Origin of the sequence: Tenacibaculum sp. UWU-22, from assembly GCF_041021355.1 — a bacterium.
Taxonomy (GTDB): Bacteria; Bacteroidota; Bacteroidia; order Flavobacteriales; family Flavobacteriaceae; genus Polaribacter.
The window spans coordinates 173,014-230,684 of the sequence record NZ_JBFNGP010000004.1; the positions used below are offsets into that span (position 1 = coordinate 173,014).

Sequence of the window (57,671 nt, forward strand, 5' to 3'; positions counted from 1 at the left end):
CTATTCCTTTGAAATTTTAATTCATAATTTATATAAAATACTCTTTTTTATTAAAATAAGCTATGCTTAGTAACATTAAAAGTTAAATTTAGCACTAACAAAATAGCTAGTACCCCAAAGTTGCATGTCTCTATTATGAGCCGTACCAATTTCATTAAACGTTTCTATATCTTTGACATTAAATAAATTTTTTGCCCCAACAGAAATGGCTAATCCGTTAGTGAAATTTTTTGATAAAGAAACATCTAAATTATTAAACGCTTCTCTTTCAGATTTTTTCAACACATCTTTTGAGGTTGTATTATCTTTTTCTATATAATTACCCTCTCTTTTACCATTGTATTTATAAAATACATTAAAGTTTGTGTTAATTGGTTTAATGTTATAGAAAATAGATGATGATGCACTTGGGGTGTATAAATAACCTCCAGAGTTAAATTCGTCGGTATATTCTAAATATCTACCTAAATAAGCTAAACCTAAATTTATTTCTAAGCGATCAGATGTTTTATAGGTAGCCTCTACAACATAGTTAATAGCTTTTGTTTTATTTAAATTGATATAATGTCTTTCAAAATTTACCAATTGGCTTAACCCTATTAAGTCGATTATTTTATTATAATAAATAGAGGGTTCTAATTTAAAAAATCCGCCATTTTCTAAATTTTTATTGTAGGTATAATTAAAATTAAAACTTTGTGAAGATTCTACTTTTAAATTTTCATTTCCTGTAAAAGTATACGTAAAAGGCCCATAGGTTGGCGACCAATTTAAATACAATTCTTTTATACTAGGCGCTCTATAACCTTTACCGTAGGCAAAACGTAAAATATTTTGACTATCAATAGCATATTTTACATTAAATGCAGGAGACCATAATGATTTAAAACTACTATTATAGGTATAGCGAATTGCTGGTTGAATTTCTAAATTAGTAATTAATTTGTAATTAATACTGGTATATGCAGAGGTGTTTTTTACACTTTGTTTGTCATTTAAAATTCTATTTCCTTCTGCGTAATCAGATTGTTGTTCAACACCAAAAGCATAATTTAGTTTTTTGTTATAATCACTTTTAGCGTATTGTACTTTAGCAAAAAAGGTGTCAAAATAATTTGCACTTGCATCGGGGTTATTAACAATTAAAGTACTGGTATTATCTGTTGGATTAAATTTGTATGAAGTGTCGTATCTGTCATAATCTAAATAAGATACCGTTGCGTCTAAGTAATGATTATTCGTAAATTTTCCTTGTAAATTAATCGAGTTATCCCATCGTCTAGTGGTATAATCGATATCAGTAGCGGTATTGCTTCTTGAACTAATTTCGCCTAAAGTGTAAACGTTTTCTTTAGAAAAATTACTAGACAAATTAAGTTTAAAATCGCCTATGTTTCTTATATACTTAACGTTTGTATTGTATAAATTTCTTTTAGGCCAATTTTGTTTTCTTGTATTATTATCATCGGTATTTATACCTTTAAAAAAATATGTGCCTGAATCTATTCTAAGTAAGTTTTTACCTGAGCTAAAACCAGCAGAACCATCTATTTTTACAGCATCTACACTTTCATAATATGTTTTTACTAGCCCCTCTATAGGTTTTGCTTGATTTTTTTTGGTAATTAAATTAATAACACCACCAATTGCATCGGTGCCATAGAATACAGAAACAGGTCCTCTAACAATTTCTATTCTTTCTATATTTTCTAAATTAATCTGATTTAGGTTTAACACCCCATTAACCCGACCAATTAGAGGAACACCATCAACTAATATTTTTATGTTCTCTTTTGATATTCCATCCATCTCTATACCAGCTCCAAAAGCAGAATTATAAGAAAGATCTACATTTAATTTATTTCTTAATAATTCTGTTAAGTTAGAAGCTTCACTAGCTTGAATAGCTTTTGAAGAAATTCGGGTTACTTTATAAACTACATTTCTTTCTGATTTTGGAGCATATTGAGCGGTTATAACCACTTCGTCTAATTCAATTGTTTTTGTAGAATCTTTCGCTATATTTTGACCAAAACTATAGGTGTAGCCTATTAATAAAATTAATGAGGTTATAATTAATTTCATGACTTTTAAATTTACAGTAAAAAATCTGGTAATTTTCAACTAGATTAAAACATCTTTAAAGAGGCGCAAACCTCTTTAAAGATGTTATGTTCATTTTAATAGATATCGTGTGTTGTATTGTAAATATTAAATTTACCTGTTGGGTTTTGTACCCAGTCACCTTCGATAATTTTTTTAACTTTTAAAGTTTTATCATTATAAATAACAATTGCACTTTTTTTACCAGAGAAATATGAAACCCAAACCTCATCACCTGCTTTATTATATTCGAAGTGTACAGCTCTACCATCTACCCCTTCTGGTTCTTCTATTGTTTTTACTAATTTTAATGTATTTACATCAAACACATCAACTGTAGAATTTAATTTTGGATCAGGATTTAAGGTTCTATCTACCCATAGGTGTTTCGATTTAGGGTGTGTTTTTACAAACAATGCTCCACCACCAACTCCTGGCGCTTTTATTTCTTTTACCACGGTCCATTGTCCTTTTCCTGGGTCTGTTTTTATAAACGAAAGTTTATTTTCTCCTAAATGAGAAGTAACCCATAAATGACCTAAACTATTTTTAATATTTGCCCCTCTTCCTGGGTGTGGTTTTATACCTGTTGGTATAATTTTTACTAATTTTTCGTTAGGCACATCTATAACAACAATTTTATTACTTGCGTTAGCAGCTACTAAGAAATAACGTCCTGTATAATCCCAACCACCATCATGTAAATATCTTGCTGTAGGAATTTCTGTAATTTTTGGTTTTTCAGGATTAGTATAGTTTACAATATCTACCATTCCTCTTTCTTTAATATTACAAATCCAAACAGGGTGTGTGTGTGAGGCAACAATTGATGCTACACGAGCTTCTTCTATATACTCTTTGTCACCATCACAAGCATTACCTGCAGTAGGGGTAACACTAATAGGTTCTAGTGTTTGTGCATTAAAAATTACTATATGACTAGGACTATAACCACCAAATACTAAATATTTATCTTCGTAACCTTTGTATTTAGAAACTTCTACAGAGCGAGAATCGAAACCTCCTTTAACTTCTGCTACAATAGTTGGTACTTTAGGGTAAGTATCAATCATTGTAATTTTACCATCTCTACCTACAGAGTATATATATCTACCAGAAGCAGAGGTTCTTAAAATATGTACTGCAAACCCCGTTTTTAATACGGCTAATTTTTCTTTAGTATCACCGTCTATAATAGCAACTTTACCAGCATCTCTCATAATTACTCCGAAGTAATTATTAATATTTCTATTATGTTGTGGTTTTGTAGGTCGATCTGCAACGGGTACAATTAGTTTCCAAGTTTCTCTAATTTTGTCTATACCAAATGGTGGAATTGCAGGAGGGTCAACTTGTAAAAAACGTGTTAACAATTCGATTTGACTATCTGTTAAAACGCCTTTCCATTCTGGCATTCCTGCAGGTGTACCATTTTCAATAAAAGCACGTAATCCTTCAGCCCCCAAAGCTTTTGTAGCTGCAAATTTTTTATCTCCATCTGGTAACAAAGATGGCCCTGTAGCTCCTTTTCTACTTGAACCATGGCATCCTGCGCAGTTAGCAAAATAAATTTGGCTAGCTTCTTTTATTTCAGCATCTGAAATTTTTATTCCTCCATTATTATCGGTCGTTTCAACCTTTTTTTTAGAATAATCGACACCTTTCTTCTTGTCGTTTTTACAACTACCCAATAGGGTAATTGCTACTAATATTACTAGTAATTTTATTGTTTTCATAATTTAAAATAATTTATTTTAGTTTTTAGTTGATATTTCTAATGCTTCATCAGTTGGCTTTCCATGTTTAAAAAAATCTATTATAAACAAAGCTACACCTACTGTAAATAATGTTGCGCATAAAAGTAACACTACAAAGTGAATACTAATTTCTTTTTGTACAACCATAAAATCTAACTTCATTTTTCGCTCTAAATACACTTGAGCTACACCTGCAACACCAAAGGCAACAGTCATTCCTAACATTCCAATATTAGACATCCAAAAAGCCATTCTTCCTATGGTGCTATCGTATAGTTTTCTACCTGTTAAATTTGGCAAACTATAGCTTATAATTGCAAATACAATCATAGCGTATGCTCCCCAAAATGCTAAATGTCCATGCATTGCGGTAACTAAGGTACCATGTGTGTAAAGGTTTGTTTGTGGTAGCGTATGAGCAAAACCTAACAACCCCGCACCAATAAAAGATACAATAGCTGAACCTAGGGTCCAATACAAAGCTAATGTGTTTGGATGTTTTTTTTCTCCTTTTCTATACATATTTACGGCAAATAAAGCCATAGCCATAAATGCTAAGGGTTCTAGTGCTGAAAAAATACCTCCTACAACTAACCAAATTTTATTAACTCCAATATAGTAGTAGTGGTGACCAGTACCTAAGACTCCTGATAAAAAGGTAAGCCCTACAATTACATACAACCATTTTTCTATTACTTCTCTATCTACACCTGTTAATTTAATTAATAAGAACGATAAAATACCTCCCATAATTAATTCCCATACACCCTCTACCCAAAGGTGAACAACCCACCAACGGAAAAAAGAATCTGTTACTTGACTATCGAAAGGCAACATACCGGGTAAGTATAATAATGCTGCAAATAATAGCCCCATAGAGAGCACTATTGCTGTAGTGGTTTTTCTTTTTCCTTTAAAAAGAGTAGTTAAAATTAAACCTAAAAACAATAATACATTTACAACTACTAAATAATCTAAGGGTCTAGGAATTTCTAAAAATTTGCGTCCTTCCCAATAGTTTAAGTGAAATCCTACAATAGCCACCACACCAACTAGCGCTAAACTTACTAATTGTACGTAAGCTAGTTTAACATTTACTAATTCGGTTTGAGCTTCTTCTGGAATAATATAGTACGCGGCACCCATAAAACCAGACAATAACCAAACTACTAATAAGTTAGTATGTACAGCTCTTGCTGTATTAAATGGGATAAATTCATGTAAATTATCAAATCCTATATGGGCAAAACCCATGATAAAACCGTATACAATTTGTAATGCTAATAAGAGCATAGATAATGCAAAAAACCAATATGCTACTTTTTGTGATTTATATTTCATAATGCTCTATTTTTATTTATTATTATCTTTTGCTAGTGGAGAAATTTTTCTGTCAACTCCTACAACTTCTCCAAATCCGTTTAAGTCAATTTTTCCAATCCACTTAAAAAATGCAACCACATCACTTGCCTGTTGATCAGTCATGTGATAAGCAACCATTTTTCTTCCGTGTGGTTGCCATGGAACGGGCGATTTAAGTATACTTTTAATAACTTCTTCTCCTTGGCCATCGTATCTTTTATTTAATCGATCGATAACTTTGGTAAGTTCTGGGGCATAATATGCTCCTTCCCCAAGTATTGTATGACATCCCATACAATTGTTTGATTCCCAGATTTTTTTACCTCTTACAACACTCTCGGTAATCTCTTTATAGTTGGTTTGATCATTTGACTTTGATAAAGAAAAAATTGTCAAACCAATAAAGGTGAGAAACGTTACAAAGGTTCCGCCTAAGAAAAATGTTTTAGCTTGTTTTTTTGATAACATGGTTAACTTATTTAATTAAATTTTTATAAAAGACCTTTTTATCTTTTATATAAGCAAATCTATAATATAACTATGTTTAGAAAAATGATATAAGTCATGAAAAGGATTTTTAAAAATCTTTTTTCTTAACTCTTATTTTCATAAACCAAACGGGAACTAACACCCATAAAAAAAGAAGTATGCCTGCTATAAATGCACCTAAATAAGTACCAAAGAATTGTCTAAACACAGCTCCTGTATAGCCTAATAAGGCCGAAATATCTAATTTTAATAAAATTAAAATTCTAGATAAGTCAATTGGGTTAAGCATTGTAGCAATGAGCGAAAATTTATCTAAAGGATAATCATTAAATAAGATTAGTGATATTAAAAAAACACCGTCGTAAATTACAGCTAAAAATAGCCACATTAAAATAGCGTATCCAAATCCTTTTATTTTATTTTCATTTTTTAAGGCAATATTATACGATATAGCAACAAAAATAAAATTTAAAAAAGACCCTGTAATTAATAACAAACTAAAATCAAAAATAGCAGAAGATTTAAAAATTCCATAGGCTAAAAAAGGGATACCTAATCCAAATACCAAACTTAACGTTAACGATAATGAAATGCCAATATATTGTCCAATAAATATTGTACTTCGCTTTATGGGTAAGGCTAATAAAAGCTCTGTAAATTCTTTTGAATTATAATAATACATAACACCAAAAATGGTTCCTATTAAAGGGGTTAATACTATAATAATATTCATTAATGTAATAATGGCTTTATTTACATTGTTGTTTAAAAATAAGAGTACAAAACCTAGCAACAAGTAAAATAAAAAATAAACGTAACTCCATCTGCTACGTAATAAATCATAAATACTATATTTTAATATTTTAAGCATTTTATTCTGATATTAAGTGAGCAATTGCCTTATTTAAGTCTTGTTTTTGGGTTCGTTCTTTTAAACTTTGTACAGAGCCTTTAAAGTATATTTTACCATCTAATAAAAAAATAATTTCATCGGCAATTTCATCAACAAAACTCATAATATGAGTAGTTATTAAAATAGTTTTTCCTTTTTCTTTTTCTTGATTAATACATTTTTTTAAATGAATTAAAGCTATTGGATCTAATCCTGTAGTTGGCTCGTCTAGTATAATTAAATCACTATCAAACATAAAGGTAAGTACCAAATTTACTTTTTGTTTTGTACCACCAGATAAGTTGCCTAATTTTTTATTTAAAAAGTTATTTAAGCCAAATAAATCGATAAGTTCTTGTTCGTTTGATTCTTTTGCCCGTAAATTTTTAACCATTTTTATCAGCTCAATAACGGTAAGATTTGAAGGAAAGTTTGCAATTTGTGGCAAGTAATTAATATCTTTTCTGTATTGGTATTTATTTAAAATACTTTTTTCTTGAAAAAGCAGTTCTCCTTTATTTGGTATTACCATACCCAACATACATTTAATTAAAGTGGTTTTTCCAGATCCGTTAGGTCCTAAAACAGCATAAATACCACTTTTATTAATGTTTAAGTTTAAATTTTCTAAAACGGTTAGTTTTCCAAACTTTTTATATAAATTTTTAATTGCTATCATTTATCCTTTTTATTAAAGGTTTTTTATCGATTAAATTATTTGGGGTAAATACCGGTGATACTTTTTCAGAAAAATTAATAATATCAATAAATAAGCTTCTTAAAAGCACTAAAGATTCTGGCGTTTGATTTACAATATACGAAAATAGTTTAACGGGTCTGTAAGGTACATCACCAACACCATCTTTATTTAAATCGTACCCCGTATATTCACTCCAAAAATTTTGTTCAAAACGGTTGTCGTTTAATTGGCTATTATATGATAAATCAAAAGCATTGTACAAAAAATCGTTTTTTGTAAATTCATTTTCATAGCATCCCCCACTAAACTTTAATGCCCAACCATTTCTAACAAAAATATTGTTTGTATAGGTTACCCTAGTACACGTTTCTACATTTATACCTATAGTGTTTTGTTCGAAAATATTATTTTTAATTTGTGCGTCGTAAATTTCTTTTAAAAGCAAACCGTAAGAAGCCATTCCCCAATTGTAATGAAAAATATTATCGCGCATTACAATAAATTTAGAAAACATTACCGCAACACCAGCACCATTATTTTTAAACTCGTTTTTAAAATAAGAATTGTGATTAGAAAACATAAAATGTAGTCCGTAACGAATATTGTTATGGCTATTATTTTCAGTAATCGTACTATTATTCACAAATTCGAAATAAATACCATCTCTTAACCCAGAAACCGTATTATTCTTTATTTTCATGTTAGAACAGTGCCATAAATGAATTCCGTTACCCGAATTTGCTTCATTATCTGCATGGCTTGTGATGATGTTATTTTCTATGTTTCCATAGTGCGATTTTTCTATAAGAAACCCAAAAAACACATTTTTTAACACTAAATTTTTTAAAACAAAATGATTGCTTTTAGACACTAATATTGCAGCAAAGTCTTTAGTATAACTATGCCCAACATTGATTAAGGTAACCCCTTCTATAGAGAAGTTATTGGCCGTAACTTTAATAATAGACTCTTTAAACTCACCATCAATTATAACCTCTTTTTCTCCAACAATGTGTATAGATTTGTTTAATATTGAAATATTATGCTCTTTGTAAATGCCTTTTTCAATAAAAATAGTATCGCCTTCTTTACAAATTTCAACCGCCTTTTTTATTGTTGTAATTCTAGCGTTTTTACCAACAATAATAGTTGTTGCATAGGTATTAAAAGAAAATATAAAAATAAAAAAGAGAAGTTTTTTAAACATCTTTATTTTTTAATGGCTGTTTTTATTTGTTGCCACGTATAAACGGCACCTCCTAATTTTTGTTGCATTTCTATTGCCGTATCAAGAGAGTTAAAAGCAGATAAATTTGCACCCATTGGGCTTTTAATTTTATCAGTAACCAAATACGAGGCTTCTTTTGCTTTTATAAGTACTGCTGGTTTTTGATAATCGGCAACTAAAATAAAGGCAAGGTCTTGTTCGTTATTTTTTTCGTTTAATTCATGTAACATACATTCAATAGAATCAAAAACGTAGCTTTTCCCTTTTTTTGTAACATATTCTGCTGCATGTGTTTTGTCAACAACAGTCATATCACAAAAATTACAATGGTTTACCCCGTATTTAATTTTTTGAGGAGCTATATTACAAGCCATAAGGGTAACTGAAAGAAAAGCAAAACAACTTATTTTATTTAAATAAGACATAACTGTATTTTTTATTAGTGATAAATTAATACTTACTGTTAAATTTAAGCAAGGTTTTTCCCTTTTGGAGGATAAAATTTAATAGCTAACAATACAAATATAACAGATAACCCTATAAAATAGACTGCAGTAGAAGGATACGAATATACTTGAAAGTTTAGCATTTGTTTAAAACCAAATAATGGAGGTTGGTATGCCATTAATTTTCCAGTAGTTTTATCGGTAATTTTTAAGATGGCATTGGGGTCTAAATTATGCCCGTAAACATATAACCAGTTATAAAAATCGAGTATTCCTATAATACCCGAAATAATTAATAATACAAGCCAATAAATGTAATATTTTCGTTTGCCGATAAATGTTGTTATAAGACCTAAAATTACAAGTACAACTATAACTATAGGGATTATAACAAACTCTTTAAATGGTTTTACTACCCCTTTTTCAACATTGGCTTTATATGGTAAATGTGCCATACCAATATAATGGTTCAATAAATCAATGTTTTTTACATCGTTAAATTGATTTCCATCAGCTAAGTGAGTAATGTATATTTTCATACCTAATGGTTCTGGATATTGAGGAGCCAAGAGTGTAATTTTCCACAAAGGAAAAACAAACGAAAATAGCAGTAAAAGACTACCAACCAACATAAATATTTTATCTTTTCTCATATCTGTAGATTTAAAACCAGCAGTAAAACACTGCTGGTTTTTTTTGGTTTTTTAAGCACTATTCTTCTGCATTAGGGGCTTCATCATCTAAAGTATACTTAATTGGCGTATTAGAGCCTTTAGGAGAAACTCTAACATAGCCTTGCATTTCTTGGTGCAATGCTGAACAGAAATCGGTACAATAAAATGGCCATACCCCTACTTCTTTGGGTTCCCAAACCGTAGTTGCTGTTCTACCAGGCATAATTAACACTTCAGAATTATCTGCTCCAATCATAGCAAAGCCATGGGGCACATCATAATCTTGTTCTAAGTTGGTGAGGTGAAAGAAAACTTTATCGCCGACTTTAACCCCTTCAATATTATCTGGTGAAAAGTGAGAACGAATCATGGTCATATACACATGTACCTCGTTTCCTTTTCTTACCACTTTAGTCTCTGCTTCACTTTTAACGGCATATGGATGTTTGTTTTCTTCTAATTTATAAATTTTTCTAGATTTTGAAGCTATTTTATCTGCAGCTATCCCCGCAGCATAGTGTGGTTCTCCAATTGTTGGGAAGTCTAACAATAACTCCATTTTATCTCCAGAAATATCAAATAACTGTGCAGATTGACATACTTCTGGCCCCGTTGGCAAATAACGGTCTTTGGTAATTTTATTCATAGCAACCAAGTATTTGTCATCTGGTTTTCTAGAATTTCCTCCGGGTATCATTAAGTGTCCTACAGAATAATATACTGGGTGTCTATCTATTACTTTTAAATCTTTAACATTCCATTTTACAACTTCTGATGAAATAAAGAAAGTGGTATAAGCATTTCCTCTTGTATCAAATTCTGTATGTAAAGGGCCTAAACCAGGTTGTTCTAACATTCCGTAGTTTACCGCATCAAATTTAATTATTGGAATACCGTATTTTTCTCCATCAAAAGCTTTATCATCAATTGCTTTTAGCATTTTTGAAAAAGAATGTACTGTCATTGCTGCAGCAAGTTTACCACTACCAATAATATACTCACCTGTTGGATCTACATCACAACCATGTGGCGATTTTGGTGTTGGTAAAAAGTAAATTGCCCCAGGAACATCTTGTGGGTTTACAACCAAAACTTCATCTTCCATTGTAGAAGTTGTCATGTGCTTGTTTTCATCCCAAACATTATGAGCATATTTTGTTTTTTCTTTATGTCCTTTTCCTTGTTTGATGTATTCTTCTATTTTTTTCCAGTTTACTGCTGCAATAAAATCTTTGTCGTTTTGTGAAGCATTTACTTCTAACAAAGAGTGCGCTTCTTCTGTGTTATACATTGAAAAGAAAAACCACCCATGAGATTTCCCTCTTCCTGGATGTGATAAATCATAGTCGAACCCTGGCATTCTTAATTGAAATGCAATGTTCATTTTACCCGTATCGGGATTAATTTTAATAAACGATAAAGAAGCTTTAAAGTTTCCTTTATAATCGCTAATAGGGATGTCTTTTTGAGGAATTGGCACAGAAAAACGAGTTCCTGCAACAACATACTCAGAGTTTTCTGTTACAAAAGCAGAACTGTGATTTCCTGCAGAGTTTGGCACCTCTATAATTTCTTCTGTTTCAAAAGTTTGCAAGCTAATTCTAGCTATTCTAGGGGTGTTATTTTCATTGATAAATATCCAACGCCCATCTAATTCACCGTTTGTTTGAGAAATATCTGGGTGGTGAGCATCTCCCCAAGGCACAAAACCATGAGAGGTATTTAACATAGGTTTTGTTTCTTCATTATAACCATATCCTTTTTCAGGATCTTGAGAAAATACAGGAATAACTCTAAACAACCTTCCTGATGGTAATCCGTAAACCGATAATTGTCCACTAAATCCACCAGAGATAAAAGCATAATATTCATCGTGCTTTCCAGGAGCAACGTACACTCTTTCAGCGGCATTACTAACTAATGCTCCGCCACTATTAGTGCTTTTTGAATTTTTGGGGCCAGTATTACAGCTAACCAAAAAAACAACAGCCGTTAAATAAGCAAATATTGATTTCATAGGTATAATTGTTAGATTTAATTTTTAGTTCTTAAATATTCTAATAAAGCTCTAGCCTCTTCTTTGGTTACTTGTTGGTTTGCCATTGGAGCACTATATTCTTGCAATAATTTTTTTGCAGTTTTATTTTTTTGAATCATTACTTCTGGATTTAAAATCATATTCATAATCCATTCAGGCGATTGTTTTTTAGTAACTCCTTTCAATGCAGGACCAATATATCGTTTGTCCATTTTATGACAAGCACTACATTTTATAGTAAAAAGATCTTTTCCTTTTTCTGCTAAGGCTTTGTCGATGTCTCCTAAAGTAACATTTTTTATAGGACCAACTCCCTTGTCTTGCATAGGATCTGCATTAACCTCTTCTTTTTTTACTTCCTTTTTTGTTTCTGTGGTTTTGTTTTTTTCTTTTTTACCATTATCACTTCCACAACTATACATAAATATAGATAAGGCTAAAACTGTTACTGTTACTACTTTAAATTTCATTTGATTTGATTTGATTATAGATTAATTTTCAGGTACTAAAACATCGTCAATAACGTGTATCCAACCGTTACTAACTTCTACTGTTTTTAAAATTTTTGTACCACCAACGTATATACCATCTTCTTTTTTTTCTACGGTTAAATACTTACCCGATGCCATATACAATTTACGTCCTTTTTTTGCCTCTTTGGTTAATTGTTTAATCGGATAATTTGCTGGAGCTACATGATTAATCAGAATATAAGCTAGTTTCGCTTTATTTTCTGGTTTTAAAAGATTTTCTACAGTACCTTCTGGCAATTTAGCAAAAGCACTGTTTTTAGGTGCAAATATGGTTAGAGGACCTGCATTTACAACGGCATCCTCTACACCAGCAGCTTTAATTGCTGTAACTAGCGTTTTAAAATCGTCAACAGATTCTGCTATTTGCAGTGCGTTTTTTTCTGAAACATTATCAACAACGGCTGATTGCCCTTTTTGATTTTCTTGATTTACTTCTGTTTTTGTAACATTTTGTGTTTGTTTTTTCTCTTGTTGCTGCTTACACGATGTTAAAAATAGTATTGATACAGAAATTAAAATTAGATGTAATTTTCTCATAATATGAATATTATAGTTTGTTTTGTAAAGATACGAAGTTATTTTTTTGTTAAAATATGATAATTGTCATAATAAAAGATAATTTTATCTTTTATATTTGAAAGAAATATTGACTATGTTTACTAGAGCCAGTAAAAACGGTATACGATCGGTACTATTCTTAGCTAATAACTCATCTGCCAAGAAAAAATTAGGAGCCAAATTTGTTGCAGAGAAACTAGAAATACCTGCTCCTTTTTTAGCTAAAATATTACAAAAGCTTTCTAAAAATGATATTATTTCGTCTGTAAAGGGACCACATGGAGGGTTTTATTTAAATAAAGAAAATACTCAAAAAACACTGTTAGATGTTATTCTTTGTATAGATCAATCTAATAAATTAGAAGAGTGTTTTTTAGGTCAGCTAGAATGTAATAATGAAAAACCTTGTGTAGTACATCATATTTATAAACCATTTAAAAAACAAATGCTATTAGAGGTTAAAACAAAAACTATCGCTGAGGTGGCAATACATTTTAAAAAAAACAGGTTAGATTATAACGATTTAACAGCTCCCTTTAAACCTTATTTACCAACAAACCAAACAAAAATAGTAGATGATGATGAATAATCCGTTTAAAATTTTTGTTTGGTTTGTTATCTATTAAAAAAATCGATGTTCTTTTTAAATATCTAGATCGTCTGCTAAAGTTTCATCTATATCTTCATTAAAATCTACATCATCAAAACTGCTTTCATCTTCTGCATAATCTTCCATGGTTTGTTCTAATCTAGAGCTGATTTTTACTAAATACACAGTGTCTTCTGTTCTTACTTCTACTGCTTTGATAGTATCGCCATTGGCATTTTTAAATGAAATAATATCACCATAATCGTATCCGTCTGGATATCGTTCGACTAATAAATCTAAGATGTCAGTGGTTAATTTGGCGTAATCTACAATAACTCGTTTCATTTGGGTAAATAATTTAACTTGAATATTTATTTTTTAATGTTTTTAATCTATATAAGTAACCGTTTGTCTGTTTAAATTTATGCTTTACATATTTAACAAATATGCAAAAATTAAAGGAGCAACAATAGTTGCATCACTTTCAATAATAAACTTAGGCGTATCAATATCTAATTTACCCCATGTTATTTTTTCATTGGGTACCGCACCAGAATATGAGCCATAACTTGTTGTTGAATCTGAAATTTGACAAAAATAATTCCAAAACGGGGTGTCTTCTCGTTCTAAATCTTGATATAACATTGGAACAACACAAATAGGAAAATCGCCAGCTATACCCCCTCCTATTTGAAAAAACCCAATACCATTATCTGAATTATCTGTGTACCAATTTGCTAAAAAAGTCATGTACTCTATTCCTGATTTCATTGTAGCCGCTTTTAGTTCTCCTTTTACTACATACGAAGCAAATATATTACCCATAGTGCTATCTTCCCATCCTGGAACTACAATCGGTAAGTTTTTTTCGGCAGCTGCGTACATCCAAGAATCTTTTAAATCAATTTCGTAATATTCTTCTAAAACGCCTGACAATAATAATTTATACATAAATTCATGCGGAAAATACCGTTCGCCTTCTTCTTCGGCTTCTTTCCAAATTTTGAAAATATGTTTTTGCAACCGTCTAAAAGCTTCTTCTTCTGGTATACACGTATCGGTAACACGATTTAATCCTTTTAATAATAAATCCCACTCATCTTGAGGAGTTAAATCACGATAGTTGGGCACTCTTTTATAATGAGAATGAGCCACTAAATTCATAATATCTTCTTCAAGGTTGGCGCCTGTACACGAAATAATATGTACCTTATCTTGACGAATCATTTCGGCAAAAATTTTACCTAATTCGGCTGTACTCATAGCACCAGCTAATGACACTAACATTTTAGAGCCTTGTTCTAATTGTGTTTCGTATCCTTTTGCGGCATCTACTAATGCCGCGGCATTAAAATGTAAAAAGTATTTTTCTATAAAATTGGTTATGGGTTTGTCCATGTTTTTATTTTTAAATCAATTTTTCAACAATTACTTGTACTAATTCAAAAAGAATTAAAATAATAATAATCCATTCTAACATACTACTGTACTTATGCTGTAATATGTCGTTAAATAAATCTAAATTTTCTTTAATTACATTTAAACTATTTTCAATTCCTTGATGGCGTTTTACAATATCTAGTTCGTCTTTTAATTTATAATCTAAATTAGATAAATCTTTATTGTTCCAAGCTACATCGGGTGAATCAAAAACAAATAAGTTCTCAGCAATGTTGTTTTTTAAATTCATCGTTCTTCCAATGAATTTTCGCATTTGAGTTTTAGAAAGTTTAAAGCTTCCTGTTTTTTCTAATTGCTTTGAATAAACTAATGTTTTATCGTGTAAATCAGATGTTTTGTTTACATAATTCATCAATGCTACTGATTGAGCTAAATTAAGCATAGTAATATGAGCTACATCATCATTTAATTCTTTTATTTGAATATTTCCGAAATCAACCTCTATCGTATCAGAAAAAGTTATCTTATATTTTTCTGAGGGCAAATTACTCATATTCGTTTCTTTTTTTGTTAAAAAAGAAACGGTTTGCTGTATTACTTTATCATCACAATTTATAAAAACAACACTTCCATAATCTTTGAGATAAATGTACGTGTTGTTTTTAATTTTATAAAGCAAAAAAGAGTGTTCTCTTTTTACTAAGTTATACGATTTAAATTGTTCGCGAATATTACTTAGTAAAATTCGTTTTTCAAGATGATATGCAATTGCTTTTAAGTGCATTTTAAAAATCGTCGTCGTCGTTTTTAAACTTAGCTAATTTACTAAAGGGTGAATTTTCGTCATCATCGTAATCTTCTTCATCTTCCATTTTAGAAGAAAATTTATAACTCAACATTTTATAGTATAATTTAGCCGCCAAAAAGTCAGATGATTTTTCATTTTCATTAGGGCACAATTCTACCATATCAAAACCCACCACATTTTTTTCGGTAAACACTTTCTTTAAAAATTCTAATGTTTCATAATAAAATAGCCCTCCTGGTTCTGGTGTTCCAGTACTAGGTAATAAAGAAGGGTCTATAGCATCTAAATCAAAGGTTATATATACATTACCTGTTAATTGGTCAATTACATCATCCATCCAATATTCGTTGACCGCCATGTCGTGCGCAAAAAATACTTTATCGGTATTCATTACTGTTTTTTCAGAGCTATCCATACTACGAATAGCTACTTGTACTAAGTTAGTATTTTGACTAGCTTCATATAAGGCGCAAGCATGGTTGTATGGGCTACCTTGGTATTGTTTACGTAAATCGGCATGGGCATCAATATGTAATACCGATAAGTTGTGAAAACACTCGTTAAAAGCACGAATAGTTCCGATAGAAATAGAGTGTTCACCCCCAAAAAGAGTTACAAATTTATTTCTATTAATATATTTTTTAGTTATTGAATGTACTGCTTCTACCATAGCTTGAGGAGAAGAATTTTCAGTAACCGCATCAGCTAAATAAATACCATTTTTATATACTTCGCTATCAGTTTCTATATCGTATAGCTCCATATTTTCTGAAGCATCTAAAAATGCATCAGGTCCCTTGTCAGCTCCTTTTTGCCAAGTACTCGTTCCGTCATAAGGAACAGGTATAAGTACTACTTTTGCTGTTTCTGGTTTTGCATATTGGTCAGGTATACCAGCATAATTCCTTTTTTTCATTTTTATTGTTTATTTATTTTTTTGTTTGTTCGTGATTTTTGATAATTAAAAGAGGCTTAAAATATAGTTATACCCCCTAACGAATCAAAATTATTATTTTTTTAATTATAGCCTAAAATAGATAAAAATTCTTCACTTTTTTGTTGTTCTTTAAATAGTTTAGTTACAACATCGCCTTTTTCATTTTTATCAATTAATATGTGTTTTGGTGCAGGAATAAGGCAGTGCTGTAATCCGCTAAACCCACCAATAGTTTCTTGGTAAGCTCCTGTATTAAAAAAACCAACATATAAAGGATTTTCTTTTTCATATACAGGCAAATAAATTCCGTTAATGTGTTGTTCAGAATTATAATAATCATCACTATCACAAGTTAACCCTCCCAACAGTACACGTTCGTATTTATGATTCCATTTATTTACAGGAAGCATAACAAAGCGTTTATTTATTGCCCAAGAATCGGGTAATGTGGTTATAAAAGATGAGTTAATCATATTCCATTTTTCACGATCATTTTGTTTTTTTTGGTACAAAACTTTATAAATAGCTCCGCCAGCTTCACCTACGGTAAAACTTCCAAATTCGGTAAAAATATTTGGCGCATCTACATTATTTACCTTGCAAGCAATGTTAATTTGATTAATAATTTCATCAACCATATACTCATAATCATATTGAAAGCCCAACGAATTTTTAATAGGAAACCCTCCACCAATATTTAAACTATTAAGCGTTGGGCACATTTTTTTAAGTTTAATGTAAACCGTTAAACATTTTAATAATTCGTTCCAATAGTATGCATTATCTTTAATACCCGTATTAATAAAAAAATGCAGCATCTTTAACTCCACTTGTGGGTTATTAGCGATTTCACGCTCGTAAAACGATACAATATTTTTGTATCCAATTCCTAAACGGCTAGTGTAAAATTCGAATTTAGGTTCTTCTTCTGAAGCAATACGTATTCCTACTTTAAATTTACTTTTAGTTTGATCTGTTAGTAAATTTAGTTCTTCATAATTATCAATAATCGGAATACAATTGGTGTGCCCTTGATCAATTAAACTAGCAATATTAGCAATGTATTGGTCGCGTTTAAAACCATTGCAAAGCACATAGGTATTATCGGTTATTTTACCTTCTTTTTTTAATGATTTTACGATGTCGATATCAAAGGCTGAAGACGTTTCGATATGTATATCATTCTTTAAAGCTTCATTTAAAACATATTTAAAATGTGAACTTTTGGTACAATAACTATAGTTATATGTTCCTTGGTAATTATGTTTTTTAATGGCTTTAGTAAACCATTGTTTTGCTCTATTAATATTTTCTGATATTTTGGGTAAATACGTAAATTTTAATGGCGTACCATATTGCTTTACTAACTCCATTAAATCAATATCATGAAAAAACAAGTTGTTGTTTTGTGTATGAAATTCAGCTTGTGGAAAATCAAATGTTTGCTCTATTAAATCTTTATATTTTGTATTCATTTTTTACTTTAGTTGATGTGTACGAAATACACAAAAAAATAACTAACTAAAAGACAGTTTGTATATCACTACCTTTTTTTTAATACATAACAAATAAGTTTATTGTTTGTAATTAAATTAAAACGGTTTAAACCTTAATAAAAATGAATATTAAACTCTTAGAGCTAAGCAATCACCACACTGTTTATAAAAATTCAGCGATAAAGAGTATTTTTGATGAGAAGGAGAAACCTTAATTTTTCCGTTGTGTTTCCAAAACACGAAATAGCTTTTAATCTCCTTATAAAAACTATTAACGAAATAAGTAAAACATAACATTTAACTTAATAATAAGATGTGGTAAATGTAAACTATTTTTTTTTATATCCATTTTTTTTTGATTTTTTTTACATCGCAAAAAACCAATTGTAATTTTAAAGTTTAGTTTTTTTTTATGTTTGTAAAAGTATTAGCTAATAACTTACTTTTTAAGCTTAATAATAATTTATGGCTCGGTTTATAATTAATCAAAAAAACACCAAGAATGTTATACCTGGAAGTCCTGTTTTTATAGGACAACAAAAACAAGCGACAATAAAAATTACGCTTATTGGGTACGATGTTGACAATTTTGTAGAAATTGAGCTACAAGATATAGCTCAAGCAACAAACTATTTTAAAAAGTATAAAAACTGCTGGATTAATATTGATGGATTACATGATGTAGAGTGTATCAAAAAAATTGGAATACAATTTAACTTACACACCCTAATTATTGAAGACATTGTACATACTGGGCAAAGACCTAAAGTTGAAATTGATGAAGATTATATTTTTACCATTATCAAAAAGATATTTTTTGACAAAGAAAAAAGAGAATTAGATTCAGAACAAATTTCATTGTACTTAACAAAAAATATACTGCTTACTTTTCAAGAAAAACAAGGAGATACTTTTGAATCGATTAGAGATAGAATTCGAACAAAAAAAGGGCGTATTAGAAGTAGTAGTATTGCCTATTTAAAATATTGTTTGTTAGATTTAATTGTCGATAATTATAATTTTTTAATAGAAGATTTTGGTAATAAAATAGAAGACTTAGAAGATAAAATACTATTACAACCTAATGCCAGTATTTTACAAACAATAAATAGTTATAAATTTGAACTCAATTATTTTAGAAAAACAATACGTCCTGTTTATGAGTCGTTTAGCAATTTTAAGGCATTTAAAACCAATCTTATAACTATCAAAGAACAACCTTTTTTTAACGATTTAAACGATTTAATACAACACACTTACGACGCTGTAGAAAATTACAAGAATATGCTCAACGATCAGCTCACCGTGTATTCAACGAATGTAAACAATCGATTAAATGATATTATGAAACTGCTAACTATATTTTCGGTAGTTTTTATACCCATTACCTTTATTGTAGGAGTTTATGGTACTAATTTTGAGTATATTCCAGAACTCACTTATAAAAAAGGTTATTTTGTAATGTGGGGCGTAATTGTATTTATTGCTGTTTTTATGGCAGGGTATTTTAAATACAAAAAGTGGTTTTAGCTAGCTTAAATTTATCGTATTATTCTTTTTGAGGTGGTGTGCCATAAATTTCTTCGTATACACTGTCAAAATTTGTGCGTAAATACGAGTTTAATTTTTTACGATAATCGTTTCGTAACCAATCTAAAAAGTTATGTGTGCTTTTAGAAATGCATTTAGAATATTTATGAATTCTATTATCAATATCGTTTCCTAATTTCTTTGCTAATAATAAAGCATCATAAACATCTTCGCTATTTTCTATACACATTTTAGCATGATGTACAATTGATTTCTCTAATACTTTTTTAGAAGTTTCACCAGCTGCAATAGTGGCTATATATACTTTTTTTACATCAAACTCAATATCTGTTGTCTTGGCAAAATCTTTCTTTAATTCGGCAGGAAACTCATATTTAAAATTACTTTCAATTTCTTCGTCCGATAAAATAGCATCGACATAATAATCAGGATGTCTAAACATTTTTTGCCAATCTAAATTAGCACTCCACGGCCCAAATCGATAAAAATTATTACCTAAGTCAATCACATCAAAAGACGATTTAGTAGGTAAAAATCGCGAACCACGACCAATCATTTGATAGTATAAGGTTAATGACTTAGTGGCTCTATTTAAAATAATTGACTCTATTGAAGGCTCATCAAACCCTGTTGTTAAAATACTTACTGACGTTATAATAGCATTAGGTGTTTTATTAAACCATTTTAAAATTAAATTCCGTTCTTTTTTAGTATTGGTGTTATCTAAATGGGCAATAGGGTATCCTGCTCTTTTAAAAGCGTGAAATACCTCTATAGAGGTATTAATACCATTATTAAAAATTAATGTTTTTTTACCTTTTGAGCGTTCTTCGTAAGCTGAAATTAACTTAGAAAGCATATCGGTATTTGTATATAAATCTTCAGACGATTTTACGGTATAATCACCATTAGCGCCTACTTCTAATGAAGTTAAGCCAACATTATAACTATAAATATTGGCTTTAGCTAAAAAATTATTTTCTATTAAACTAGCAATCGATTCACCAACAATTAGTTCTTGGTAGTTTTCGTGCATAGGCAACTTGTTATTCGAACTTAAAGGAGTAGCTGTAACCCCTAAAATAAACGAGCTGTCGAAAAATTTAAATAATTTGGTAAATGAGTTATAATGTGCCTCATCAACAATTACCAATCCAATATTTGAAATGTCTACTTTATTGTCATTTAACCTGTTTTTTAAGGTTTCTACCATAGCAACAAAACAACTATAATTGTCTTGGTCGTCTAACTTTGCAGTACTATTAATCACCTTATTTTCGACCTTAAATTCGTTAAGCATTTTAGAGGTTTGTTTACTTAACTCTATTCGGTGGGTGAGTACCAATACCTTTTTTTTGTAATATTTTAAATACTGCCTAACTATTTCAGAAAAAATTACTGTTTTACCACCCCCTGTAGGTAATTGGTAAAGCAAATGATAATTTTCAGGAGCATTTTCGAAGCTTTTAAAAATTTTATTTATGGCTTCTTTTTGATAATCGTAAAGTTGTTTTTCTGTAATAGCTTGTATATCCAAAAAAGTAAATTTTAAAGATGCAAAAATACGACTATTTAAGAGGTTATAAAAAAATTATGCGGTAAATTTAGCAAAGTCAATTTCTAAAATTTCATAATGTGATGCATGTGCTACTACATTCCCATTTTTTATAATTAGTATCTGAGGCGATTCGTGTATTACATTAAACGTATTACTTACTTCATTAGAAACACTTCTATAATTTAATAAATCTAAGTAGTATAGTTGAAAACCTTGTAATTCATTACTAAAATTGTTTTCCAATTGTTTTAAAACCATTCTACTTATAGCACATCTAGTAGAATGTTTAAAAATAATAACGGGTTTAGTTTCTGATTGCTGTTTAATAGTTGCTATTTCTTCTATAGAAGTGAATGAAATCCAGTTTATAATCGGAAGAACTTTCTTTTCTTGATTTTTGTTGTTTCTTAAAAATTTCATGATTAATCTATCTTTTTAGTGAGCCGTTTATAAAACAAAAAATGTTAAATTGTCAAAAAGTCAGTTAAAATAACTAAATTTAGACAAAATGACCGTTTTTATTTTGTATTTTTGAATGGTATTAAATTTGAAAAAGTAAAGGTATGAATTTTAATAATTACACTATAAAATCGCAAGAAACCATACAGCAAGCGCAACAGTTAGCGCAAAGTTATGGTCATAACCAAATAGAAAATGAACATATTTTTAAAGCATTGTTTTCAGTTGATGAAAATGTGTTACCATTTTTATTAAAAAAACTCAACGTAAATATTAACGTTGTACAGCAAATTTTAGATAAACAATTAGAAAGTTTTCCTAAAGTTTCTGGTGCAGACATTGTGCTTTCTCGTGAAGCCAGTAAAACTTTAACAGAAGCGTCTCTTATTGCAAAAAAAATGAATGATGAGTACGTTTCTATTGAGCATATAATTTTAGCTATTTTTAATTCAAAAAGTCAAATAGCGCAAGTTTTAAAAGACCAAGGTGTCACCGAAAAAAATTTAAAAGCCGCCATTGAAGAGTTACGAAAAGGTAATCGAGTAACCTCGCAAAGCGCTGAAGAGAACTATAATTCCTTAGATAAATATGCTAAAAATTTAAACAAATTAGCTCAAGACGGAAAACTAGATCCCGTAATTGGGCGCGATGAAGAAATTCGTCGATTGCTTCAAATTTTATCGCGCAGAACCAAAAACAACCCTATTTTAGTAGGTGAACCTGGTACTGGTAAAACAGCTATTGTTGAAGGATTGGCTCATAGAATTATTCGTGGCGATGTGCCTGAAAACTTAAAAAACAAGCAAATTTTCTCATTAGACATGGGAGCTTTAATAGCAGGTGCTAAATATAAAGGTGAATTTGAAGAACGTTTAAAATCTGTAATAAAAGAAGTAACCAAATCTAATGGAGATATCGTACTTTTTATTGATGAGATTCACACACTTGTAGGTGCTGGTGGCGGACAAGGAGCAATGGATGCCGCAAACATATTAAAACCCGCTTTAGCTCGTGGTGAATTACGTGCTATTGGAGCAACTACCCTAGACGAATATCAAAAATATTTTGAAAAAGACAAGGCTTTAGAGCGTCGTTTTCAAAAAGTTATGGTAAATGAACCCGATACCGAAAGCGCAATATCTATTTTACGTGGCATTAAAGATAAATATGAAGCTCACCATAAGGTACGAATTAAAGACGAAGCTATTATTGGTGCAGTTGAATTATCACAACGCTATATCACCAATCGATTTTTACCTGATAAAGCAATTGATTTAATGGATGAGGCTGCTTCTAAATTACGTATGGAAATTAATTCAAAACCTGAAGAATTAGATGTTTTGGATCGAAAAATTATGCAATTAGAAATTGAAATAGAAGCCATTAAACGTGAAAATGATGAAGCAAAACTAAATTCGTTAAATGCTGATTTAGCAAATTTAAAAGAAGAACGTAACGAAGTCAATGCTAAATGGCAATCAGAAAAAAGTGTGGTAGATAGTATTCAACAGCTAAAAACAGAAATAGAAAATTACAAATTAGAAGCCGACAAAGCTGAGCGAAATGGTGATTATGGAAAAGTTGCTGAATTGCGTTACGGTAAAATAAAAGAAAAACAAGAAGAATTAGATAAAAAACAAACCGAATTAGCTAATCAACAAGGAAATTCATTAATAAAAGAAGAAGTAACTTATGAAGATATTGCTGAAGTTGTAGCTAAATGGACAGGAATACCTGTAACCAAAATGATTCAATCTGAACGTGAAAAACTATTAATGCTAGAGGATGAATTGCACAAACGAGTTGTTGGACAAAACGAGGCTATAGAAGCTGTTTCAGATGCTGTTCGACGTTCTAGATCAGGATTACAAAACCCTAACAAACCCATTGGCAGTTTCTTGTTTTTAGGCACAACTGGGGTTGGTAAAACAGAACTTGCTAAAGCGTTAGCTCAATATTTGTTTGATGATGAAAATGCAATGACTCGTATTGATATGAGCGAATATCAAGAACGTCATGCGGTAAGCCGTTTAGTAGGAGCGCCTCCTGGATACGTAGGTTATGATGAAGGAGGACAATTAACCGAGGCTGTACGAAGAAAACCATACTCGGTAGTATTGTTAGACGAAATTGAAAAAGCTCACCCTGACACCTTTAATATTTTATTACAGGTATTAGACGAAGGTAGGTTAACCGACAACAAAGGTAGAGTTGCCGACTTTAAAAATACAATTATTATTATGACCTCTAATATGGGAAGCCATATTATTCAAGAGAAATTTGATAATTTTAAAGGCGACATACACACAGCGATGGAAACCGCTAAAACCGAAGTATTAGGTTTGTTAAAACAAACTATTCGACCAGAGTTTTTAAATAGAATTGATGACATTATCATGTTTACTCCATTATCAGAAGAAAACATTACAGAAATTGTAAAACTGCAATTAAATAATGTTAAAAAAATGCTCTTAGAACAGCATATAACTTTTGATGCTACTGATGAAGCAATTGCTTATTTAGCCAAAAAAGGTTATCAACCTGAATTTGGAGCTCGCCCAGTAAAACGAGTTATTCAAAAAGAAGTTTTAAATGAGTTGTCAAAAGAAATTTTAAAAGGTAAAATAACCTCTGACAGCATTGTTTTATTAGATGCTTTTGATGATAAATTGGTATTTAGAAATCAATCAGAATTAATTAAAAATTAAACTAAAACAAAAACAGTTTTAGTTACCTAAATATAAAAAACCTTATCAATATTTAAACATTGATAAGGTTTTTTGTTTTTTAAAATTTGACAAGTGTTTTTTTTATATTTGTAGCGTATGAACAAAACCTATTCTCTAGAAAATTTACCCTTAATTGCTAAAGAGGTAATACAAACAGCTAAACACAAAACACTACTCTTTTTTGGAGAAATGGGCGTTGGCAAAACCACATTAATAAAAGAGATTGGCAAACAATTGGGCATGATAGATGTTGCCCACTCTCCTACTTTTTCATTGGTAAACGAATACAAAACTACCGACAATCAAATTATTTACCATTTTGATTTTTATAGAATTGAAAACGAAGAAGAGGCTTATGACATTGGTATTGAAGACTATTTATACACCAATAACTGGTGTTTAGTTGAATGGCCAGAAAATGTAGAAAATTTACTACCTTTAGAAACTACAAAAATTATTATTTCAGTAACAGAAAATAACCAACGTAACATCCAACTTAAAAATCTATGAGTTTGTATTCACCATTTAGCAAGGAAGAATTGTTGCCCCAAACAGAAATGTTGGAAATAAAAAAGCAAAAAGGAAACTTATTTATAGGACTGCCAAAAGAAACATATTTTGAAGAAAAACGCATAAGTTTAACCCCCGACGCAGTAGCTACCCTAACTGCACAAGGTCATCGCGTAGTTGTAGAAACTGGGGCGGGCGATGGTGCAAACTTTACAGATAAAGAATACTCAGAAGCAGGCGCAAAGATATCATACGATGTAAAAGAAGCTTTTAGTTGTAATATTATTTTAAAAGTTGAACCTCCTTCTTTAAAAGAAATGGAAATGATAAACCCTCAAGCGGTTTTAATTTCGGCTTTACAACTAAAAACCCAAACAAAAAAGTATTTTGAAACCTTAGCCAAAAAACGAATTACCGCTATAGCCTTTGATTATATAAAAGATGAACACGGGGTGTATCCTATTGTAAAATCGTTAAGTGAAATTGCAGGAACAGCCTCTGTTTTAATAGCCTCTGAGCTGATGAGCAGTGTTAATCAAGGTAATGGATTATTATTAGGTAATATTGGCGGGGTACCCCCAACAGATATTGTTATTTTAGGTGCAGGAACTGTTGGTGAATTTGCCGCTCGTTGTGCTTTAGGCCTAGGTACACGAGTTAAAATTTTTGACAACTCAATTACTAAACTACGTAAACTTCAACATTGTTTTAACAGCCCTATTTACACCTCAACAATACAACCCAAAACATTAAAAAAAGCTTTAATGCGTTGCGATGTTGTTATTGGTGCGTTACGCGGCAAAGAACGCTCTCCTGTAGTGGTAAGCAAAGAGATGGTTCAAAAAATGAAAGAAGGGTCGGTTATTGTTGATGTTAGTATTGATCGTGGTGGCTGTTTTGAAACTTCAAAAATCACCACCCATAGTAAACCTGTTTATACAGAACACGGAGTTATACACTATTGCGTTCCTAACATTCCTTCTCGTTATGCACGAACCGCCTCGGTTTCTATTAGTAACATATTTACTTATTACTTGTTAAATATAGCTAATGAAGGGGGGTTTGAAAATGCTTGTCGTTATGATAAAAGTTTAAGAAATGGCATGTATTTTTATCACGGAATATTAACTAGCAAAACTGTAGCCGAATGGTTTAACCTTCCGTACAGAGATATTAATTTACTTATTTTATAAAAATGAAATTACTTAGGAGACTATTATTTTTCTTTATAGGTCTAGCCTTTGGTTGTCTAATTGTATACTTTTTTTGGAAACAAAAAAATGTATCTTTCGATTACGGAATGGATGCCCGAACACTTAAAACAATTAGAATAAAACAACGTATTTTTTCTGATGAAGCAAAACAAATAATGCTTTTAAATAAAATTGACACCGCTCAAATTTCTAGTATTTTAAAAAATGGAGATGTAAATTTTTCTAAAAGTAAACCGAGATTAAAACCTTGTGCTGAGTATTATATTACAGGAAAAGATAGTTTACAAAAAATTAATCTATACGTAAAACGCTGTAAAACAACTGCTACAATAGAAAAAATTATACTAAACAACAATTAGGTTAACAAACTTTATAGTGGTATTTATTATTTAAATACTTTAAAACCTCTCTACGCCATTAACAACAAACCTAGCCAAATTACCTAGGAACTTATAAAAAACTGTAAAGAGTGAAAAATCACATATACGAAATAACCGTTGAATGGACAGGTAATCAAGGAGAAGGTACACTGAGTTATCAATCATATAGCAGAAACCATCAAATTATAGCTGACGGAAAGTATGCTGAAATTAAGGGTTCATCTGACCCTTTGTTTTTAGGGGATAAAACGAGGTATAATCCAGAAGATCTATTTTTATCTTCCTTATCAGCCTGCCACATGCTTTGGTATTTACATTTATGCGCTACACATAAAATTGTGGTAACAGAATATCTAGACAATGCAATAGGTATTATGGAGAAAACTCAAAACGGAATTGAAAAATTTACTCAGGTTACCCTTAATCCAACGATAAAAATTACAGATAAAAATAAGATTAATCAAGCAACTCAATTACATATAGAAGCTAATAAAAAGTGCTTTATCGCTAATTCTTGTAATTTTAAAATCCATCATAAACCCACCATAATAGCTCAATAAAAAATGAGTGTTTCATCTTAATAAGCATCTACATCAATAATAAATTGAATCGATTTAAACTCTTTTATAGCTTGAAATGTATTGCGTATTTTTTTTAATTCCGTTTTTGTTTTTTCTAGCGACTGTTTAGGTTCAATTTTAATTACCATGTTTTTAAGATATTGATTTCTAATTCGCGAAATAGATGGTTCAGAAGGACCTAAAGCATTTTCTTTAAACACATTTTGTAACGCTTTTGCTAACCAATCAACACCTGTAGTAACCGTTATGTAATTTCTATGTTTTAATGTAATTTTAATTAGCCTATAATACGGTGGATAATGGTATTGCCAACGATCTTGAAGCTGTTGCTGATACATTTCTATATAATTTGTTGTAGATACTTGTTGTAAAATGGTATGGTATGGGTTATAGGTTTGAATAGCTACTTTACCTTGTTTTTTAACTCGCCCCGCCCTACCCGATACTTGAACCATAAGTTGATATGCACGTTCATGCGCTCTAAAATCAGGAAAATTTAGCAGTGTATCTGCATTTAAAACCCCTACCAATGAAACATTTTTAAAATCCAATCCTTTAGAAAGCATTTGTGTACCAACTAAAATGTCTATTTCTTGCGCTTCAAATGCTTCAATAATTTTTTGATAGCCGTATTTACCTCTAGTCGTATCTAAATCCATTCGCCCAATTGTATAATCTGGAAAAAGTTCATTTAATTCTGATTCAATTTGTTCGGTACCAAATCCTTTTGTATCTATAGTGTTACTACCACAAGCGTTACACGTGTTTACCATAGCACGTTGGTAATTGCAATAATGACACTTTAATTCTTTTTTAAATTTGTGATATGTTAAACTCACATCACAATTAGGGCATTGTGGCGATGTACCACAAGTAGTACATTCTACAACAGGCGAAAAACCTCTTCTATTTTGAAATAAAATCACCTGTTCTTTTTCAAGCAAAGCCTCATTAATAAGCTGTAACATCGTATCAGAAAAATGATTTGTCATTAATTTTTTTCGATGTTTTTCTTTAATGTCAATTAACTCAATTTTAGGCAATTGAACCCCTCCAAAACGCCGAGTAAGTGTAGCAAACCCATATTTTTGTTGAGTTGCATTAAAGTAACTTTCTACAGACGGGGTAGCAGACCCTAATAAGGTTTTTGCTTTTTGCATACCTCCTAAAACAATAGCGGCATCACGTGCATTATAACGTGGCGAAGGTTTAAACTGTTTATATGAAGTTTCGTGTTCTTCATCAATAATAATTAAACCTAAATTAGAAAAAGGTAAAAAAACAGCCGATCGGGTACCTAAAATAATTTGTGCTTTAGGTTTATTTGCCAAAAGGTTGTTCCACACTTCTACACGTTCGTGTATCGAGTATTTAGAATGAAATACTGAAATATAATTTCCAAAATAATTTTGTAAACGACTAATTATTTGAGTGGTTAAAGCTATCTCAGGTAATAAAAATAGTATTTGTTTGCCCATATCAATAACCTCTTGTATTAATTTTACATATACTTCGGTTTTTCCAGAACCCGTAACACCGTGTAATAGAGTTACATCTTTTTGTTGAAATGATTCTTTTATGGTAGCAAAAGCCTCTTCTTGAAATGTTGTTAATGCTTTTAACGACTTGGTATTGCCTTGGTATTGAATTCTATCAGTTTGTAAATAATAAAACTCAAAAATATTTTTATCAACCAACGCTTTTAATACAGCCGAGGAAGCATTTGATTGGGCTTGTAAATCTTTGGCTTTTATGGGTTTTTTACTCGCTTTTAATTGAAAGTAGCTTAATATAACTTCTTTTTGTTTTTGCGCTCTCGAAACAGTTTTTAAAAGTTCTTGTAAAGCTTCATCTTTATGGTATGCACTATTAAGTTTTACATACTTTACTAGCTTGGGCTTATAGGTTTCGTATATTTTTTCTTCAACATATATTGCCGATTTTTTAAGCAATTCATCAATTACACGAAATACTTTTTTTTTCTCTAAAATATCAACTACTTGTTGAATTGTTAAATGCGATTGATGTTGTAATGCTTCAAAAATTAAAAATTCATCATCAGTTAAAGTATCCTCGTCTTTAAAATTTTTATGCTTATAAATTACTGTTTCGCTTTCTAATAAAAAAGCTGCTGGTAAAGCGGCTCTATATACCTCGCCTAACGAACACATATAATAATCAGAAATCCATTGCCAATGCTGTAGTTGCAATTCATTAACTATAGGGTGTTGGTCTAAAATTTGATAAATTTCTTTAGCTTCGTATACTGTTGGCGGAGTATTATGAATGGCAAAAACTAAAGCCGTATAAATTTTGTTTTTACCAAAAGAAACAGCAACACGCATTCCTTTTTTTATAAAATTTGCCTCTGATTTGTTTATCGAATAGGTAAACGTTTTTTGTATAGGAACCGGTAATATAACATCGATAAAATACTGAGACACTAGAATAAATTATTAAAAAGTAATGCAATCAAAATTACATAAAAATAATATATTCTTTCAAAATAAAAAGACTTCTATAAATTAATCTAAATCGGGTAATATAAAATCGTCAAGCACACTCTTTTTCGCCATCATTTTTTCTATTGCTTCTACTGTTTTAGGTGCTTCTTCTGATAAAACCTTAGGCGCACTATTGGTAATTAAAACATCATCTTCTATTCGAACACCGATACCCCACCATTTTTTATCGCAATTACTGCCTTTTGGTATATAAACCCCAGGCTCTACAGTAATTACCATATTGGGTTGTAAAGCGCCATAATTTGATAAATCATGTACATCTAAACCAATATGATGCGAAGTTCCGTGCGGAAAATATTTGTGTTTTTGATCTATTGATTTTATAATTCCTAAATCAAAAAGCCCTTGATTTATAATTTTTTTAGTCACTAGTTTAGTAGCCCAAAATAAATTTCCAGCCCTACAAGCCTCAATACCTGCCTTTTGAGCTTTTAACACTAAGTTATAAATTGCTTTTTGTTGCGCATTAAATTTTCCATTTGCAGGTATCGTACGTGTAACATCTGCCGTATAACCATGATATTCTGCTCCTACATCCATCAAAACCAAATTGTTACCAACCGTAGGTTTGTCGTTTTCAATATAATGCAATATACACCCATTATTTCCTGAACCTACAATTGACGGATATCCCTCAAATTCTGCTCCGTATTTTTTGTAAACAAATTCATGAATTCCTTGAATTTCGGTTTCGCTCATACCAGGCTGCATCGCTTTCATTGTTTCTATTTGACCTATTGCTGAAATTCGAATGGCCTTGGTTAATAGTTTTAATTCTTCTGGAGTTTTTATTTCTCGCATTCCAGCCAACTCATAAGGCAAAAAACCAACATCTATTTTTTTACTTAAACCCAAATCAACCTTAGGATTGTATTCTTTTTCATAAGGATTATTACTAGTTGGCTTAAAAATTGCCAAATTATAACCTGATTGTTTTTTAAAACTTTCTACCAAATCATATGTTTCAGCCTTATCTGAAATCGAATTTCGATAATCATCATTAAATTTTTCAACAAAAATTTTATCGAATTTTTTAAAATCAATATGGTCCGTTTCAAACTCTTCTGTTGTTTTTACAGTAGTAAAACCGAGTTCTTTTTTTGCACCTTCTACCCCTAATCGCTTACCATTCCACATTTCTCTCTCTTTATCTCTTCTTTGCACATATAAAACTTCATTAAATGTATTTCCGTTTGCACTAGTTTGCATATCAGCATATAAAACTAAAACGGCATTAGGCTCTCTATACCCTGTTAAATAATAAAAATTAGGATCTTGGTGAAACACATAATCTACATCATTAGACCGATTTCTAATAGGGTTTGCAAATATAACCGCTACTGAATTTTTTGGCATTTTAGCACGTAAAATATTTCGTCTTTCTCTATGAAAATCTTTCGATAAAAAATCAGTTGCTTGTTGCGAATAAATTTCAGAACAAACCAACAAGACACTAACTAGTATATATCTTAGAAAAACCATTTTTTATTAAAATTAAGCATAAGTTGTAAAAATAAAATTATTTTTTTTGAATAAAAAAAATTAACAAAAGATTAAAGTTCAAAAATCACTTATTTTTCAATATTTTAGCGCAATAAAAACCAACAAACTAAAACATGAAAAATACTGCTTTAACGCATATACACGAAGCTTTAGGAGCAAAACTAGTACCTTTTGCAGGGTATAACATGCCTGTGCAATACGAAGGGGTAAATATAGAACACGAAACCGTTAGAAATGGCGTGGGAGTATTCGATGTTAGCCATATGGGTGAATTTTTAATTGAAGGAGAAAATGCTTTAAGTTTAATACAAAAAGTAACATCTAACGATGCTTCTAAATTAAAAGTAGGAAGTGCTCAATACAGTTGTTTTCCTAATGAAAATAATGGAATTGTGGACGACTTAATTTGCTATCGCGTTAAAGAAAACACCTATTTATTAGTAGTAAATGCCTCTAATATAGAAAAAGATTGGAATTGGATTAATCAATATAACAAAGAGTTTGGAGCCGATTTAAAAGATTTATCTGAAAACTATTCGTTATTAGCTATTCAAGGTCCTAAAGCTGTTGAGGCTATGCAATCTTTAACTTCAATTGATTTAGCAGATATTGCCTTTTATAAATTTAAAATTGCCGACTTTGCAGGTATTGAACACGTTATTATTTCTGCTACGGGATATACGGGTTCGGGTGGATTTGAAATTTATTGTAAAAATAGTGAAGTAGAACAAGTTTGGAACAAAGTAATGGAAGCTGGTGCCGATTATGGTATAAAACCAATAGGATTAGCCGCCCGTGACACCCTTCGTTTAGAAATGGGGTATTGTTTATATGGTAATGATATTGACGACACCACCTCTCCTATTGAAGCAGGTTTAGGTTGGATAACAAAATTTACTAAAGATTTTGTAAATGCTAAAAATTTACTTAAACAAAAAAAGGAAGGGCCTCAGCGCAAATTAGTTGCTTTTGAATTAAACGAACGCGGAATTCCACGTAAAGATTACGATATTGTAGATGGCAACGGTATAACTATAGGTAAAGTTACCTCTGGTACCATGAGCCCAAGTTTAGGTAAAGGAATTGGCATGGGATATGTACCAATTATTTTTGCAGAAACAGGTACACAAATACACATTCAAATTCGCAAAAAAGCAATTCCTGCAACTATTGTAAAACTACCATTTTATAAAGGATAAAATTTTAAAGTAATCATTTATTTAAGGCTATTTAAAATACCATAATAAGGTTTTTAAATAGCCTTAATTTATAGTATAAATTAGCCGTTTTTTATCGGTTCATAAGATTTGCATCTTAGGCTATGTTATTTGGCAATAAAACAATAACTTTAACATCTAATACTTATTAATGAACGAATTAATTATATATATACTCATAGCTATTACTGCTCTTGTTATTGGGTTGCTTTTAGGAAACGTATTTACCAAATTAAAACTTACCCAACAAAAAATGGTTTTACAAGAGCGTAATACGGTATTAGCAGAAATACAAAAAACAGCCGAAAAAACCATTAACGAACTACAAAGCGAAATAAAGGTTGTACAAAACGATAAAGAAAATTTAATAAAAGTAAATACTCGACAAGATGCCGATTTAAAAAACTTACAAGTAAAGCTTGATGAAAATAAAGCCGAAGTAGAAAAATTACAGGAAAAATTTACCAAGGAATTTGAAAATTTAGCTAATAAAATTCTAGATGAAAAATCGACTAAATTCACTGCCCAAAACAAAGAAAATATACAAACCATTTTAAATCCGTTACAAGAAAAAATAAAAACATTTGAGAAAAAAGTTGAAGACAGTCAAAAAGAAAGTATTAGTATGCATTCGGCTTTAAAAGAGCAATTATTAGGGTTAAAAGAGTTAAATGCTCAAATGAGCAAAGAAACCATAAACCTAACTAAAGCCTTAAAAGGTGATAGTAAAACACAAGGTAATTGGGGCGAATTAGTGCTTGAAAGAGTTTTAGAAAAATCGGGGTTAGAAAAAGATCGAGAATATTTTGTTCAACAAAGTTTTACCTCTGCTGAAGGAAAAAGAATATTACCCGATGTGGTAATTTATTTACCCAATAGCAAAAAAATGATTATCGACTCTAAAGTGTCATTAACGGCATATGAGCAATATATAAACACCGATAACGAAACGGATAAAAAACATTTTCTAAAAGAACATCTTAATTCTTTAAAAAGACATGTTGAGCAATTATCAGAAAAAAAATACGAAACAATTTACGAAATAGAATCACCCGATTTTGTATTGCTATTTGTTCCTATAGAATCAGCTTTTGCAGTTGCCCTTAACGAAGACAATAACCTATACAACAAAGCCTTTGAAAAAAATATTGTAATTGTTACACCTACCACTTTATTAGCTACTTTACGTACTATTGACACCATGTGGAATAACGAAAAACAACAACGAAATGCTATTGAAATTGCCCGTCAAGCAGGCGCATTATACGATAAATTTGACGGGTTACTAAAAGATTTAATAGGTATTGGAAAAAAAATTGATGCCTCTAAAGCCGATTACAATGCCGCCATGAATAAGCTCGTTGAAGGAAAAGGAAACTTAATTACTAGTGTAGAAAAACTTAAAAAAATGGGCGCAAAAGCTAAAAAAGCACTACCTCAAAATATTATAGAAAGGGCTGTTGAAGATGATTAGAATAATGTTTTTAAATATAAAATAAATAAAAAAGACACTTAAGGTTATATAGCTTTAAGTGTCTTTTTTATTTATTTTATACCATATTAGGTAAGCATCCCGCCATCAACTGACAACGTTTGTCCTGTAATATACGAACTCATATCCGATGCTAAAAACACACAAGCATTAGCAATATCTTCTGGTGTTCCACCACGTTTTAAAGGAATTTCATTTCGCCATCCTTCAACTACTTTTTCATCAAGTTTTGCTGTCATTTCAGTTTCAATAAAACCAGGTGCTACCACATTACTTCTAATGTTTCTAGACCCTAGCTCTAAGGCAACAGACTTAGAAAAACCTAAGATACCAGCTTTTGATGCAGCATAATTTGCCTGTCCTGCATTTCCTTTTAAACCAACAACCGAACTCATATTTATAATTGAACCCGACCGTTGCTTCATCATTGGTCGTATAACTGCTTTTGTTAAATTAAAAACCGATTTTAAATTTACTTCTATTACTTTATCAAAATCATCTTCAGAAATGCGCATTAATAAATTGTCTTTAGTAATTCCTGCATTATTTATCAATACATCTACAGTTCCAAAAGCTTCAACCACATTTTTCACTAGCTCTTGAGCAGCCTCAAAATTTGCAGCATTTGATTGATATCCTTTTGCTTGAACACCTAAAGCTTTTAATTCATTTTCTAAAGCTGTAGCCGCCTCTACAGAAGAACTATATGTAAAAGCAACATGAGCCCCTTGCTTAGCAAATTCTAAGGCAATGCCTCTACCAATACCTCGAGTACCTCCTGTAATTATAACTGTTTTATTTTCTAATAATTTCATTTTAATAAATTTAATTTTAACGAGTATTTTTTAATGTTTTAATTTAATGATTTTTCAAATCAAGCAAACAACTCTTTATCATATCATCTGTTTTCAAAGAGAATTAACTTAAATGGGGTAAGCTAAAAATTAGCAGAAACAAATATACTATAAATTAAAAACTATCAAAGTAAAAAAGACACTCTCAAATTTATCATTTCTTTAAACAAAATTCGATATCTGTTAAATAATTGTGAAATATTCATCATTCCAGCAAAAAAGACACGAAAATAACATTTGTTGGCACGATGCTTGACAGTATAAAATCGATAACATATGATAACTTGTTTTTCATTATGTAAATTATTTGAGTTAGTTGATTAAAAAGGCTACCTGTTTAGGGTAGCCTTTTTATTTTTAGCTTAAAACGAAAAAAATAACCAAAAAAATTAGGCATTAACGTATCTTTGCCTACTTAAAATTAATGTAATGAGGTTGCATAGAAATTTAGTTTTTGCAGTAATTGATAGTCTTAGAGATATTTTTAATGAAGGAATATATGCCGATAAGGCAGTAGAGCAAGCACTTAAAAGAGATAAACGCTGGGGAGCTCGCGATCGAAAATTTGTCGCTGAAACGATATACGATATTGTACGTTGGAAACGATTATATGCAGAAATTGCCAATGTAAAAGCCCCTTTTTCTAGACCCGATTTATGGCGACTATTCTCTGTTTGGTGTGTATTAAGAGGTATTCCTTTACCAGATTGGAATCAAATAGAGCCCACCCCTACTCGAAGAATAAAAGGTAAATTTGACGAACTTTCTAAAATTAGAAAGTTTCGAGAATCTATACCTGATTGGATTGATGCGCTTGGAGCACAAGAACTTGGTGACGAAACTTGGACAAAAGAAATTGCCGCTCTTAACAAACAAGCCGAAGTTATTTTAAGAACAAACACTCTTAAAACAACCAAGCAAAATTTACAAAAACAATTAGCCTTAGAGGGTATTAAAACTGAATTTATTAAAGGGTATAATGATGCTCTTAAGCTGGTAGAACGAGCCAATGTTTTTAAAACCGAAGCATTTAAAAAAGGTTTTTTCGAAGTACAAGACGCTTCTTCTCAGCTAGTTGCTCCTTTTTTAGAGGTTAAACCTGGTTCAAAAGTAATTGATACCTGTGCAGGTGCGGGTGGCAAAACATTGCATTTGGCTTCTTTAATGGAAAATAAAGGACAAATTATTGCGATGGATATCTACGAGAGTAAACTAAAAAAACTTAAAGTTAGAGCCCGCCGAAATGACATACATAACATTGACACTAAAGTTATTGATTCTACCAAACCGATAAAAAAATTATACGGTAAAGCTGACAGTGTTTTAATTGATGCTCCGTGTTCTGGTTTAGGGGTTTTACGCAGAAACCCTGATAGTAAATGGAAATTGCAACCCGAATTTTTAGATACCATTCGCAATACCCAACAAACTGTACTACAGCAATACAGCAAAATGGTAAAACCTGGCGGAAAATTAGTTTATGCTACGTGTTCTATATTGCCTTCTGAAAATCAGCAACAAATAAATAAATTTTTAACCTCTGAAGCAGGCAAAGATTTTTCGTTAGTAAAAGATAATAAGGTATTTGCTCATATTTCTGGATTCGATGGTTTTTACATGGCTCTTTTACAAAAAAAGTAATACCTAAAAAGAAAACAAACGGTATTACACGCTATTTAAATACAAGAAAATAAACTATCTAAAAACACCTTGATAAATCTTTAAAATTTCGCTCTTTTCGTACTGCTATTTCACTGAAAAAAAGTAAATTTGTGCTTTCGAAAAACACTCAAAATCAACTGCGAAATGATTCATTTTTTTGGAAACGCAAGCAACATCGTTTTTGCCGTTCAAACAACAAAAGAATTACCACAAAAAACAATTTCTAAACTTACTTGGTTATTTGGTAACCAGCCTAAAATAAATACGGCGTCTATCGACGCCTTTTTTGTTGGCCCAAGAGCTGCCATGATTACTCCTTGGAGCACCAATGCTGTAGAAATTACCCAAAACATGGGTATTACTGATATTATTCGAATCGAAAAATTTAAAGCTGTAACAGGTGATTTTTCTGATTTTGACCCCATGATTTCGCAAAAATTCAAAGGCTTACATCAAAATACTTTTACTATTGATATTGAGCCCGAACCAATTTTAGAAATTGACAACATTGCTGCCTATAACGAACAGGAAGGATTAGCGTTAAGCAATGAAGAAATCACCTATTTAGAGCAAGTAGCCGCTAAAATTGGCAGAAAATTAACCGATAGTGAAGTCTTTGGGTTTTCACAAGTAAACTCAGAACACTGTCGCCATAAAATTTTTAACGGTACGTTTATAATTGATGATCAAGAAATGCCATCATCATTATTTAAACTTATCAAAGAAACGTCAAAACAAAATCCTAATGACATTGTTTCTGCCTATAAAGATAACGTGGCTTTTGTTAAAGGTCCAAAAATAGAACAGTTTGCTCCTAAAAGTGCTGACAAACCTGATTTTTACGAAACTAAAGAGTTCGAATCGGTTATCTCTTTAAAAGCCGAAACCCATAACTTTCCTACCACTGTTGAACCCTTTAATGGTGCTGCCACAGGTTCTGGAGGTGAAATTCGTGACAGATTGGCTGGTGGAAAAGGGTCATTACCTTTAGCAGGAACAGCTGTTTACATGACTTCGTATTCACGTTTAGAAAAAGACCGTCCATGGGAAAAGGCAATGGATGAACGAGAGTGGCTATACCAAACGCCTATGGATATTTTAATTAAAGCATCTAACGGAGCCTCTGATTTTGGTAATAAATTTGGACAACCATTAATTTGTGGATCGGTATTAACTTTTGAGCATAACGAGCAAAGCGACAATAAAAACACATCAGCTCGAAAACTTGGTTTTGATAAAGTAATTATGCAAGCAGGTGGAGTTGGATATGGCAAAAAAGACCAAGCCATTAAAGAAACCCCTCAAGAAGGTGACAAAATTGTTATTTTAGGAGGCGACAACTATCGCATTGGTATGGGAGGCGCAGCTGTTTCATCGGCAGATACTGGTGAATTTTCAACAGGAATAGAACTAAACGCTATACAACGTTCTAATCCTGAAATGCAAAAACGTGCTGCCAATGCTATTCGTGGCATGGTAGAAAGTAATGAAAATTATATTGTTTCAATTCACGATCACGGTGCAGGTGGTCATTTAAATTGCTTATCTGAATTGGTTGAAGATACTGGCGGAAAAATTGACTTAGATAAATTGCCTGTAGGAGACCCCACCTTATCAGACAAAGAAATTATAGGCAACGAATCGCAAGAACGTATGGGTTTAGTAATTGCCGAAAAACATATTAATACCCTACATAAAATTGCTGAACGCGAACGTTCTCCAATGTATACCGTTGGCGATGTAACAGGTGATCATCGTTTTACTTTTGAGTCTAAAACCAATGGTGACAAACCAATGGATTTAGATTTAAATGATATGTTTGGCAGTTCACCTAAAACAATTATAGTTGACAAAACGGTTGATAGAAATTACGCAGCAGTTAATTATTCAAAAGAAAATTTTAATACCTATTTAGCTCACGTTTTACAATTAGAAGCGGTTGCATGTAAAGATTGGTTAACCAATAAGGTAGACCGTTGTGTAGGCGGAAAGGTTGCTAAACAACAATGTGTTGGAGCATTACAACTACCATTAAACAACGTGGGGGTGATGGCCTTAGACTATAAAGGAAAAGAAGGAATTGCTACTACCATTGGGCACTCTCCTATTTCAAGCTTAATAGACCCTGAAGCAGGAAGTAAAAATTCGATTGCCGAAGCCTTAACCAACATTATATGGGCTCCATTAAAAAATGGTTTACAATCAGTGTCATTATCTGCTAACTGGATGTGGCCTTGTAAAAATGAAGGTGAAGATGCTCGTTTATACACTGCTGTAAAAGCAGTATCTGATTTTGCTATTGATTTAGGAATCAATATTCCTACAGGAAAAGATTCTTTATCAATGAAACAAAAATATCCAAATGAAGAAGTAATTTCTCCAGGCACTGTGGTTATTTCAGCCGCTGCAAACTGTAACGATATTACAAAAGTAATTGAACCCGTTTTACAGTTAAATAAAGGAGCTATTTATTATATTAATTTTTCACAAGATAACTTTAAATTAGGAGGCAGTTCGTTTGCTCAAATAGTAAACAAAATAGGTAACACTACGCCTAATATAACAAATAATACGTTTTTTAAATCTGCATTTAACATCGTACAAAACTTAATTAACAACGATAAAATTGTTGCTGGACACGATATTGCTTCTGGTGGGTTAATCACTACCTTATTAGAAATGTGTTTTGCTGATATAAATATAGGTGCTAACATAGATTTATCAACTCTGAATGAAGCAGATAGTATAAAACTATTATTTGCTGAAAATGCAGGAATTGTTTTTCAAGCGACAGATAACTCGGTAGAGCAAATTTTAACCAATAACAATATTGAATTCTTTAAAATTGGTTCAGTAATCGAGTCTGACCGATTAAATATTAAAAATGGTTCAGATATTTTTGCTTTATCAATTGCTGAATTAAGAGATACTTGGTATAAAACCTCGTATTTATTAGATAATAAACAAACTGCAAATGGATTAGCTAAAAACAGATTTGACAACTTTAAAAACCAACCTTTACAATACACTTTTCCATCTCATTTCACTGGAAAATTGGCTGATGTAATAAATATTAAAAACAAAACGCAATCAAGACCAAAAGCCGCCATTATTCGAGAAAAGGGTTCTAACTCTGAGCGCGAAATGGCAAATGCTATGTATTTAGCTGGTTTTGATGTAAAAGACGTACACATGACCGACTTAATATCGGGGCGTGAAACTTTAGAAGATATTCAATTTATTGGTGCCGTTGGTGGTTTTTCTAATTCCGACGTATTAGGTTCTGCTAAAGGATGGGCGGGTGCATTTTTATATAACGAAAAAGCTAATACCGCTTTAAAAAACTTTTTTGAGCGAGAAAACACCCTATCGGTAGGTATATGTAACGGGTGTCAACTATTTATGGAATTAGAATTAATTAATCCAGAACATACCGAACATGGAAAAATGTTATACAACGATTCTAATAAGCATGAAAGCTCGTTTACTTCAGTAAAAATTAAAGAAAACAACTCTGTTATGTTAGGTAATTTAGCAGGGACAGAACTAGGGGTTTGGATTTCTCATGGAGAGGGTAAATTTAGACTACCTGAAACAGAAGAAAATTACAATATTGTTGCTAAGTATAGTTATGAGGGGTACCCTAACAACCCTAATGGTTCCGATTATAATACAGCAATGTTATGTGATAAAACTGGACGCCATTTAGTAACAATGCCACACATAGAACGTTCAACTTTTCAGTGGAATTGGGCTCACTATCCAAAAAACCGACAAGACGAAGTTTCTCCTTGGTTAGAAGCTTTTGTTAATGCAAGAAAATGGATTGAAGAAAAAAATAAAAAAGCTTAAACTATAGCTATCACTATAGTTTAAGCTTTAAAAATAATTTAAAATTTCATAGAAATTTTACAATTTAAAACACGACCAGTCATATAATTAGGAATACCGTATTGCCGTTTAGAATAAGAATCACGAACCCATGTATTGGTAATTGCATTTTGCATATCAAATAAATTAAAAATTTCTAAACCTAATGTAAACTCTTTAAAACTATTAAAAAAGTTTATAGTGCTTTGTTTAGAGGCGTCTTTAAAAATATACGAAATACCCACATCTGCTCTACTGTAATCTTTTAACCTATTTTGGTACTGGTAAGAATCGGCATAAGCAGGTGCTCCTCCAGGCACTCCTGTATTGTAGACCAAATTTAAATGAGCTTTTAAATCTGGTAAATTAGGCACATAGTCTTGAAATAAAATTCCTAATTTTATACGTTGATCGGTAGGTCGAGCAATATAACCGCGATTATTGTTGTTTTCTTCTGTTTTTAAAAATCCTAAACTTACCCAACTATCATTACCAGGTACAAATTCGCCATTTAAACGAAGATCAATACCATAAGCATAAGCAACAGAGGTATTATCGGCTTTATAACGAATGCGAACATTATCAACTGTATAAGCATTAACATCAAACAAATTTTTATAATATGCCTCGGCGGTAAGTTTAAAAGGTCTTTCCCACATTGAAAAACTATAATCATTGCCCAATACCACATGAATCGATTTTTGTGCCTTTACTGCCAAATTTACATGCCCATTGTCATCTCTTAGTTCTTTATAAAAAGGTGGTTGCGAATACCATCCACCAGATATTCTAAAAAGCATATCTTTTTTCCAATCTGGTTTTATCGCAAATTGTGCTCGTGGACTAAAAATAAGTTGAGGTGTTGTGGTTAGCGTATTGTTAGTTACAACCCAACGTTGCGCCCTTGCACCTAAATTCATCCAAATTTGATGGTTTTTCCAATCTGTTTTTCTACTAAACTGAACAAATCCTGAAAGTCTATCAATAACTACTTGATTTGTTTTTCTAATATTTTTAAAGGGTTCTATAGGGCCTGTAAAAGGCTCATACGGTTGGTGATTTAGTATGTTTTTATTGGGTGGTCGAATAGCAAAACCAATCGAATCAATCATTTCCCATTCTCTAATTCTATCTTTATTATTTTCGTTTTGATATTTCACTCCAGCCTCCCATTGGTTGGTTCCATTTTTTAAAACTGCTCGTATTTGTACATTAGATATAAGGGCATCTAAATCATTACGAGCATGATTAAGTTGAGACCCTACTCCATTATAAAATTGTACTTCGCCAAAATTTTCAGAACCAACTGATGTATTAACTTCTCCGAGATTATATGACGCTGCAATATCAAAATATTCTTGTTCTTGAGTGTTAAAATTGGAAACTGTACTGATAATCTTTACATTTTCATTCACCTTAAAATCAGCCGATAAAGCTCCAAATAACGTTCGGTAAGTATCTTTTTCTTGCCCCTTATAAAACACAACAAGTTCTAACGGATTTACAAGAGTGCCAAAACGGGTTCTTCTAGTTAAGGGTTTGTAATTATAATCATTAACAGAGGTATTAGCTAAAAAGTTTAACGAAAATTGTTTATTAAATTTATACGATAAATAAGCCTGTAAATCAACAAATCGAGGTTTAAAATTTACTTCTGTTTGTTTATGGTTTACAAACAAACTATTGTTGCGATAACGAATACCTAAAATGGCGCTTAGCTTATTGTTAAACAATTGATTTTCTACAGTAGCACTTATACCTAATAAACTTAAATCTAATTGCGCCTTAAACTCGGTGGGTTTTCGATAGGTAATATCTAAAACCGATGACAATTTATCGCCATATTTCGATTGAAACCCACCTGCAGAAAAATTAATATTTTGTATTAAATGAGGGTTTATAAAACTAAGTCCTTCTTGTTGCCCTGACCGAATTAAAAATGGGCGATAAACTTCTATTCCGTTTACATATACTAAGTTTTCATCAAAATTACCCCCTCTAACATTGTATTGTGTACTTAATTCATTGGTGTTATTTACACCTGGAAGCGTCATTAATACATTTTCAACCCCTGCATTCGCTCCTATTAAATTAACTGCCTTTTTTACATCAATCTTGGTGATTCCTTGTGCTTCTTTTTCTTGATTTTTAATTAATATTTCTTTTAATTCTTTATTCTTAACAAGTAATACAGCATTAAAGTTAAATGTTCGCGTGCTTCTTGCCGTAAATTTTTGGGTAATTGTTTTATACGATAAATGGGTAAACGTTACTTTAACGGTTTTTAAAAGTGGAATTGTAAATTGATACTCCCCTTTTTTATTCGTTGTAGTACCTTGATCTAAATACGTTATAGCAACATTTTCTATAGGATTATTAAATTCATTTACAACTACGCCTTTTACTATAGCTGTTTTTTGCGAAAAAAGGGTTAGCGGTAATAATAAAAAAAATAATACACTATGTTTCAAAATACCTATTTTCTAAAAAACGTTACTGAAATATTTTTAGTATTTCCTACATTATCAGAAACCGCAAGTTTAAATACATGTTTGCTACCAACCAATTTTTTATCATTAAAATCATATGTTAAAATTCCTTTTTTATGGTTGTATTCCATTAAAACCCATTGATTATCAATAGTTGCTCTATAAATATCTATACCTGAATCTGAATCGGTTATTTTTACTTTCAAATTATTTAATTTCGACACCCATTGATTATTTTTAAAATTAACCAAAGTTATGGTTGGGCTTTGAGTATCTGATTTTAAAGTATAACTACCTAAGTTTTTAACTAACGTATACATAATGTTTTCTTTTTTTCGAGTAGTTACATAATATGAACTATTTTTTTTAGTTACGTTAGCAATATACAATTGTTTTTTTTGACTTTCTGAATAGTTAGAAACATCAAAGGTTAAAGTATAACTTTTATCTAAAGGAATTGTAGGTTCATGAATTTTAGCAATATTATCAGCGACTTCAAAATCTAAATAACAATCTTCATAAAATGTATTTTTAGGAAATGCCACTGTAACATTTTTTTGTTTAAACTTAGTAAAGTTTTTTGCCGTAATTTTATATGGCGTAGTATCTTTTGTTTTAAACAAAAGAGTAGTTTCTACTCCTTTAATGGGTATTTTTACAGTGGATGTGTTTCCTTTAAAATCTTTAGCTATAATTTCTACTTGATAACTAGCTCCATTTTCAATTTTTAATTTTCCGTTATTAATCAAGTTTTTATATATACTTAATTTATTACTGTTGGTTTTATAGGTTTTTTGTATTCGATTACGATATTTTGCAAAATACGAATAGTCTATTAACAAATTAATATACTTACTCTCTTGAAATGAAAAAGTTTCTACATTGTGATAATACATAGGTAATCCGTTAACTTTCATTTCTAAACTATAAATTCCGTTATGGTTTGGAGCGCCATTTAATTGATCAAAAACATCAACTCCAAAACCGATAACCCCACTTGCCATTATTCTATCTCCAACATAAGTATTATTACCTATATTTTTAATGGGTATAATTGTTTTTGTTGCTGTGCTATTAATACGAGCATCATTACTTAACGGATATACCATTAATTTCTTAAAAACAGGTGCCTTGGTGTCTGTTGGTTTTACACCAAAAAACATAGGGTTAATCACTTTTTCTGATTTGGTGTTTCTAATTTCAAAATGTAAATGAGGCCCGCCAGAACTTCCCGTATCGCCCGTATAAGCAATTACCTGCCCCTTCTTTATTCTAAATTTTTCTGGACCAAAAAAAAGGTTTCCTGTATCATAACTCTGTTTTCGATACTGAACTTTTTTAATATAGGCTTGAATGGGTGCTGCAAACCTACTTAAATGAGCATATACCGTTGTATAACCATTAGGGTGCGTAATGTAAAGCGCTTTTCCGTACCCCCATTGCGAAACTTTAATACGTGATATGTAACCATCTGCTGGAGCATATACTTTTAAACCCTCTTTACCTAATGTTTTAATATCTAACCCCGAATGAAAATGATTTGCACGCAATTCACCAAAAGTTCCAGCTAAAGTAATCGGTATTTTTAATGGGCTACTAAAATAATGTTGAGGATACTGTTGTTGACTGTATGTTAAAAGCGAAACGAATAAAAAAGCTAAAAATAAAAAGTACTTAAATTTTCTCATAATTATAGAACGAATGTAGTAAAAATGTACTAAAACTATACCAAAATTAGAAAGTTAATGTTGGGGTATTGAACAAAAAGAAAAAAATAGTTGTATATCTAAAACAGATTATTAACTTTGTTGTTATAGTTTATTCTTGAAATAACAATGAGTAATACTTTGAAAGCAATTCATTTACTGGAAGATAAGTTAAAAAACTTATTAACCAACTATGAATTTCTACAAAAAGAAAATAAGGCACTAGTTAAAAACAATACCGAATTACAGTTTTTATTACAAGAAAAAGAGCAACGATTAAATAAACAACAAGAACAATATGAGTTGTTGAAAGTTGCTAAAACTATAGAAGGTAGTAAAGAAAATACGAGAAATACAAAACTCAAGATAAATGCTTTAATTCGAGAGATTGATAAATGTATCATTCAATTGAGTAAGTAAAAAGTTCATTAGTAGTGGCAAAGTTAAAGGTAAATGTTGTAATTGCTGGCAGATCATATCCCTTAAGTGTAAACAATACACAAGAAGAAGAAGGAATGCGAAAAGCGGCAAAAAACATTAACGCATTAATTGCAAAATTTGAAGAAAATTATGCCGTTAATGATAAGCAAGATGTATTGGCTATGTGCGCTTTACAATTTGCTTCTAAAGCTGAAATAACTTCGCTACAAACAACCGAAACAACTACTGAAGCATTAGAAAAAATTAATAAATTAACCCAAATGGTTAGTTATTATTTAGAAAAATAAGTTCTTTAAAATAAAATTATATTACTGCCTACATTAATATATTGTTTGTTAAACTCAACACTATTCAATTAAAAAGGATAAGTCTTGATTAGGAAAGCAAGCCGAAGGTAACATTTTTGTTACCTTAAACGGATCCTTGATAAATCAGTTAGTCCTAAACTTGTTTTTTCGGAGTTTTTGAAACCCTATTAATGTAGGCTTTTTTTATACAAATAAATTAAAATCATGAATGGAATAATACTTCCTGTTTTAGCAGGAATACTAGGAGTAGGAATAGGTTTTTTTATTGCGAAAATGATAGAAAAATCAGCTGCAAATAAACTTATACAAGAAACACAAAAACAAGCAAACACAATATTAAAAGAAGCAAAGGTAGAGGCTGATGCCATTAAAAAAGATAAAATTTTACAAGCCAAAGAAAAATTTATAGAACTAAAGGCAGAGCATGAAAAAGTAATTCTTTCTCGCGAAAAAAAGATTGGCGAAGTAGAAAAGCGAACACGCGATAAAGAATCGCAAATATCTTCGCAACTCGATAAAAACAAAAAACTTAATCACGCTTTAGAACAAAAAGAAAATGACTTTAATAAAAAATTAGATTTTTTAGAAAAAAAAGAAACTGAGTTAAAAAAGAAACATAAACAACAGGTCGACCTATTAGAACAAATATCTGGTTTATCTGCCAATGAAGCAAAAACACAATTAGTAGCCTCATTAAAAGATGAAGCAAAAACCGATGCTATGGCTTACGTTCAAGAAATGGTAGAAGAAGCCAAACTTACTGCCGAACAAGAAGCCCGAAAAGTAGTATTAGGCACTATTCAAAGAGTAGGTATAGAACAAGCTATAGAAAACTGTGTATCTGTTTTTAACCTCGAATCTGACGATGTAAAAGGTAGAATTATTGGTCGCGAAGGGCGAAACATTCGTGCTTTAGAAGCTGCAACAGGAGTTGAAATTATTGTTGACGATACACCTGAAGCTATTATTCTTTCTTGTTTTGACCCTGTACGTAGAGAAATAGCTCGTTTATCCATGCATAAATTAGTTACCGATGGTAGAATTCATCCAGCTCGTATTGAAGAAGTGGTAAATAAAACCGAGAAACAAATTCAACAAGAAATTATTGAAGTTGGTAAACGTACTATTATTGACTTAGGAATTCACGGTTTACACCCTGAACTTATAAAAATTGTTGGACGAATGAAATACCGTTCTTCTTACGGTCAAAATTTATTACAACACTCACGCGAAGTTGCCAACCTTTGTGGTATTATGGCGGCAGAAATGGGTATTAATGCTAAAGCAGCTAAACGAGCAGGTTTACTTCATGATATTGGTAAAGTACCCGATACCGAAAGTGAACTACCTCATGCTTTACTAGGTATGCAATGGGCAGAAAAATTTGGTGAAAAACCAGATATTTGTAATGCTATTGGTGCTCACCACGACGAAATAGAAATGAAAAGTTTAATTGCTCCAATTGTACAAGTATGTGATGCTATTTCGGGGGCTAGACCCGGTGCACGCCGTCAAGTATTAGACAGCTATATACAACGTTTAAAAGATTTAGAAAATATTGCTTTTGAATTTAATGGTGTACAAAAAGCATATGCTATTCAAGCAGGTAGAGAATTACGAGTTATGGTTGAAAGCGGAAAAGTTAACGACACCAAAGCCGCTGAATTATCGTTTAACATCTCTCAAAAAATTCAAAACGATATGACATATCCTGGACAGGTAAAAGTTACCGTAATTCGAGAAACAAGAGCGGTAAATGTTGCCAAGTAAAAGCATCTAATTTAAATATTGAATACAATAACAATATAAAAAAAGCAGAAATCATAATTATGATTTCTGCTTTTTTTAGCTTTACAGTTTAGGTTAATTTATTAAGGCTTTACTTTTAAAAAGAAATAAGTATCTAATTAAAAGTAATGCATAAATAGGTAACAAACACCAACTAAACACTTGTATTTTTAATATCCATATCAATATCATTGCCACCAACATTATTAGTAATAACCCAATATATTTTTGTAACCATTGCGGTTTATTTTTCTTAAACAGTAAAAAACCAACTACCACATTAGGTGCAAATGCCCATAAAAAATTTAAATTATTTGGGGTGGCAGAATGAGAGGTAAAAAACCACATAAAAACAACAATAACCCCTACTATTCCTGTTAAAAAAAACAGCAAAAAATCAAACCATACTGTCTCTTTTTTGTTTTTATAATCGCGATAGGTAAAAAACAAACCCAGCACCAATAAAACAGTAAAAATTAAAAGCGGACTAATCGTATCGCTTTTAAGAGGTGGTTCTTTAAAATCTAAAATGGTACGTGATTCTTTAACCAATTTTTTAGGTTGATTTTCTATAAAAACCGTTGCATTTTTAAATGATTCATAAACGTATTTAGGCAAAAACATGTAAGCCATAGCTTCCACTTTTTTATCAAGCTTACAACCCGATATTAAATTAAGCCCTAAGCCCCCCCAAGTATTCCAATATACTTCTTGGTTCATTAACTGTCTAAGCGATTTATTTTGCTTGACAAAATCAGTCGAAAAAGTAACCTTGTCGCCTAATATCGAAGTAGTAACATCGCGCATTTTAGTAGCGCAATTATTAAAAAATGGATCGTATAGATAATTTGCATTTTCAGGCTTAGCGTTATTGTATAAATACATAAAAAACTGTTGCCGCTCTTGTTCAGTAAGATTTAAAACCTGCTCTTTAACCCAACGTTTATCTCTTGTATAATCTTCTTTAAAATATCGAAACGGATAGCCTACTAGCTTATAAATTAATTTTCCTTTAAAAAAATTGGTATAAAAATTAGGCGCATTAAAATCAAAGATTCCATAATTATAAATTAAATCTAAACCTAAAACAGGATCTTTTACTCGAATAGCAGAGTGCCCAAATTTTTCATAAAGTTTTTTACCTGGGCCAACTGTTACAATACTTATTTTCGAAAAAGTAGATAACTGTACCGTCTGGCTTACACTTATTTTTACAGATAAGAGTACTATACAAAATAAAAAATATTTTTTTTTCATCGAATTATGGTCTAAAGAAACTATAGTCTATTTTTAAAGAAAAAATGTTTGAATATAAGGCATTACCTATACTTCCAATATTTGTTAAGGCATAATCTAGCTGAATTCCTCGATATTTAAATCCAATCCCAAAATTAGGCTGTACCGAAAGTGATTTATTATTGTTAAATGTGGTGGTGTTTTGAAAATTACCAATTCCAACTCGCAAAAATGCAAAATTATCATAATTTAACTGAAACCCTAAAGCGGGATCAATACTTAAAATTTCGGTAGCAATAATGTCGTTTGTTTTAGCAAAACGCATGTTTAAATCAACTTCGGCAAGTAAGTTAAAAAATCGCCCTAGTTCAAATATTCTTGCTGCTCCTAATTGTAATTTAGGCTTGGTAATTTCAGTAGTTTGTGGTAAGTCTTGATTTTGATTAGCTACAGCATCTTTAATTTTTTCATATTCAACCTCATCGATATGCCAAGTATTAAAAGTGGTTGTAATATCTCTAACCATTAGCCCTAATTTCCATCTATTTTGTTCAAATTGAATACCTGCATCAAAACCAAATCCCCACGAAGTGGCAAACTCACCTATAATTCTTCTAATAATTTTTGCATTAGCACCAAAAGCTATATTCTTAAAAATTGATTTTCGAGCATAACCAAAGGTAACCGCATAATCGGCGGCAGAAAATAAACTAATATTATTGTAGTTTATATTTCCATCGCTATCAATAAGTTGTGTGGTATTTAAAATATCATCTACTCCAAATCTAATAAGTGAAAAACCAACCGCACTTTGCTCATCTATCGGCATTGCAAAAGCAGCATAATCATAATTAGCAATATTAGCAAAATACGATGCATGCATTAAGGCCCCTTGATAGTCTTGAACAGATAACAACCCTGCAGGATTCCAATAAACTGCATTTACATCATTCGTTGTAGCTACTACTGTTTTACTCATTGCTAAGGCTGCAGCATCTACCCCTATGTTTAAAAATTCGTTTGAATAATTACGAAAAGCTTGCCCATTTATATAAATAGAAAATAACAGTATAAATAAAGAAGTGACTTTTTTCAATTTAAAATAAATTAGAAAAACAAATATCTTAATTCTAATTAAAATAACCCTTGTTTTATGTATTTATTGTTTACCGATAAACAAGTTACGCCGTATCATATTTATTTAAAGTAACACGAATAGTTTTATAAAAATATTTTTTATTGTTTATGTAAAAAAAAAATATTAAGTTTATGCAATTATTATTTACACAACTTACATTTTAGTTATATATCAAAAAATAGAATTAAATTTTACTTATAATAAAATTTAATTTTGTTTGTGTTTTTTTATGATATGATTGTTTGTTAAACAACATTATAAAAAACTATATATAACAAGAACTAATGTTAATTGTAAGTGTGGTAATTGTTTCTTATCAGTCAGTATCTGACAATCAGTCTCAAACATTCTTTTACAATTAAAACATAATCGTTATAGAAGTTCTAGAACCTGCTCTATAAGAATTATTTAGTAAACAAAAATGGAAAAAATTGCTTTTTGTAAGTGCACAGAAAATAAATTGAATGCATAAAATAAATCGACTTACAAAGAAAATTTTTACTCAAACTAAAAAATAAGCTAGTTTAATCATATTTGATAAAAATTAGCTGAAAAATAGTAAGCCTTATTACAATGTTTATGAAATAAGGATAACTGAAACCATTAAAATTTTTTTATGTCAAACCAATTAATCAAAAAAAACTATGAAAAAAGCAGTCTTATTAATTACATTATCTTTTCTGTTTATCACTTGTAGTAGCAATAAAAAACAGAATCCAACAGCAGAATCCAATGATAACGCTATCAAATTATATCATGGTGGTGACATCATAACCATGGAGGGAGAAGAGCCACAATACGTAGAGGCTATTGTTACAGACAATGATAAAATAGCTTTTGTAGGCACCTTAAAAGATGCGGAGAGTAAATACCCTAAAGCCTCTAAGAAAAACCTCTACGGGCACACCTTGCTTCCTGCATTTATTGACGGACATGGACACATGATGCAAACAGCCGTTTTAGGGAGTATGATGGCGAATATTATGCCTCCGCCTGATGGATCGGTAAAGAATTTTGACAAATTAATTCAAGTGATGAATGATTGGAAAAACACTGATGATGGTAAATCTTTTATCAAAGAAACAGGATGGATAGTGGGAAATGGATATGATGATTCTCAATTAGATGAAAAAGACCACCCAACCGCTGACATTTTAGACAAAATTAGTACCGATGTTCCTGTATTAGTGCTTCACCAATCTGGTCATCTATCGTCTATCAATCATAAGGCTATGGAGGTTTTAGGGCTCAATGAAAACACCCCTAACCCTTCAGGAGGTCATAGACGTAAATTACCTGATGGAAAATTGAGTGGAGTGTTAGAAGAAAATGCGAACATCCCAGTCATACTTACTGTCATTGGCAAGATATCAACAGATTTTATGCTAGATAAAGCGATGATGGTTCAAAACAAATATATGAGCTATGGTTACCTTACGGTACAAGATGGACGTACCGCTCCTCAAGAATTAGTTTGGTTAAAAGCCATGGCAGACCAAAAGAAATTTGTTGTAGAAGTAGCCGCCTATCCCGATATGACTATGAGCCCAGATGAAAAATTAGTGGATTATATCTATCCTAATAAAGCTTATGTAAACAATTTTAGAATAGCTGGGGTGAAACTTACATTAGATGGTTCTCCACAAGGGAAAACGGCATGGTTGACCCACGCTTACCATACACCTCCTACTGGAGAAGACCATACCTATGCTGGTAGACCGATTATGAGCGATGAAAAATCTATAGCATATGTGAAGAGAGCCTTTAAAAACAAATGGCAAATACTTTGTCATACCAATGGAGATGCTGCTACTGACCAATACATGCGTTCAATCAAAGCTGCACAAGAAGAGTTTGGTTACGATGATCATCGTACAGTAATTGTTCATGGACAAACGATGAGAGAAGACCAGTTAAAAACCGCTGCCGACTTAGGTTGTTATATTACCTTTTATCCTGCACACACCTTCTATTGGGGCGATTGGCATGTAGAGTCGGTATTAGGTCACCCTCGAGCTGATTACATATCTCCTACCCACGATGCCGTTTATAAATATGGTATCAATATTACTTCGCACCACGATTCACCTGTAATACCTTGTAACTCGATGCGTGTACTCGATGCTACCGTAAATAGAGTAACAAGAAGCGGATATGTGTTAGGCCCAGACCAAAGATTGACCGTGTTTGATGGATTAAGAACCCTAACCATATGGGCTGCGAACCAGTATTTTGAAGAAAACAAAAAAGGAACATTATCTGTGGGTAAAGTTGCCGACTTGGTAATTTTAGATAAAAATCCATTAAAAGTAGATCCTTTAAAAATACACACTATTACCATAGATGAGTCTATCAAAAAAGGGAGAAGCGTGTATAAAAAAAATAAGTAATTCCTTTTAATACAAACAAAAGAAAGGATGAGCAATAAAGATTGGGGAGCTCCTTTTTCGGAGTTTTTATAAAACCGGATAGCTCTAAAAGAGCTTCCCTATTTTCAATTGAGTAAAAATTATTTTAAAATAATATAAATACCAAATAACATCTAAACTACTAATCATTACAAAAACCCTAAACCATGAAAAAATTATTAATAATTCTTCCTATTTTACTATTGTTTATCACTTGTAATAGCAATAAAAAACAGAATTCAACAACAGAATCCAATGATAACGCTATCAAATTATATCATGGTGGTGACATCATAACCATGGAGGGAGAAGAGCCACAATACGTAGAGGCTATCGTTACAGACAATGACAAAATAGCTTTTGTAGGCACCTTAAAAGATGCGGAGAGTAAATACCCTAAAGCCTCTAAGAAAAACCTCAATGGGAAGACCATGTTTCCAGCGTTTATCGATGGTCATAGTCATTTCGTGCAAAATGCCATAATGGGGATGCTGGCTAATATTATGCCTCCTCCTGATGGCCCTGGAACTAATTTTGACGAAATTGTTCGTGTTATAACTGAATGGAAAAATTCCGATTTAGGTAAAAATTTTATTAAACATACTGGTTGGATTTTAGCGAACGGTTACGATGATTCTCAACTTGAAGAACGAGACCATCCAACGGCAGATGTATTGGATAAAATTAGTACGGAATATCCTGTTATGGTTATTCACCAATCAGGGCACATCACCTCTATAAATCATAAAGCTATGGAAGTGTTGGGTCTCACTAAAGACAGCAAGGATCCAGATGGAGGTCATAGAAGGAAGGGGGCTGATGGAGAATTGACTGGTGTACTTGAAGAGAATGCCTCGATTGCAGCTGAAATGCAAGCTATGGGAAAACTCTCTCCTGAATTCTTAATGGATGCCGCTGTAAGTAATCAGGAAAAATACGCACAAAATGGTTATACTACCATTCAAGATGGTCGATCTTCTCCTATTGAGTTAAATGTACTTACAGCACTGGCAAAACAAAACAAATACTATTTAGATGTAGTTGCCTACCCAGACATAAATATGACTAAAGTGGAGGATTTTAAACCTTATATTTACCCTGATCACGCCTATAAAAATCACTTTAGAGTAGGAGGAATAAAACTCTCTTTGGATGGCTCTCCACAAGGGAAGACGGCATGGCTAACTAAGCACTATCATATACCTCCTACTGGAAAATCAAGGGATTATAAAGGGTTTCCACACATGTCAGACCAAGAGGCAACTGACTTAGTGAAACTTGCCTACAAAAACCGATGGCAAATACTTAGTCATACGAATGGTGATGCTGCGGCTGACCAATACTTAAAAGCGATTGAGGCAGCCCAAGCAGAATTTGGGTATGATGATCCGAGAACGGTCCTTGTCCATGGACAAATAATGCGTAAAGAGCAAGTACAACGAGCGGCTGATGATGGTGTATATATTACTTTTTATCCTGCACATACATTTTATTGGGGCGATTGGCATTTAGAGTCAGTATTAGGACATCCACGTGCCGATTATATTTCTCCTTGTCGTGATGCCATTGATGCGGGTATAAATATCACATCTCATAGTGATGCACCTGTAGTTCCACCCAATGCGATGAGGATGGTAGATGCACCCGTAAATAGAGTCACACGTAGTGGGTATGTTCTTGGTCCAGACCAACGCATTACCGTCTATGAAGGTATGCAATCCTTGACAATTTGGGCTGCCAATCAATATTTTGAAGAACACCGCAAAGGTACTTTATCGGTGGGTAAACTGGCAGATTTGGTTATTTTAAACCAAAACCCTTTTAAGGTAGATCCATTGAAATTACATACTATCACCGTTTCTGAAACTATCAAAGAGGGAAAAACAGTATATAAAAGTAGTAAGTAATTCCTTTTAACACAAACAAAATAAAGGATGAGCAATAAAGATTGGGGGAGCTCCTTTTTCGGAGTTTTTATAAAATCGGATAGCTCCTTTGGAACTATCCGATTTTCAATTGAGTAAAAATTATTTTAAAATAATATAAATACCAAATAACATCTAAACCACAAATCATTGCAAAAACCCTAACTCATGAAAAAATTATTAATAATTCTTACCACTTTACTATTGCTTATTGCCTGTGGTGGGAATAAAAAACAAATAGCAACCGCAGAACCCTATGTATTACGACAAACTCTCTTCCATAATGGAGATATTATCACCATGGAAGGAGAAGAACCTCAATATGTAGAAGCGGTAGTACAACAAGAAGGCAAAATCGTTTTTGTTGGCGATTTGAAAACCGCCGAGAAAAAATACCCCAATGCCACTAAGAAAAACCTACATGGCAAAACAATGCTTCCGGGCTTTGTAGATGGACACGGACACTTTGTAAGTGCAGGACAAACCACTCTATTTGCCAATGTAATGCCCCCACCAGATGGTCCAGGAAAGAATTTTGACGAATTGGTACAAACCGTAAAAGATTGGATGGAAACCGATAACGGAAAATTTATCATACAAAAATACGGTTGGGTAGTAGCCAATGGGTATGACGACTCTCAATTGGATGAAAAAACGCATCCAACCAAAGAGGTGTTAGATAAAATCACTACCGAATACCCTGTAATATTTATGCACCAATCGGGTCATTTAGCCGCTTTTAACTCAAAAGGGATAGAAGCTTCTGGTTATACCAAAGACACCCCAGACCCTAAAGGAGGGCATATTCAAAGAGAGGATGATGGCTCTCCCAATGGAGTATTAGAAGAAGAGGCCTATTTTCAATTCTTTTTACCCATAAATACTGCAAAAACAGACGATGAAGTAAAGAAAAAGTCGGTATTAGCTGCACTTAAATTATATGCTTCCAATGGATATACTACTGTACAAGATGGTAGAAGTACTCCAGACCAAACAGGAGCTTTGGAAAATGCTGCGGAGGCAAACGAATTATACCTTGATGTAGTAGCTTATCCTGATATTGTATGGAATCAACAAGCTGCGGAAGGCAAGTATTACAAAGCAGACCATACCTATTACAATCATTATCGTGTAGGGGGAGTAAAACTATCGTTAGATGGTTCTCCGCAAGGAAAAACTGCTTGGCTTACCAAGCCCTACTTTCACCCTCCACATGGACAACATGCCGACTATAGGGGGTTTCCACAACATACGGACGAAGAAGTAGAAGAGTATGTAAAAACAGCTTACAAAAACCACTGGCAAATACTTTGTCATAACAATGGTGATGCTGCGATGGATCAATATATCAATGCGGTAGAAGCCGCCCAAAAAGAATTTGGCTACGACGACCCTCGCACAGTAATTATTCACGGACAAACCATGCGAAAAGATCAAGTACAAAGGGTTGCTAAAAACAGACTTTTTGTTTCCTATTATCCGTCGCATACCTTCTATTGGGGTGATTGGCATTTGGAATCGGTTTTAGGACATCCACGTGCTGACTATATTTCCCCTTGTAGAGATGCTATTGATGCAGGTATTAATATCACTTCCCATCATGATGCTCCAGTGATTCCCCCAAGTTCTATGCGTGTGTTAGATGCTCCAGTAAATAGAGTGACACGAAGCGGGTATGTATTAGGTCCTAACCAGAGAATTACCGTATATGAAGGTTTACAAGCCTTAACGATATGGGCTGCCAACCAATATTTTGAAGAAAATAGTAAAGGGACTCTTTCGGTTGGTAAATTAGCAGATTTCGTGATTTTAGACCAAAACCCTCTTAAAGTGGCCCCTTTAACGATTCATACAATCAAAATAAACGAAACCATTAAAGAAGGAGAACCCGTGTACAAAGCAATGTAATTATTTTAAGAAATACCTATAAACTTAATTAAGGTTAAATGAGATATAATAAACTAGAATTAGAAAACGCAACACATTACTCTAACAATCAATTATTAATTAACTGTACTAAACAAATTGATAAATTGATAAAAAATAAGTTATGTATTATGAAACAAATTTTTACCATTATTTTACTATTAATCTATACAGTTACTTTTTCTCAAACAAAAAACACAGAAGGATACGATTGGCCATATAAAATGCCTATCTGGGGAAAAAAAGCCGCTGCTAAAGGATATAAAATTCAATTACCATATGGATTGAATGTAAACTATGTATACAATCGAATGGATTTGGAAATTACCAGATTTAACATGCTCATTGGCGACGACCCAAATTCTAAACTAAATCAACTAATAACTAAATATGTTACCTTAGATAATCTCCATTTTAACAAAACTATAGCTAAAGCAAATGGAATGAACCTTAGAGCTGACGTATGGGTACTCCCCTTTTGGAATATTTACGGCATCTACTCAAATAATCAAGGTAGCACTGAAGTTTCGTTAGAACCCCGTTGGTATAATAAAGATGGTAACTTAGTTCTATCAGTACCTAATGTATATAGCAAAGTAAATTTTTCTTCCAATTCATATGGAATTGGCTCTACCATAGTAACCCCCATTTATAAAACACTTTTCTTTTCATTAGACGGAAATACAACATGGTCACACTCCGATTTATTAACAAAGAGAGTTGTTTTTGGTGTCATTTCTACTCGATTGGGTAATCGTATTCGTTTTAATAATGGTATGATGATAGCTTTATATATCGGAGCTATGTATCGTGGGTTCTTAGATCATCAGAACAATAATGGCTCTATATTAATGCAAAAAGCGATGCCTAATCTAAGTAATAAAGTAACTACAGCCATCAATCAACAAATACAAGCAAATAACGATGAAATTGATCAACTAGACCCTAATAATCCGAAAGATAAAATACAGATTATCATTCTACAAAACAAAAACAACTCTCTTAAAGAAATACGAACGGCCTTTAATTCACTTATGGAATCGCAAGTAAACTATTCCATTAGAAAAGATATAATTAATCATTGGAGTGTTAATTTTGGTTTCAACTATGAAATTAATCCAGAACTAACCTTTAGAGGAGAATTTGGAAAAGGAAGTGGAAATGATTTTGTACTAATTGGGTTACAGTATCGTTTTGGCTTTTAAAAAAACAGGCTATTTTAATGAGTAAATACCAAAAACAAATGCATTTACCTAGAAATATAAATAAATTTAACAACCCGCGATTGATAAATATACGTTACGTTTTCAAATATACTCAACTCGAAACTAACTAATTCAAAACTTTTTATTACATAAAAAAACAGTATTTCAGTTGTTTAAAAACAACCACCCATCAGCTTACAACTTAGTTTGTTGGACTATAAAGTTATACTTTACAATTTTTCTTTTATTTCAGACAAATTTGTCTGATTTATTAAAAATATAGTATCTTTGCCTGAAAAAAAGAAATAAATATGTTTTCAAAAGCGTGTGAATATGCAATTAGGGCTGTCATTCATATTTCTCATGAATCACAACAAGGAAAACGCGTAAATTTGAAAGAAGTTGCCAAAGCGATTGATTCACCTGTTGCTTTTACAGCAAAAATATTACAATCATTAGCCAACAATCATGTTATAATTTCATCTAAAGGAATAACAGGAGGTTATGAAATATCTGAAAAAGAACTAACAAAAATCACACTTCATCAAATTATAGAGGCAATAGACGGAGATAAAATATATAATGGTTGTGGATTAGGCTTACAACAATGTAACGAACAAAAACCATGTCCCATTCATTTTAAATTTAAAGCCATTCGAGACGATTTGAAAACAATGTTAACCACCACTACCGTTGCTGAACTAGCAAATGGATTACAAAAAGGAGTTGTGTTTTTAAAAAGATAAAAAAAATTAATTTAAAATCGGATAAATTTATCCAATATTATAAAACAACTAAACATAATATACTATAAAATTTAAAAAAAATGAATATTACAGCAAAAAGTATCGTAGGAGAATTGGTTGCAGAAGACTACCGAACAGCAACTGTTTTTAAACAACATAAAATTGATTTTTGTTGCAAAGGAAATAGAACTATTGACCAAGTATGCGAAAACAAACAACTTGACGCCACTAAATTAATT

At 31.6% G+C, this 57,671-nt stretch carries 46 protein-coding genes and 1 other RNA gene (1 of these 47 running past the window's edge); 21 read left to right on the plus strand and 26 right to left on the minus strand.

The window, feature by feature from the left end; genetic code table 11:
• Positions 1 to 75: 75 nt before the first annotated feature.
• The 12 genes from AB2B44_RS08440 to AB2B44_RS08495 all read right to left on the minus strand — a co-directional run bounded on the left by AB2B44_RS08440 (position 76) and on the right by AB2B44_RS08495 (position 12,759).
• A complete protein-coding gene (locus tag AB2B44_RS08440) occupies positions 76 to 2,085 on the minus strand; it encodes a TonB-dependent receptor plug domain-containing protein (RefSeq protein ID WP_369049138.1) in 2,010 nt (669 codons plus the stop codon).
• A 95-nt stretch (positions 2,086 to 2,180) separates the two neighbouring features.
• The gene (locus tag AB2B44_RS08445; protein ID WP_369049139.1) at positions 2,181 to 3,839 is read right to left on the minus strand and encodes a cytochrome D1 domain-containing protein; all 1,659 of its coding nucleotides are present in this window, start codon (positions 3,837 to 3,839) and stop codon (positions 2,181 to 2,183) included.
• A gap of 18 nt (positions 3,840 to 3,857) precedes the next feature.
• Positions 3,858 to 5,201 carry a cbb3-type cytochrome c oxidase subunit I gene (locus tag AB2B44_RS08450; protein ID WP_369049140.1) on the minus strand — a complete coding sequence of 448 codons (1,344 nt, stop codon included), beginning with the start codon at positions 5,199 to 5,201 and terminating at the stop codon, positions 3,858 to 3,860.
• A gap of 12 nt (positions 5,202 to 5,213) precedes the next feature.
• Positions 5,214 to 5,618: a cytochrome c gene (locus AB2B44_RS08455; protein WP_369049141.1), complete on the minus strand. Its 405-nt coding sequence runs from the start codon at positions 5,616 to 5,618 to the stop codon at positions 5,214 to 5,216.
• Between the two features lie 181 nt (positions 5,619 to 5,799).
• Positions 5,800 to 6,582 carry an ABC-2 transporter permease gene (locus AB2B44_RS08460; RefSeq protein WP_369049142.1) on the minus strand — a complete coding sequence of 261 codons (783 nt, stop codon included), beginning with the start codon at positions 6,580 to 6,582 and terminating at the stop codon, positions 5,800 to 5,802.
• Position 6,583: 1 nt separating this feature from the next.
• A complete protein-coding gene (locus AB2B44_RS08465; protein ID WP_369049143.1) occupies positions 6,584 to 7,282 on the minus strand; it encodes an ABC transporter ATP-binding protein in 699 nt (232 codons plus the stop codon).
• Entirely contained in the window at positions 7,269 to 8,510 is a 1,242-nt protein-coding gene (gene nosD, locus AB2B44_RS08470) for a nitrous oxide reductase family maturation protein NosD (protein WP_369049144.1), read from the minus strand. Before nosD ends, AB2B44_RS08465 begins: the two co-directional genes overlap by 14 nt.
• Positions 8,511 to 8,512: 2 nt before the next feature.
• Positions 8,513 to 8,956: a nitrous oxide reductase accessory protein NosL gene (locus tag AB2B44_RS08475; RefSeq protein ID WP_369049145.1), complete on the minus strand. Its 444-nt coding sequence runs from the start codon at positions 8,954 to 8,956 to the stop codon at positions 8,513 to 8,515.
• 44 nt (positions 8,957 to 9,000) lie between these two features.
• Positions 9,001 to 9,630, minus strand: a complete 630-nt coding sequence (locus AB2B44_RS08480; protein ID WP_369049146.1) for a hypothetical protein — start codon at positions 9,628 to 9,630, stop codon at positions 9,001 to 9,003.
• Positions 9,631 to 9,688: 58 nt separating this feature from the next.
• A complete protein-coding gene (nosZ, locus tag AB2B44_RS08485) occupies positions 9,689 to 11,668 on the minus strand; it encodes a Sec-dependent nitrous-oxide reductase (protein ID WP_369049147.1) in 1,980 nt (659 codons plus the stop codon).
• Between the two features lie 17 nt (positions 11,669 to 11,685).
• Positions 11,686 to 12,159 (minus strand): cytochrome c, encoded by a 474-nt coding sequence (locus tag AB2B44_RS08490; RefSeq protein ID WP_369049148.1) that lies wholly within the window; start codon positions 12,157 to 12,159, stop codon positions 11,686 to 11,688.
• A 21-nt stretch (positions 12,160 to 12,180) separates the two neighbouring features.
• Entirely contained in the window at positions 12,181 to 12,759 is a 579-nt protein-coding gene (locus AB2B44_RS08495) for a fasciclin domain-containing protein (protein WP_369049149.1), read from the minus strand.
• A gap of 115 nt (positions 12,760 to 12,874) precedes the next feature.
• Between AB2B44_RS08495 and AB2B44_RS08500 the strand changes: the two genes are divergently transcribed.
• Complete coding sequence (locus AB2B44_RS08500; protein ID WP_369049150.1) at positions 12,875 to 13,369, plus strand: Rrf2 family transcriptional regulator; 495 nt, start codon at positions 12,875 to 12,877, stop codon at positions 13,367 to 13,369.
• Positions 13,370 to 13,423: 54 nt separating this feature from the next.
• Here the strand turns inward: AB2B44_RS08500 and AB2B44_RS08505 are convergent, their stop codons facing one another.
• From AB2B44_RS08505 to AB2B44_RS08525, 5 genes are all read right to left on the minus strand, one after another.
• Positions 13,424 to 13,714 (minus strand): hypothetical protein, encoded by a 291-nt coding sequence (locus AB2B44_RS08505; protein ID WP_369049151.1) that lies wholly within the window; start codon positions 13,712 to 13,714, stop codon positions 13,424 to 13,426.
• An 84-nt stretch (positions 13,715 to 13,798) separates the two neighbouring features.
• Positions 13,799 to 14,767, minus strand: a complete 969-nt coding sequence (locus AB2B44_RS08510; RefSeq protein ID WP_369049152.1) for a deoxyhypusine synthase family protein — start codon at positions 14,765 to 14,767, stop codon at positions 13,799 to 13,801.
• A gap of 10 nt (positions 14,768 to 14,777) precedes the next feature.
• Positions 14,778 to 15,554, minus strand: a complete 777-nt coding sequence (locus AB2B44_RS08515) for an RMD1 family protein (protein ID WP_369049153.1) — start codon at positions 15,552 to 15,554, stop codon at positions 14,778 to 14,780.
• Between the two features lies 1 nt (position 15,555).
• Positions 15,556 to 16,494: an agmatinase gene (gene speB / locus AB2B44_RS08520; RefSeq protein ID WP_369049154.1), complete on the minus strand. Its 939-nt coding sequence runs from the start codon at positions 16,492 to 16,494 to the stop codon at positions 15,556 to 15,558.
• 101 nt (positions 16,495 to 16,595) lie between these two features.
• Positions 16,596 to 17,990, minus strand: coding sequence for an arginine decarboxylase (locus AB2B44_RS08525; protein ID WP_369049155.1), 1,395 nt, complete (start codon positions 17,988 to 17,990; stop codon positions 16,596 to 16,598).
• Between the two features lie 486 nt (positions 17,991 to 18,476).
• On the opposite strand from AB2B44_RS08525, the gene corA reads away from it, so the two are divergent.
• Positions 18,477 to 19,541 carry a magnesium/cobalt transporter CorA gene (gene corA, locus AB2B44_RS08530; RefSeq protein WP_369049156.1) on the plus strand — a complete coding sequence of 355 codons (1,065 nt, stop codon included), beginning with the start codon at positions 18,477 to 18,479 and terminating at the stop codon, positions 19,539 to 19,541.
• A 19-nt stretch (positions 19,542 to 19,560) separates the two neighbouring features.
• On the opposite strand, the gene AB2B44_RS08535 is transcribed toward corA, so the two are convergent.
• Complete coding sequence (locus AB2B44_RS08535; protein ID WP_369049157.1) at positions 19,561 to 21,099, minus strand: DEAD/DEAH box helicase; 1,539 nt, start codon at positions 21,097 to 21,099, stop codon at positions 19,561 to 19,563.
• Positions 21,100 to 21,153: 54 nt separating this feature from the next.
• Positions 21,154 to 21,540: a bacillithiol system redox-active protein YtxJ gene (ytxJ, locus tag AB2B44_RS08540; protein ID WP_369049158.1), complete on the minus strand. Its 387-nt coding sequence runs from the start codon at positions 21,538 to 21,540 to the stop codon at positions 21,154 to 21,156.
• Positions 21,541 to 21,683: 143 nt separating this feature from the next.
• Here ytxJ and clpB point away from each other — a divergent pair, with 143 nt between their 5' ends.
• The 5 genes from clpB to AB2B44_RS08565 all read left to right on the plus strand — a co-directional run bounded on the left by clpB (position 21,684) and on the right by AB2B44_RS08565 (position 26,972).
• Positions 21,684 to 24,287 carry an ATP-dependent chaperone ClpB gene (gene clpB / locus AB2B44_RS08545; RefSeq protein WP_369049159.1) on the plus strand — a complete coding sequence of 868 codons (2,604 nt, stop codon included), beginning with the start codon at positions 21,684 to 21,686 and terminating at the stop codon, positions 24,285 to 24,287.
• Positions 24,288 to 24,404: 117 nt separating this feature from the next.
• A complete protein-coding gene (gene tsaE / locus AB2B44_RS08550) occupies positions 24,405 to 24,818 on the plus strand; it encodes a tRNA (adenosine(37)-N6)-threonylcarbamoyltransferase complex ATPase subunit type 1 TsaE (RefSeq protein WP_369049160.1) in 414 nt (137 codons plus the stop codon).
• Positions 24,815 to 26,011, plus strand: coding sequence for an alanine dehydrogenase (locus AB2B44_RS08555; protein WP_369049161.1), 1,197 nt, complete (start codon positions 24,815 to 24,817; stop codon positions 26,009 to 26,011). Before tsaE ends, AB2B44_RS08555 begins: the two co-directional genes overlap by 4 nt.
• A 2-nt stretch (positions 26,012 to 26,013) precedes the next feature.
• Positions 26,014 to 26,391, plus strand: a complete 378-nt coding sequence (locus AB2B44_RS08560) for a DUF4258 domain-containing protein (RefSeq protein WP_369049162.1) — start codon at positions 26,014 to 26,016, stop codon at positions 26,389 to 26,391.
• Between the two features lie 110 nt (positions 26,392 to 26,501).
• Complete coding sequence (locus tag AB2B44_RS08565; protein WP_369049163.1) at positions 26,502 to 26,972, plus strand: OsmC family protein; 471 nt, start codon at positions 26,502 to 26,504, stop codon at positions 26,970 to 26,972.
• 17 nt (positions 26,973 to 26,989) lie between these two features.
• On the opposite strand, the gene priA is transcribed toward AB2B44_RS08565, so the two are convergent.
• Together priA and AB2B44_RS08575 are read right to left on the minus strand one after the other, a co-directional pair.
• Entirely contained in the window at positions 26,990 to 29,437 is a 2,448-nt protein-coding gene (gene priA / locus AB2B44_RS08570) for a primosomal protein N' (protein WP_369049164.1), read from the minus strand.
• A gap of 81 nt (positions 29,438 to 29,518) precedes the next feature.
• Positions 29,519 to 31,000, minus strand: a complete 1,482-nt coding sequence (locus AB2B44_RS08575) for an aminopeptidase P N-terminal domain-containing protein (RefSeq protein ID WP_369049165.1) — start codon at positions 30,998 to 31,000, stop codon at positions 29,519 to 29,521.
• A 134-nt stretch (positions 31,001 to 31,134) separates the two neighbouring features.
• Between AB2B44_RS08575 and gcvT the strand changes: the two genes are divergently transcribed.
• Positions 31,135 to 32,220, plus strand: a complete 1,086-nt coding sequence (gcvT, locus tag AB2B44_RS08580; RefSeq protein WP_369049166.1) for a glycine cleavage system aminomethyltransferase GcvT — start codon at positions 31,135 to 31,137, stop codon at positions 32,218 to 32,220.
• A gap of 169 nt (positions 32,221 to 32,389) precedes the next feature.
• Positions 32,390 to 33,712: a DNA recombination protein RmuC gene (gene rmuC, locus AB2B44_RS08585; RefSeq protein ID WP_369049167.1), complete on the plus strand. Its 1,323-nt coding sequence runs from the start codon at positions 32,390 to 32,392 to the stop codon at positions 33,710 to 33,712.
• An 86-nt stretch (positions 33,713 to 33,798) separates the two neighbouring features.
• Here the strand turns inward: rmuC and fabG are convergent, their stop codons facing one another.
• The gene (gene fabG / locus AB2B44_RS08590; RefSeq protein WP_369049168.1) at positions 33,799 to 34,545 is read right to left on the minus strand and encodes a 3-oxoacyl-[acyl-carrier-protein] reductase; all 747 of its coding nucleotides are present in this window, start codon (positions 34,543 to 34,545) and stop codon (positions 33,799 to 33,801) included.
• 468 nt (positions 34,546 to 35,013) lie between these two features.
• Between fabG and AB2B44_RS08595 the strand changes: the two genes are divergently transcribed.
• Both AB2B44_RS08595 and purL read left to right on the plus strand, forming a co-directional pair.
• Positions 35,014 to 36,225 (plus strand): RsmB/NOP family class I SAM-dependent RNA methyltransferase, encoded by a 1,212-nt coding sequence (locus AB2B44_RS08595; RefSeq protein ID WP_369049169.1) that lies wholly within the window; start codon positions 35,014 to 35,016, stop codon positions 36,223 to 36,225.
• 165 nt (positions 36,226 to 36,390) lie between these two features.
• Positions 36,391 to 40,098, plus strand: coding sequence for a phosphoribosylformylglycinamidine synthase (gene purL, locus AB2B44_RS08600; protein ID WP_369049170.1), 3,708 nt, complete (start codon positions 36,391 to 36,393; stop codon positions 40,096 to 40,098).
• A gap of 38 nt (positions 40,099 to 40,136) precedes the next feature.
• Here the strand turns inward: purL and AB2B44_RS08605 are convergent, their stop codons facing one another.
• Both AB2B44_RS08605 and AB2B44_RS08610 read right to left on the minus strand, forming a co-directional pair.
• Positions 40,137 to 42,587 carry a carboxypeptidase regulatory-like domain-containing protein gene (locus AB2B44_RS08605; RefSeq protein WP_369049171.1) on the minus strand — a complete coding sequence of 817 codons (2,451 nt, stop codon included), beginning with the start codon at positions 42,585 to 42,587 and terminating at the stop codon, positions 40,137 to 40,139.
• Positions 42,588 to 42,592: 5 nt separating this feature from the next.
• Entirely contained in the window at positions 42,593 to 44,293 is a 1,701-nt protein-coding gene (locus AB2B44_RS08610) for a M23 family metallopeptidase (protein WP_369049172.1), read from the minus strand.
• 147 nt (positions 44,294 to 44,440) lie between these two features.
• Here AB2B44_RS08610 and AB2B44_RS08615 point away from each other — a divergent pair, with 147 nt between their 5' ends.
• The 4 genes from AB2B44_RS08615 to rny all read left to right on the plus strand — a co-directional run bounded on the left by AB2B44_RS08615 (position 44,441) and on the right by rny (position 46,830).
• The gene (locus AB2B44_RS08615) at positions 44,441 to 44,731 is read left to right on the plus strand and encodes a hypothetical protein (RefSeq protein WP_369049173.1); all 291 of its coding nucleotides are present in this window, start codon (positions 44,441 to 44,443) and stop codon (positions 44,729 to 44,731) included.
• Between the two features lie 14 nt (positions 44,732 to 44,745).
• Positions 44,746 to 45,039, plus strand: coding sequence for a cell division protein ZapA (locus AB2B44_RS08620; RefSeq protein WP_369049174.1), 294 nt, complete (start codon positions 44,746 to 44,748; stop codon positions 45,037 to 45,039).
• A gap of 52 nt (positions 45,040 to 45,091) precedes the next feature.
• A non-coding RNA gene (gene ssrS / locus AB2B44_RS08625) (6S RNA) lies at positions 45,092 to 45,216 on the plus strand.
• Positions 45,217 to 45,264: 48 nt separating this feature from the next.
• Positions 45,265 to 46,830 (plus strand): ribonuclease Y, encoded by a 1,566-nt coding sequence (gene rny, locus AB2B44_RS08630; RefSeq protein WP_369049175.1) that lies wholly within the window; start codon positions 45,265 to 45,267, stop codon positions 46,828 to 46,830.
• A 93-nt stretch (positions 46,831 to 46,923) separates the two neighbouring features.
• Here rny and AB2B44_RS08635 read toward each other — a convergent pair whose 3' ends face one another.
• Together AB2B44_RS08635 and AB2B44_RS08640 are read right to left on the minus strand one after the other, a co-directional pair.
• A complete protein-coding gene (locus tag AB2B44_RS08635; RefSeq protein WP_369049176.1) occupies positions 46,924 to 48,105 on the minus strand; it encodes a DUF4105 domain-containing protein in 1,182 nt (393 codons plus the stop codon).
• Positions 48,106 to 48,109: 4 nt separating this feature from the next.
• Positions 48,110 to 49,180, minus strand: coding sequence for a PorV/PorQ family protein (locus AB2B44_RS08640; protein WP_369049177.1), 1,071 nt, complete (start codon positions 49,178 to 49,180; stop codon positions 48,110 to 48,112).
• Between the two features lie 686 nt (positions 49,181 to 49,866).
• Between AB2B44_RS08640 and AB2B44_RS08645 the strand changes: the two genes are divergently transcribed.
• From AB2B44_RS08645 to ric, 6 genes are all read left to right on the plus strand, one after another.
• The gene (locus tag AB2B44_RS08645; RefSeq protein WP_369049178.1) at positions 49,867 to 51,612 is read left to right on the plus strand and encodes an amidohydrolase; all 1,746 of its coding nucleotides are present in this window, start codon (positions 49,867 to 49,869) and stop codon (positions 51,610 to 51,612) included.
• A gap of 185 nt (positions 51,613 to 51,797) precedes the next feature.
• The gene (locus AB2B44_RS08650; protein WP_369049179.1) at positions 51,798 to 53,537 is read left to right on the plus strand and encodes an amidohydrolase; all 1,740 of its coding nucleotides are present in this window, start codon (positions 51,798 to 51,800) and stop codon (positions 53,535 to 53,537) included.
• A 186-nt stretch (positions 53,538 to 53,723) separates the two neighbouring features.
• The gene (locus AB2B44_RS08655) at positions 53,724 to 55,463 is read left to right on the plus strand and encodes an amidohydrolase (protein WP_369049180.1); all 1,740 of its coding nucleotides are present in this window, start codon (positions 53,724 to 53,726) and stop codon (positions 55,461 to 55,463) included.
• Between the two features lie 38 nt (positions 55,464 to 55,501).
• Entirely contained in the window at positions 55,502 to 56,686 is a 1,185-nt protein-coding gene (locus tag AB2B44_RS08660; RefSeq protein ID WP_369049181.1) for a hypothetical protein, read from the plus strand.
• Between the two features lie 311 nt (positions 56,687 to 56,997).
• Entirely contained in the window at positions 56,998 to 57,432 is a 435-nt protein-coding gene (locus AB2B44_RS08665) for an Rrf2 family transcriptional regulator (protein ID WP_369049182.1), read from the plus strand.
• Positions 57,433 to 57,512: 80 nt separating this feature from the next.
• A protein-coding gene (gene ric / locus AB2B44_RS08670; protein WP_369049183.1) for an iron-sulfur cluster repair di-iron protein crosses the window boundary here: on the plus strand, positions 57,513 to 57,671 show its start. Its footprint extends 558 nt past the window's final position; the window shows 159 of its 717 coding nt (coding positions 1-159); the start codon lies at positions 57,513 to 57,515; its stop codon lies beyond the right edge, outside the window.

Excerpts from the sequence above, each read along its gene's own strand:
- corA (WP_369049156.1), top strand. The coding sequence starts at position 18,477 with ATGGCTCGGTTTATAATTAATCAAAAAAACACCAAGAATGTTATACCT.
- AB2B44_RS08500 (WP_369049150.1), top strand. The coding sequence starts at position 12,875 with ATGTTTACTAGAGCCAGTAAAAACGGTATACGATCGGTACTATTCTTA.
- AB2B44_RS08595 (WP_369049169.1), top strand. The coding sequence starts at position 35,014 with ATGAGGTTGCATAGAAATTTAGTTTTTGCAGTAATTGATAGTCTTAGA.
- nosD (WP_369049144.1), bottom strand. The coding sequence starts at position 8,510 with ATGTTTAAAAAACTTCTCTTTTTTATTTTTATATTTTCTTTTAATACC.
- AB2B44_RS08475 (WP_369049145.1), bottom strand. The coding sequence starts at position 8,956 with ATGTCTTATTTAAATAAAATAAGTTGTTTTGCTTTTCTTTCAGTTACC.
- AB2B44_RS08440 (WP_369049138.1), bottom strand. The coding sequence starts at position 2,085 with ATGAAATTAATTATAACCTCATTAATTTTATTAATAGGCTACACCTAT.
- nosZ (WP_369049147.1), bottom strand. The coding sequence starts at position 11,668 with ATGAAATCAATATTTGCTTATTTAACGGCTGTTGTTTTTTTGGTTAGC.
- AB2B44_RS08560 (WP_369049162.1), top strand. The coding sequence starts at position 26,014 with ATGAAATTACTTAGGAGACTATTATTTTTCTTTATAGGTCTAGCCTTT.
- AB2B44_RS08480 (WP_369049146.1), bottom strand. The coding sequence starts at position 9,630 with ATGAGAAAAGATAAAATATTTATGTTGGTTGGTAGTCTTTTACTGCTA.
- AB2B44_RS08635 (WP_369049176.1), bottom strand. The coding sequence starts at position 48,105 with ATGAAAAAAAAATATTTTTTATTTTGTATAGTACTCTTATCTGTAAAA.
- rny (WP_369049175.1), top strand. The coding sequence starts at position 45,265 with ATGAATGGAATAATACTTCCTGTTTTAGCAGGAATACTAGGAGTAGGA.
- AB2B44_RS08460 (WP_369049142.1), bottom strand. The coding sequence starts at position 6,582 with ATGCTTAAAATATTAAAATATAGTATTTATGATTTATTACGTAGCAGA.
- AB2B44_RS08445 (WP_369049139.1), bottom strand. The coding sequence starts at position 3,839 with ATGAAAACAATAAAATTACTAGTAATATTAGTAGCAATTACCCTATTG.
- AB2B44_RS08465 (WP_369049143.1), bottom strand. The coding sequence starts at position 7,282 with ATGATAGCAATTAAAAATTTATATAAAAAGTTTGGAAAACTAACCGTT.
- fabG (WP_369049168.1), bottom strand. The coding sequence starts at position 34,545 with ATGAAATTATTAGAAAATAAAACAGTTATAATTACAGGAGGTACTCGA.
- AB2B44_RS08645 (WP_369049178.1), top strand. The coding sequence starts at position 49,867 with ATGAAAAAAGCAGTCTTATTAATTACATTATCTTTTCTGTTTATCACT.
- tsaE (WP_369049160.1), top strand. The coding sequence starts at position 24,405 with ATGAACAAAACCTATTCTCTAGAAAATTTACCCTTAATTGCTAAAGAG.
- AB2B44_RS08660 (WP_369049181.1), top strand. The coding sequence starts at position 55,502 with ATGAGATATAATAAACTAGAATTAGAAAACGCAACACATTACTCTAAC.
- AB2B44_RS08615 (WP_369049173.1), top strand. The coding sequence starts at position 44,441 with ATGAGTAATACTTTGAAAGCAATTCATTTACTGGAAGATAAGTTAAAA.
- AB2B44_RS08665 (WP_369049182.1), top strand. The coding sequence starts at position 56,998 with ATGTTTTCAAAAGCGTGTGAATATGCAATTAGGGCTGTCATTCATATT.
- AB2B44_RS08525 (WP_369049155.1), bottom strand. The coding sequence starts at position 17,990 with ATGAATACAAAATATAAAGATTTAATAGAGCAAACATTTGATTTTCCA.
- clpB (WP_369049159.1), top strand. The coding sequence starts at position 21,684 with ATGAATTTTAATAATTACACTATAAAATCGCAAGAAACCATACAGCAA.
- AB2B44_RS08495 (WP_369049149.1), bottom strand. The coding sequence starts at position 12,759 with ATGAGAAAATTACATCTAATTTTAATTTCTGTATCAATACTATTTTTA.
- speB (WP_369049154.1), bottom strand. The coding sequence starts at position 16,494 with ATGAAAAAAAGGAATTATGCTGGTATACCTGACCAATATGCAAAACCA.
- AB2B44_RS08510 (WP_369049152.1), bottom strand. The coding sequence starts at position 14,767 with ATGGACAAACCCATAACCAATTTTATAGAAAAATACTTTTTACATTTT.
- AB2B44_RS08450 (WP_369049140.1), bottom strand. The coding sequence starts at position 5,201 with ATGAAATATAAATCACAAAAAGTAGCATATTGGTTTTTTGCATTATCT.
- AB2B44_RS08650 (WP_369049179.1), top strand. The coding sequence starts at position 51,798 with ATGAAAAAATTATTAATAATTCTTCCTATTTTACTATTGTTTATCACT.
- AB2B44_RS08555 (WP_369049161.1), top strand. The coding sequence starts at position 24,815 with ATGAGTTTGTATTCACCATTTAGCAAGGAAGAATTGTTGCCCCAAACA.
- AB2B44_RS08655 (WP_369049180.1), top strand. The coding sequence starts at position 53,724 with ATGAAAAAATTATTAATAATTCTTACCACTTTACTATTGCTTATTGCC.
- purL (WP_369049170.1), top strand. The coding sequence starts at position 36,391 with ATGATTCATTTTTTTGGAAACGCAAGCAACATCGTTTTTGCCGTTCAA.
- ytxJ (WP_369049158.1), bottom strand. The coding sequence starts at position 21,540 with ATGAAATTTTTAAGAAACAACAAAAATCAAGAAAAGAAAGTTCTTCCG.
- AB2B44_RS08515 (WP_369049153.1), bottom strand. The coding sequence starts at position 15,554 with ATGCACTTAAAAGCAATTGCATATCATCTTGAAAAACGAATTTTACTA.
- AB2B44_RS08505 (WP_369049151.1), bottom strand. The coding sequence starts at position 13,714 with ATGAAACGAGTTATTGTAGATTACGCCAAATTAACCACTGACATCTTA.
- AB2B44_RS08575 (WP_369049165.1), bottom strand. The coding sequence starts at position 31,000 with ATGGTTTTTCTAAGATATATACTAGTTAGTGTCTTGTTGGTTTGTTCT.
- rmuC (WP_369049167.1), top strand. The coding sequence starts at position 32,390 with ATGAACGAATTAATTATATATATACTCATAGCTATTACTGCTCTTGTT.
- gcvT (WP_369049166.1), top strand. The coding sequence starts at position 31,135 with ATGAAAAATACTGCTTTAACGCATATACACGAAGCTTTAGGAGCAAAA.
- AB2B44_RS08490 (WP_369049148.1), bottom strand. The coding sequence starts at position 12,159 with ATGAAATTTAAAGTAGTAACAGTAACAGTTTTAGCCTTATCTATATTT.
- AB2B44_RS08610 (WP_369049172.1), bottom strand. The coding sequence starts at position 44,293 with ATGAGAAAATTTAAGTACTTTTTATTTTTAGCTTTTTTATTCGTTTCG.